Annotated in this window: 55 protein-coding genes (1 of these 55 only partly in view); 15 read left to right on the forward strand and 40 right to left on the reverse strand. The window is 57.2% G+C overall.

The features are described 5' to 3' along the window. Positions 1–354, reverse strand: the start of a protein-coding gene (copD, locus tag IM291_RS15865) for a copper homeostasis membrane protein CopD (RefSeq protein WP_192971759.1). The gene continues 516 nt to the left of window position 1, outside the view; 354 of the gene's 870 nt are visible here — the first part of the coding sequence; its start codon is at positions 352–354; its stop codon lies off the left edge, out of view. A gap of 1 nt (position 355) precedes the next feature. After that, positions 356–727 (reverse strand): CopC domain-containing protein YobA, encoded by a 372-nt coding sequence (gene yobA / locus IM291_RS15870; protein WP_192987334.1) that lies wholly within the window; start codon positions 725–727, stop codon positions 356–358. A 136-nt stretch (positions 728–863) separates the two neighbouring features. Here yobA and IM291_RS15875 point away from each other — a divergent pair, with 136 nt between their 5' ends. The 3 genes from IM291_RS15875 (at position 864) to exoX (ending at position 2542) form a co-directional block, all read left to right on the forward strand. Then, the gene (locus tag IM291_RS15875) at positions 864–1094 is read left to right on the forward strand and encodes a DNA polymerase III subunit theta (RefSeq protein WP_008500465.1); all 231 of its coding nucleotides are present in this window, start codon (positions 864–866) and stop codon (positions 1092–1094) included. 110 nt (positions 1095–1204) lie between these two features. Then, positions 1205–1855: a nitrilase-related carbon-nitrogen hydrolase gene (locus IM291_RS15880; protein ID WP_049138839.1), complete on the forward strand. Its 651-nt coding sequence runs from the start codon at positions 1205–1207 to the stop codon at positions 1853–1855. A 24-nt stretch (positions 1856–1879) separates the two neighbouring features. Continuing rightward, positions 1880–2542, forward strand: a complete 663-nt coding sequence (gene exoX, locus IM291_RS15885; RefSeq protein ID WP_192987280.1) for an exodeoxyribonuclease X — start codon at positions 1880–1882, stop codon at positions 2540–2542. Here exoX and ptrB read toward each other — a convergent pair. Beyond that, complete coding sequence (ptrB, locus tag IM291_RS15890) at positions 2539–4599, reverse strand: oligopeptidase B (protein WP_041909462.1); 2061 nt, start codon at positions 4597–4599, stop codon at positions 2539–2541. The two genes, exoX and ptrB, sit on opposite strands and share 4 nt — an antisense overlap. Before the next feature lie 85 nt (positions 4600–4684). Further along, entirely contained in the window at positions 4685–5335 is a 651-nt protein-coding gene (locus IM291_RS15895; RefSeq protein WP_045260314.1) for a tellurite resistance TerB family protein, read from the reverse strand. A gap of 170 nt (positions 5336–5505) precedes the next feature. On the opposite strand from IM291_RS15895, the gene purT reads away from it, so the two are divergent. Next, complete coding sequence (gene purT / locus IM291_RS15900; protein WP_192987282.1) at positions 5506–6684, forward strand: formate-dependent phosphoribosylglycinamide formyltransferase; 1179 nt, start codon at positions 5506–5508, stop codon at positions 6682–6684. 42 nt (positions 6685–6726) lie between these two features. Here purT and kdgA read toward each other — a convergent pair whose 3' ends face one another. From kdgA to zwf, 3 genes are all read right to left on the reverse strand, one after another. Then, a complete protein-coding gene (gene kdgA / locus IM291_RS15905; RefSeq protein ID WP_014884307.1) occupies positions 6727–7368 on the reverse strand; it encodes a bifunctional 4-hydroxy-2-oxoglutarate aldolase/2-dehydro-3-deoxy-phosphogluconate aldolase in 642 nt (213 codons plus the stop codon). A gap of 39 nt (positions 7369–7407) precedes the next feature. Further along, positions 7408–9219 carry a phosphogluconate dehydratase gene (gene edd / locus IM291_RS15910; protein WP_041909456.1) on the reverse strand — a complete coding sequence of 604 codons (1812 nt, stop codon included), beginning with the start codon at positions 9217–9219 and terminating at the stop codon, positions 7408–7410. A 234-nt stretch (positions 9220–9453) separates the two neighbouring features. Beyond that, entirely contained in the window at positions 9454–10929 is a 1476-nt protein-coding gene (gene zwf / locus IM291_RS15915; RefSeq protein ID WP_028013613.1) for a glucose-6-phosphate dehydrogenase, read from the reverse strand. 358 nt (positions 10930–11287) lie between these two features. Between zwf and IM291_RS15920 the strand changes: the two genes are divergently transcribed. Continuing rightward, on the forward strand, positions 11288–12157 hold the full coding sequence (locus tag IM291_RS15920) for a MurR/RpiR family transcriptional regulator (protein WP_028013615.1): 870 nt from the start codon (positions 11288–11290) through the stop codon (positions 12155–12157). A 139-nt stretch (positions 12158–12296) separates the two neighbouring features. Then, complete coding sequence (gene pyk, locus IM291_RS15925) at positions 12297–13739, forward strand: pyruvate kinase (protein WP_028013616.1); 1443 nt, start codon at positions 12297–12299, stop codon at positions 13737–13739. A gap of 48 nt (positions 13740–13787) precedes the next feature. On the opposite strand, the gene lpxM is transcribed toward pyk, so the two are convergent. The 3 genes from lpxM to znuA all read right to left on the reverse strand — a co-directional run bounded on the left by lpxM (position 13788) and on the right by znuA (position 17159). Then, entirely contained in the window at positions 13788–14759 is a 972-nt protein-coding gene (gene lpxM / locus IM291_RS15930) for a lauroyl-Kdo(2)-lipid IV(A) myristoyltransferase (protein WP_028013618.1), read from the reverse strand. Positions 14760–14879: 120 nt separating this feature from the next. Then, positions 14880–16199, reverse strand: a complete 1320-nt coding sequence (mepM, locus tag IM291_RS15935; RefSeq protein WP_028013619.1) for a murein DD-endopeptidase MepM — start codon at positions 16197–16199, stop codon at positions 14880–14882. 15 nt (positions 16200–16214) lie between these two features. Then, positions 16215–17159, reverse strand: a complete 945-nt coding sequence (gene znuA / locus IM291_RS15940) for a zinc ABC transporter substrate-binding protein ZnuA (RefSeq protein WP_028013620.1) — start codon at positions 17157–17159, stop codon at positions 16215–16217. A gap of 77 nt (positions 17160–17236) precedes the next feature. On the opposite strand from znuA, the gene znuC reads away from it, so the two are divergent. Both znuC and znuB read left to right on the forward strand, forming a co-directional pair. After that, complete coding sequence (znuC, locus tag IM291_RS15945) at positions 17237–17992, forward strand: zinc ABC transporter ATP-binding protein ZnuC (protein ID WP_028013621.1); 756 nt, start codon at positions 17237–17239, stop codon at positions 17990–17992. Then, the gene (gene znuB, locus IM291_RS15950; protein ID WP_041909449.1) at positions 17989–18774 is read left to right on the forward strand and encodes a zinc ABC transporter permease subunit ZnuB; all 786 of its coding nucleotides are present in this window, start codon (positions 17989–17991) and stop codon (positions 18772–18774) included. Before znuC ends, znuB begins: the two co-directional genes overlap by 4 nt. Before the next feature lie 52 nt (positions 18775–18826). Here znuB and ruvB read toward each other — a convergent pair whose 3' ends face one another. From ruvB to aspS, 6 genes are all read right to left on the reverse strand, one after another. Next, a complete protein-coding gene (gene ruvB, locus IM291_RS15955) occupies positions 18827–19837 on the reverse strand; it encodes a Holliday junction branch migration DNA helicase RuvB (RefSeq protein WP_028013623.1) in 1011 nt (336 codons plus the stop codon). 8 nt (positions 19838–19845) lie between these two features. Beyond that, positions 19846–20460, reverse strand: coding sequence for a Holliday junction branch migration protein RuvA (gene ruvA / locus IM291_RS15960; RefSeq protein WP_028013624.1), 615 nt, complete (start codon positions 20458–20460; stop codon positions 19846–19848). A gap of 80 nt (positions 20461–20540) precedes the next feature. Further along, positions 20541–21062, reverse strand: a complete 522-nt coding sequence (gene ruvC / locus IM291_RS15965) for a crossover junction endodeoxyribonuclease RuvC (protein WP_003859749.1) — start codon at positions 21060–21062, stop codon at positions 20541–20543. 34 nt (positions 21063–21096) lie between these two features. Further along, complete coding sequence (locus tag IM291_RS15970; protein ID WP_003859747.1) at positions 21097–21837, reverse strand: YebC/PmpR family DNA-binding transcriptional regulator; 741 nt, start codon at positions 21835–21837, stop codon at positions 21097–21099. A gap of 27 nt (positions 21838–21864) precedes the next feature. Continuing rightward, positions 21865–22308 (reverse strand): dihydroneopterin triphosphate diphosphatase, encoded by a 444-nt coding sequence (gene nudB, locus IM291_RS15975; protein WP_059353978.1) that lies wholly within the window; start codon positions 22306–22308, stop codon positions 21865–21867. Between the two features lies 1 nt (position 22309). Continuing rightward, a complete protein-coding gene (gene aspS, locus IM291_RS15980; RefSeq protein WP_192987284.1) occupies positions 22310–24082 on the reverse strand; it encodes an aspartate--tRNA ligase in 1773 nt (590 codons plus the stop codon). Positions 24083–24346: 264 nt separating this feature from the next. On the opposite strand from aspS, the gene IM291_RS15985 reads away from it, so the two are divergent. Genes IM291_RS15985 through cmoB form a run of 5 tightly spaced genes read left to right on the forward strand, consistent with a single transcriptional unit; the run spans position 24347 to position 27927 of the window. After that, a complete protein-coding gene (locus IM291_RS15985; RefSeq protein WP_048998641.1) occupies positions 24347–24913 on the forward strand; it encodes a hydrolase in 567 nt (188 codons plus the stop codon). Further along, positions 24910–25728 carry a DUF72 domain-containing protein gene (locus IM291_RS15990; protein ID WP_192987286.1) on the forward strand — a complete coding sequence of 273 codons (819 nt, stop codon included), beginning with the start codon at positions 24910–24912 and terminating at the stop codon, positions 25726–25728. Before IM291_RS15985 ends, IM291_RS15990 begins: the two co-directional genes overlap by 4 nt. A gap of 51 nt (positions 25729–25779) precedes the next feature. Then, positions 25780–26175: an MAPEG family protein gene (locus tag IM291_RS15995; protein WP_028013630.1), complete on the forward strand. Its 396-nt coding sequence runs from the start codon at positions 25780–25782 to the stop codon at positions 26173–26175. Positions 26176–26215: 40 nt separating this feature from the next. Next, positions 26216–26959, forward strand: a complete 744-nt coding sequence (cmoA, locus tag IM291_RS16000; protein WP_045260318.1) for a carboxy-S-adenosyl-L-methionine synthase CmoA — start codon at positions 26216–26218, stop codon at positions 26957–26959. Further along, positions 26956–27927 carry a tRNA 5-methoxyuridine(34)/uridine 5-oxyacetic acid(34) synthase CmoB gene (cmoB, locus tag IM291_RS16005; RefSeq protein WP_028013632.1) on the forward strand — a complete coding sequence of 324 codons (972 nt, stop codon included), beginning with the start codon at positions 26956–26958 and terminating at the stop codon, positions 27925–27927. The genes cmoA and cmoB overlap by 4 nt, the downstream gene beginning before the upstream one ends. A 120-nt stretch (positions 27928–28047) precedes the next feature. On the opposite strand, the gene cutC is transcribed toward cmoB, so the two are convergent. After that, positions 28048–28791: a copper homeostasis protein CutC gene (cutC, locus tag IM291_RS16010; protein ID WP_028013633.1), complete on the reverse strand. Its 744-nt coding sequence runs from the start codon at positions 28789–28791 to the stop codon at positions 28048–28050. A 78-nt stretch (positions 28792–28869) separates the two neighbouring features. After that, complete coding sequence (locus tag IM291_RS16015) at positions 28870–29430, reverse strand: VOC family protein (RefSeq protein ID WP_045260319.1); 561 nt, start codon at positions 29428–29430, stop codon at positions 28870–28872. 239 nt (positions 29431–29669) lie between these two features. Between IM291_RS16015 and argS the strand changes: the two genes are divergently transcribed. Then, positions 29670–31403 (forward strand): arginine--tRNA ligase, encoded by a 1734-nt coding sequence (gene argS / locus IM291_RS16020; RefSeq protein ID WP_028013635.1) that lies wholly within the window; start codon positions 29670–29672, stop codon positions 31401–31403. A gap of 45 nt (positions 31404–31448) precedes the next feature. Here the strand turns inward: argS and IM291_RS16025 are convergent, their stop codons facing one another. From IM291_RS16025 to IM291_RS16110, 18 genes are all read right to left on the reverse strand, one after another. Further along, on the reverse strand, positions 31449–31889 hold the full coding sequence (locus IM291_RS16025) for a DUF3421 domain-containing protein (RefSeq protein ID WP_028013636.1): 441 nt from the start codon (positions 31887–31889) through the stop codon (positions 31449–31451). 45 nt (positions 31890–31934) lie between these two features. Then, positions 31935–32225 carry a hypothetical protein gene (locus IM291_RS16030; RefSeq protein WP_192987288.1) on the reverse strand — a complete coding sequence of 97 codons (291 nt, stop codon included), beginning with the start codon at positions 32223–32225 and terminating at the stop codon, positions 31935–31937. A gap of 244 nt (positions 32226–32469) precedes the next feature. Then, a complete protein-coding gene (locus IM291_RS16035; protein WP_192971794.1) occupies positions 32470–33609 on the reverse strand; it encodes a glycoside hydrolase family 105 protein in 1140 nt (379 codons plus the stop codon). A gap of 4 nt (positions 33610–33613) precedes the next feature. Beyond that, a complete protein-coding gene (locus IM291_RS16040; RefSeq protein WP_045631221.1) occupies positions 33614–35197 on the reverse strand; it encodes an MFS transporter in 1584 nt (527 codons plus the stop codon). A 263-nt stretch (positions 35198–35460) separates the two neighbouring features. Continuing rightward, positions 35461–35853 (reverse strand): flagellar protein FlhE, encoded by a 393-nt coding sequence (locus IM291_RS16045; protein ID WP_059358204.1) that lies wholly within the window; start codon positions 35851–35853, stop codon positions 35461–35463. Continuing rightward, positions 35850–37928: a flagellar biosynthesis protein FlhA gene (gene flhA, locus IM291_RS16050; RefSeq protein ID WP_028013641.1), complete on the reverse strand. Its 2079-nt coding sequence runs from the start codon at positions 37926–37928 to the stop codon at positions 35850–35852. The genes IM291_RS16045 and flhA overlap by 4 nt, the downstream gene beginning before the upstream one ends. Beyond that, positions 37921–39069 carry a flagellar biosynthesis protein FlhB gene (flhB, locus tag IM291_RS16055; protein WP_028013642.1) on the reverse strand — a complete coding sequence of 383 codons (1149 nt, stop codon included), beginning with the start codon at positions 39067–39069 and terminating at the stop codon, positions 37921–37923. The genes flhA and flhB overlap by 8 nt, the downstream gene beginning before the upstream one ends. 147 nt (positions 39070–39216) lie before the next feature. Beyond that, positions 39217–39861 carry a protein phosphatase CheZ gene (cheZ, locus tag IM291_RS16060; protein ID WP_028013643.1) on the reverse strand — a complete coding sequence of 215 codons (645 nt, stop codon included), beginning with the start codon at positions 39859–39861 and terminating at the stop codon, positions 39217–39219. Positions 39862–39871: 10 nt separating this feature from the next. After that, a complete protein-coding gene (gene cheY / locus IM291_RS16065; RefSeq protein WP_008500431.1) occupies positions 39872–40261 on the reverse strand; it encodes a chemotaxis response regulator CheY in 390 nt (129 codons plus the stop codon). Positions 40262–40278: 17 nt separating this feature from the next. Next, the gene (locus IM291_RS16070) at positions 40279–41328 is read right to left on the reverse strand and encodes a chemotaxis response regulator protein-glutamate methylesterase (RefSeq protein ID WP_014884341.1); all 1050 of its coding nucleotides are present in this window, start codon (positions 41326–41328) and stop codon (positions 40279–40281) included. Beyond that, positions 41325–42191 carry a protein-glutamate O-methyltransferase CheR gene (gene cheR, locus IM291_RS16075; RefSeq protein ID WP_014884342.1) on the reverse strand — a complete coding sequence of 289 codons (867 nt, stop codon included), beginning with the start codon at positions 42189–42191 and terminating at the stop codon, positions 41325–41327. The genes IM291_RS16070 and cheR overlap by 4 nt, the downstream gene beginning before the upstream one ends. Positions 42192–42210: 19 nt before the next feature. After that, positions 42211–43812 (reverse strand): methyl-accepting chemotaxis protein IV, encoded by a 1602-nt coding sequence (gene tap / locus IM291_RS16080; protein ID WP_041909430.1) that lies wholly within the window; start codon positions 43810–43812, stop codon positions 42211–42213. Between the two features lie 44 nt (positions 43813–43856). After that, the gene (gene tar, locus IM291_RS16085; protein WP_047367823.1) at positions 43857–45524 is read right to left on the reverse strand and encodes a methyl-accepting chemotaxis protein II; all 1668 of its coding nucleotides are present in this window, start codon (positions 45522–45524) and stop codon (positions 43857–43859) included. 84 nt (positions 45525–45608) lie between these two features. After that, positions 45609–46571: a spore coat U domain-containing protein gene (locus tag IM291_RS16090; protein WP_045260325.1), complete on the reverse strand. Its 963-nt coding sequence runs from the start codon at positions 46569–46571 to the stop codon at positions 45609–45611. Continuing rightward, a complete protein-coding gene (locus tag IM291_RS16095) occupies positions 46568–48952 on the reverse strand; it encodes a fimbria/pilus outer membrane usher protein (protein WP_192987290.1) in 2385 nt (794 codons plus the stop codon). The genes IM291_RS16090 and IM291_RS16095 overlap by 4 nt, the downstream gene beginning before the upstream one ends. Further along, a complete protein-coding gene (locus IM291_RS16100) occupies positions 48928–49689 on the reverse strand; it encodes a molecular chaperone (RefSeq protein ID WP_192987292.1) in 762 nt (253 codons plus the stop codon). Before IM291_RS16100 ends, IM291_RS16095 begins: the two co-directional genes overlap by 25 nt. 17 nt (positions 49690–49706) lie before the next feature. Beyond that, entirely contained in the window at positions 49707–50255 is a 549-nt protein-coding gene (locus IM291_RS16105; protein ID WP_192987293.1) for a spore coat U domain-containing protein, read from the reverse strand. 8 nt (positions 50256–50263) lie between these two features. Then, positions 50264–50836, reverse strand: coding sequence for a spore coat protein U domain-containing protein (locus IM291_RS16110; RefSeq protein ID WP_028013650.1), 573 nt, complete (start codon positions 50834–50836; stop codon positions 50264–50266). Between the two features lie 431 nt (positions 50837–51267). On the opposite strand from IM291_RS16110, the gene IM291_RS16115 reads away from it, so the two are divergent. Next, positions 51268–52527: a dicarboxylate/amino acid:cation symporter gene (locus IM291_RS16115; RefSeq protein WP_028013651.1), complete on the forward strand. Its 1260-nt coding sequence runs from the start codon at positions 51268–51270 to the stop codon at positions 52525–52527. A gap of 105 nt (positions 52528–52632) precedes the next feature. Here the strand turns inward: IM291_RS16115 and cheW are convergent, their stop codons facing one another. Genes cheW through motA form a run of 4 tightly spaced genes read right to left on the reverse strand, consistent with a single transcriptional unit; the run spans position 52633 to position 57010 of the window. Beyond that, complete coding sequence (cheW, locus tag IM291_RS16120) at positions 52633–53136, reverse strand: chemotaxis protein CheW (protein WP_014884351.1); 504 nt, start codon at positions 53134–53136, stop codon at positions 52633–52635. 19 nt (positions 53137–53155) lie between these two features. Beyond that, positions 53156–55192 (reverse strand): chemotaxis protein CheA, encoded by a 2037-nt coding sequence (gene cheA / locus IM291_RS16125; RefSeq protein WP_192987295.1) that lies wholly within the window; start codon positions 55190–55192, stop codon positions 53156–53158. Between the two features lie 4 nt (positions 55193–55196). Next, a complete protein-coding gene (gene motB, locus IM291_RS16130; protein ID WP_028013653.1) occupies positions 55197–56126 on the reverse strand; it encodes a flagellar motor protein MotB in 930 nt (309 codons plus the stop codon). Continuing rightward, positions 56123–57010, reverse strand: coding sequence for a flagellar motor stator protein MotA (gene motA / locus IM291_RS16135; RefSeq protein ID WP_008500417.1), 888 nt, complete (start codon positions 57008–57010; stop codon positions 56123–56125). The genes motB and motA overlap by 4 nt, the downstream gene beginning before the upstream one ends. Between the last annotated feature and the right edge of the window lie 58 nt (positions 57011–57068).

Consider the following 57068-nt stretch of genomic DNA (forward strand, 5'->3'; position numbering starts at 1 on the left):
CAGGCGCGAGCCTTTCAGCGGCGCGAGCCACGCGACGACAACGGTGATGGCAGCGAGGATAATTTGCCACAACCAGACGCCACCAAACTGCGTTCCCAGCACGCTGTACCAGATTTGCGGGTTAAACACATCGCCCCAGCCGTTGCCCATTAAGCCGCCCTGAAGCATAAACATCAGGATCGCAGCGGCCAGGCTGACGATGGATGCCACTCTCTGCTGGAGCTGGAAACGCCGGGCCATCAGGCGGTGCAGCCCGGAAGGCGCAAACCAGACGCTGTAAAGCGCGTTGCCAAAAACGAGCATTAGCGCCGCAAAATGGATAAAGCGCAATCCTACGTATAACAGTCCCAGCATGCTATTTCACGCTGAAGCGATAGCTGCCTTTGGTTTTATGGCCGTCGACGGAAACCACGTGCCAGTCCACCCGGTAAGCCCCCGGCGCCAGCGTCTGTTCCAGCGGAACGGTCAGCTGTGCTTTGTTCTTTTCGTCTCGCGTGGCGGTACCGGTTTTGATCACCTGCTTTTGCGCATCCGTCACCACGACGCCGCTAAATCCGGGCTCGATACCTTCGGAGAAACTCAGCGTCAGCACCTGCGGTGACGCCACCTGGCTGTCCGCTGCCGGGCTCTGCTGCTCAAGATGCGCATGCGCCAGCACGGAGGGTGAGATTACCGTTGAGGCCAAAAAAACCAGTGCGCATACCGCGCGGGAAGCGGATAAACCCATCACAATCATTCCTTTTTGTTATGTCTGTATGCTAAAGAATAACGCTGTATAATAAACGAGTCGAGGATCATCCCGCTCTGCTTGTCATCGTCGCGCAATCGCGGTAACGTTGCCGCCGCAAAATAAGGAGAAGGTAATGAAGATCAATCTGGCCGCCCTTCCTCAGGACGAGATGGATAAAGTGAATGTCGATCTCGCTGCCGCTGGCGTCGCCTTTAAAGAGCGTTACAACATGCCCGTCGTGGCTGAAGTGGTGGAGCGAGAACAGCCTGCCCATCTGCGTGACTGGTTTCGCGAAAGGTTAATTGCCCACCGTCTCGCCTCGGTCAACCTCTCCCGCTTGCCGTACGAGCCGAAAGTTAAATAAGCTTAACGACTCGTTACACTTCCTTACGCGGAATCTGGCAGGATAAGAAAACCCTGATTAAATTAGGTGTACTCTTTAATCCCTGCGACTCTGTGTATAAGGAAGTCACGATGTCACATTGGAATATTGCGGCAGCCCAGTATGGCGGGCAGCATCACAGCGTAGATGACCATATTGCGCACCATCTCCACTTTATTGCCGAAGCAGCACATCATCAGTGCGATTTGCTGGTTTTCCCGGAACTCTCATTAACCGGCCCGGGCGCGACGGCATTACCGCTTCCGCCCGAAGACGATCGACTACAGCCATTGCTTGATGCCGCGCATTTTTACCGCATTACCCTCATTGCAGGGCTTCCCGTTGAACGAAACGGTCAGCGCCAGAAAGGCCTTGCGCTGTTTATCCCCTCCCGCGATCGTATTCTGCGTTACCCTCAGGGGAGCGGCGCCAGCCTTGTGCCGGGTGATAAACAACTCACGATTATAGATGGGCAAAGCGATTCACCGAATCTTGATCCGCAGGCAACACTCTTCACCAGTTGCCAGTCGGTGAGGGATTACCGCTGGCGACAGTCCATCAATACCCTGCAGCGCTTTGCGCACAGGTATGCCATCGCGGTGTTAATGGCAAATGCCGGCGCGGGCAGCGCGTTATGGGATGAAAAAGGCCAGCTGATTGTTCGGGCAGATAAGGGTGAGCTCCTGTTGACCGGCACGCGCAACGGACAGGGTTGGCAAGGCGATATCATTCCTTTAGGCTAAGCGTTTTTAGCTCAGGAGATTTTCATGCTGCGCGTCATTGATACCGAAACTTGCGATCTTCAGGGCGGAATTGTGGAAGTGGCCTCGGTCGACGTGGTTGATGGAAAAATCGTCAACCCGATGAGCCATCTGGTGCGCCCCGATCGTCCTATTAGCCCACAGGCCATGGCTATCCATCGCATTACAGAATCAATGGTGGCGGATAAACCCTGGATAGAAGACGTTATCCCGCACTACTACGGCAGCCCATGGTACGTTGCCCACAACGCCAGCTTTGACCGTAGGGTACTCCCCGAAATGCCCGGGGAGTGGATTTGTACCATGAAGCTGGCGCGTCGCCTCTGGCCAGGGATCAAATACAGCAATATGGCGCTGTATAAATCCCGCAAGCTCAGCGTCAGAACCCCTGAAGGGCTGCACCATCACCGCGCCCTGTATGACTGCTATATCACCGCTGCGCTACTCATAGATATTATGAACACATCGGGCTGGACGCCGGATGATATGGCAACGATCACCGGACGCCCTGCGCTGCTGACGACGTTCACCTTCGGCAAATACCGCGGGAGAGCGGTATCGGATATTGCAGATAAAGATCCGGGCTATCTACGCTGGCTGTATAACAACCTCGAAAAAATGAGCCCGGAGCTGCGCTTAACCCTGAAACACTATCTGGGCGAAGCTTAACGCTGCACACGGCCTGGCAACGTATCCTGCGCCAGGCCTATCAAAAAGGCATACTCCAGGGCCACCCCTTCGTAGGATTTGAATCGACCCGATTTCCCCCCGTGCCCGGAGTCCATATCGGTGCAGAGCAGCAGCAGGTTGTCATCGGTTTTCAGCTCCCGCAGCTTTGCTACCCATTTTGCCGGTTCCCAGTATTGCACCTGTGAATCGTGCAAACCGGTCGTCACCAGCATGTGCGGGTACGCTTTCGCTTCTACGTTGTCATACGGGCTGTACTCTTTCATATAGCGATAATAGGTTTCATCCTGCGGGTTGCCCCACTCCTCAAACTCCCCGGTCGTCAAAGGGATGGACTCATCGAGCATGGTGGTAACCACATCGACAAACGGGACCTGCGCAACAATGCCCTTAAAGCGTTCGGGCCGCTGATTGATGACCGCCCCCATCAGCATCCCCCCCGCGCTGCCGCCCATGCCGAAGCAAAGCTGAGGATCGCCATAGCCTTGCTCAATCAGCGCATCGCAGACGTCGAGATAGTCGTTGAAGGTGTTTTTCTTTTTCAGGAATTTCCCGTCTTCATACCAGTGCTGCCCCAGCTCGCCGCCGCCGCGAATATGGGCAATGGCGAAAACAAAGCCGCGGTCGAGCAGGCTTAATCTGCTGCTGCTGAAGTCGGCATCCATGCTGGAGCCATAAGAGCCGTAGCCGTAGACCAGGATCGGATTTTTACCCTTCTGGAAATGCGCCTTATGATAAACGAGCGAAACAGGCACTTCCACGCCATCGCGCGCGGTGACCCACAGGTGTTCGCTGCGGTAATTGTCGGAATCAAAGCCCTTCACTTCGGTTTGCTTAAGCACCTGGCGCTGTCCGGTATCCATATCCAGCTCGAAGAGCGTATCCGGCGTGGTCATGGACGAGTAGCCGTAGCGCAGCCGGGACGATTCAGGTTCCGGGTTAAAGCCGATCCACGTGACGTAGGCCGGATCGTCGAACGCAATCCCTATCACCTCACGCGTTTTACGGTTGATCTGCCGGATACTGGTCAGCCCACGCTGGCGCTCCTCCACCACCAGCCAGTCGGTAAACAGCGTGAACCCTTCCAGCATCACCTGATCCCGCGCGGGAATGAGCACCTCCCACTTGCGCTCGTCGCGCACCTTGGTTTTGTACAGACCAAAGTTCTTGCCTTCACGATTCGAACGCAGATAAAAGCTGTGCTGGAAGTGATCCAGGCTGTACTCGTGGTCCTTGCGGCGCGGCAGGAAACAGAGCGGCTGGGCGTCAGGCAGTTCGGCATCCAGGAGCAGCACTTCCGAGGTGGTGGCGCTGGCGAGGAAGATAATCACATAGTGGCGCGAGGAGGTTTTATGCAGGCTGACATAAAACGTTTCGTCTTTCTCTTCATAGACCAGCTCGTCATCGGCTGAGTCCGTGCCTACGGTATGGCGCCACACCTGATAAGGCAGCAGCGTGGAGGCGTGCTTTTTAACGTAGTAGACCGTCTCGGAATCGTTCGCCCAGACAAAATCCGGGGAGACGTTTTCCAGCATTTCCGGATACCAGTTGCCGGTTTCCAGATTGCGAAAACGCAGGCCGTACTGGCGCCGGGAGAGATAATCCTCCGCCAGCGCCATGATGGTGTTGTCCGGGGAGATGGACATACCGCCCAGGGTATAAAACTCGCTGTGGGCGGCACGCTGGTTCGCATCCAGCAGAATGTCCCATTCATCCCACTCGGCGCTTAATACCGACTGTCGTTGATAGATGGGATACTCGTTGCCCGGCTCATAGATATGGCGATAGCGATAGCCGTTTTTGGTCCAGGGCGCGGAGATGTCGCGCTGGGGAATACGCTGCACCATTTCGTTCAGCAGCTGGTCCTGCAGCGCCTGCTGGCTGGCCATGACCCTGCGGCCATAGTCGTTTTCCTCGTGCAGGTAGTCGAGCACCTCTGGCCGGGAACGCGAATCGTCCCGCAGCCAGTAGTAGTTGTCTATGCGCGTATCGCCATGCGTGACGATCGCATAAGGAGTACGTCGGGCTTTCGGTGGCATGTCATCATTCTTTTAAGTTTTACACCCTATAAGGTTGGCAAAACCCGCGCATGATGCAAGCGAAACATGACCCCGGGAGCGCGAGTTAGCCCTGTAGCGCCTGTTTTTGTTCCCCGATATCTTTTTCTATCCCCTCGCGCACGTCCTGAGGGATCTTCAGCGCGTCGCCGAGGGCGTTAAGGTAGCTACGCTCCATAAAGTGATCGATATCTATGGCGGCACAGCTGAGAAAATAGAGTTCCAGCGCCTCTTCCTCATTTTTCACGCTCAGTGCCAGACGCTGCGGATCGAGCGGCTGTTCAATGGCCTGCGCCACCAGCGTTCTGCCCTGTTCTTCAACACCCGCCTCGCGCAGCTGCTGTTCGATAGCCGCTCTTTCATTATCATCAATATGCCCGTCGCTTTTGGCGGCAAACACCAGCGCAAGGATGAGCCGCTCCGTGCGCAGATCCAGCGGAGAAGTATGCTCCCCATAGTGAGGTTCATCGCGGTGCGCCGCTCGCACCCTGTCCTTATATTTGTTCCACAGCACGGTGCCGGCGATAGCGCCGCCCCCGGCCAGCAGCGCGCCGGTACCGTACTTCGCCAGCAGCTTGCGTGAGGATTTATTGGCAACCAGCAGCCCTGCCAGCCCACCGAGCGCCCCCGGTACCAGCAGTTTGCTAAGCCCCTGTTCGCCGGAACCAGAGGTTTTCTGCCCTAACATGGATTGCAGTTGATTTAACCAGCCTGACATGGTTTCCCTCGCTTAACGGTTAACATGTTCTCCAGCGTAAGCGAGCAGGCGTCAGGAAATGTCCATCAAGCCTAAAGAAGCGCAAATTTCTGGTCTGCCCTTTTGCCGTGCGCAAGACAGACGCAAACGTTTTCGTTTATACTGCGCGCATCTTTTTCAGGGGGAATGTTATGACTTGTTTAGGAACCGCGCTGCGACCTGCGGCGACGCGCGTAATGCTGTTGGGATCGGGCGAACTGGGTAAAGAAGTCGCCATTGAGTGTCAGCGTTTAGGGGTGGAGGTGATTGCCGTAGACCGCTACGCCGACGCGCCCGCCATGCACGTCGCCCATCGTTCTTATGTGATCAACATGCTGGACGGTGATGCCCTGCGTACGCTCATTGCACGGGAGAAACCGGATTTTGTCGTGCCGGAAATTGAAGCTATCGCAACCGATACGCTGATCGCCCTTGAGCAGGAAGGCCAGCGCGTGGTGCCCTGCGCCAAAGCGGCAAAGCTGACCATGAACCGTGAAGGCATTCGCCGCCTGGCGGCGGAGGAGCTGGGGCTGCCTACCTCAAGCTACCGTTTTGCGGGTGACAAAGCCGCATTCCTGCAGGCCGTTGAAGAGATTGGCTACCCGTGCATCATTAAGCCGGTGATGAGCTCTTCCGGAAAAGGTCAGAGCTTTATTCGCGACAGCAGCGCGCTGGACAGCGCGTGGGATTATGCGCAACAGGGTGGCCGTGCCGGTGCCGGTCGCGCGATCGTCGAAGGCGTGGTGAAGTTTGATTTCGAAATCACTCTGCTCACCGTCAGTGCCGTGGACGGCGTCCATTTCTGCGACCCAATCGGTCACCGTCAGGAAGATGGTGATTATCGTGAATCCTGGCAGCCGCAGCAGATGAGCGACCTGGCGCTGGAGCGTGCCCGGGAGATTGCCCGTAAAACCGTTCTGGCCCTGGGCGGTTATGGCCTGTTCGGCGTGGAGCTGTTCGTCTGCGGTGACGAAGTGATCTTCAGCGAAGTCTCCCCTCGCCCGCACGACACCGGTATGGTCACGCTCATTTCGCAGGATCTCTCGGAGTTCGCCCTGCACGTGCGCGCCTTCCTCGGCCTGCCGGTTGGCGGCATCCGCCAGTACGGCCCGGCGGCGTCGGCGGTGATCCTTCCGCAGTTGACCAGCCAGAATGTGACGTTTGATAACGTCGAAGGCGCGGTGGGCGCAGGCCTGCAGGTCCGTCTGTTCGGCAAGCCGGAGATCGACGGTACGCGTCGTCTGGGCGTGGCGTTAGCCACCGGGGATAACGTTGACGAGGCCGTAGCAAGAGCAAAAGCGGCGGCTGCGAACGTTCAGGTAGCAGGATAAAAAAAACGGGCCGAAAGGCCCGTTTTTCATGCTGCATATGGCTTACTGCTTCGCGCCTTCAACCGCTTCACGAGCCAGTTTCGTGATGCGATCCCAGTCGCCCGCTTCCAGCGCATCCGCCGGAACCAGCCATGAGCCGCCGATGCACAGTACGCTTTTCAGCGCCAGGTAGTCGCGGTAGTTAGCCGGGGAGATACCGCCCGTCGGGCAGAAGCGTACCTGAGAGAAAGGACCGGCAATTGCCTGCAGCGCTTTGGTGCCGCCGTTCGCTTCTGCCGGGAAGAATTTGAACTCTTTCAGACCGTAGTCCATGCCCAGCATCAGTTCAGAAACGGTGCTGATGCCCGGGATCAAGGGAATAGTGCCTTCGGTCGCGGCCTTCAGCAGCGGCTCGGTCAGGCCCGGGCTGATGGCAAACTGTGCGCCGGCTTCGGTCACTTCCGCCAGCTGCTGCGCGTTGAGAACGGTACCCGCACCGATGATGGCGTCCGGCACTTCTTTAGCGATGGCGCGGATGGCATCCATCGCGCAGGCGGTACGCAGGGTCACTTCCAGAACGCGAACGCCGCCCGCAACCAGCGCTTTCGCCATTGGCACAGCGTGCTCCAGCTTGTTTACCACGATAACCGGCACGACAGGGCCAGTGGTCAGGATTGCTTCTGCACTTGTTTTCCAGTTTTTCATCAGAGTTCTCTCTCGCCAGATCGTTAAAATCAAGTCGTCTTAAAACGTAATACAGGTTGCGCCCTGCTCCGCACCGGAGAGCTTCTCACGCAGCGCGCTGAACATTTCGCGTCCGGTCCCCACGCGCGATGCGCTCAGGTCAGGAATATGAGGCTGACGTGCCGCCAGCTCCGCGTCATCCACCAGCAGGGTTAACTCGCCAGTCTGGCCGTTCACGCGGATCATGTCGCCGTCGCGCACTTTCGCCAGCAAGCCGCCGTCGTAGGCTTCAGGCGTGACGTGGATGGCGGAAGGCACTTTGCCGGATGCGCCTGACAGGCGGCCATCGGTCACTAACGCAATTTTGAAACGGCGGTCCAATAATACACCAAGTGGTGGCATAAGTTTATGTAATTCTGGCATGCCGTTCGCTTTTGGCCCCTGATGACGCACGACCACCACGCAGTCTTTATCCAGCAGACCGGCGTCGAAGGCAGGCAACACGTCGTGCTGGCTTTCAAACACTACCGCCGGGGCCTCGATAACCTGGTTCTCTTCCGGCACGGCAGAGGTTTTCATCACCGCGCGGCCAAGGTTGCCGCTCAGCACTTTGGTACCGCCGTGGTGGGAGAACGGTTTGTCGATAGTGGCAATCACCTGCGGATCAAGAGACGCGGTTGCCCCGTCGCGCCAGTCCAGCTCGCCGTTGTTCAGCCACGGCTCCTGGGTGTAGCGCTGCAGACCAAATCCGGCTACGGTGTTCACGTCTTCATGCAGCAGACCGCCTTTCAGCAACTCGCGCATCAGCAGCGGCACGCCGCCCGCAGCCTGGAAGTGGTTGATGTCCGCCGGCCCGTTCGGGTACAGACGCGCCATCAGCGGTACCACGGAGGAGATGTCGGAGAAGTCATCCCAGTTAATCAGGATACCCGCCGCGCGCGCCATGGCCACCAGGTGCATGGTGTGGTTAGTTGAACCGCCGGTTGCCAGCAGGGCGACGATACCGTTGACGATCACTTTTTCGTCGACCATTTTGCCCATCGGCATCCATTCATTGCCGTTTCCTGTCAGGCGCGTCACCTGACGGGCCGCGGCCTCGGTCAGCGCCTGGCGCAGCGGCGCGTCCGGCTGGATGAAGGACGAGCCCGGAAGCTGCATCCCCATAAACTCCACCACCATCTGGTTGGTGTTGGCCGTGCCGTAGAACGTACAGGTGCCCGGCGCATGGTAGGACGCGGCTTCGGCTTCCAGCAGCGCCTGACGATCGGCTTTGCCTTCCGCATACAGCTGGCGGATACGCACTTTTTCTTTATTCGGCAGACCGCTGGCCATCGGGCCGGACGGCACGAAAATCGCAGGCAGATGACCAAACGACAGCGCCGCCATCACCAGGCCCGGGACGATTTTGTCGCACACGCCGAGATACAGCGCGCCATCAAACATGTTGTGTGACAGGCCCACCGCCGCAGACATCGCAATCACTTCGCGGCTCAGCAGCGACAGCTCCATACCATCCTGCCCCTGCGTCACGCCGTCGCACATGGCCGGGACGCCCCCTGCCACCTGCCCGACCGCGTTCACGCTGTGCAGCGCTTTACGAATGATGTTGGGATAGACCTCATACGGCTGATGCGCGGAGAGCATATCGTTATAGGACGTGATAATAGCGATATTGTTACGCAACATGCTTTTCAGTGAGGCTTTGTCATCAGGCTGGCAGGCAGCGAAGCCGTGGGCCAGGTTACCGCAGGCCAGCTGGGAGCGGTGAACGGTGTTGCTTTTCGCCTGTTCAATGCGGGCGAGGTAGGCCGAACGGGTCTCTTTCGAGCGCTCGATAATGCGTTGTGTTACGCGTAACAATACAGGATTCATAAAAGCTCCTTTAATTTATCTGTCCGGGCTCGGGAGTTTACAAAGTCGCTGGCGGTTGTTAACAACGCTGAAACGCTTGCTGTCCGGAGCTCAGGGGCAAAATCACTTCCGGCAGTGTAATAAAAAAAGCCCCGCGGGTGAATCCACGCGGAGCTTAAAAGTATAAAAATTGTGCCACTAGCTGTGTTAGATCATGTTACCGGTAAAATAACACTTTCGGGCTAGCGGAATATCCTACTCAAACTCGTTCCAGGAGCGGCCATCGCGGGTGATCATCGCCACCGACGCCACAGGCCCCCAGGTACCCGCCTGATACGGTTTTGGCGCATCCTGATCGGCAGCCCAGGCTTCGGTGATGGAATCAACCCATTTCCACGCCTCTTCCACTTCGTCGCGACGCACGAACAGCGCCTGGATACCGCGCATGGTTTCCAGCAGCAGACGCTCGTAAGCATCCGCAAGGTGCGTCTGGTTGAAGGTTTCGGAGTAGCTCAGATCCAGCTTGGTGGTCTGCAGGTTGTGCTTATGATCCAGGCCCGGCACTTTGTTGAGGATCTGGATATCCACCCCTTCGTCCGGCTGCAGACGGATGGTCAGCTTGTTCTGCGGCAGCTCCTGCCAGGACTCTTTGAACAGGTTCAGTTCCGGGTTCTTAAAGTAGACGACTACTTCGGAGCACTTCGTCGGCAGACGCTTACCGGTACGCAGGTAGAACGGCACGCCCGCCCAGCGCCAGTCGTCGATATCCACGCGGATGGCCACAAACGTCTCGGTATTGCTGGACTTGTTCGCGCCCTCTTCTTCCAGGTAGCCTGGCACTTTTTTACCTTGCGCAAACCCGGCGGTGTACTGGCCGCGAACGGTTTTCTCGCGCACGTTGGAGCGGTCGATGCGGCGCAGCGACTTCAGCACTTTCACTTTGGCATCGCGGATGCTGTCAGCCGTCAGGTCAGACGGTGGAGACATGGCAATCATGCACAGAATTTGCAGCAGGTGGTTCTGGATCATGTCGCGCATCTGGCCGGCCTGGTCAAAGTAACCCCAGCGACCTTCAATCCCCACCTCTTCCGCCACGGTAATTTCCACGTGGTCAATGGTACGGTTGTCCCAGTTGTTCACAAACAGGGAGTTAGCGAAACGCAGCGCCAGCAGGTTCAGTACCGTCTCTTTACCGAGATAGTGGTCGATACGGTAGACCTGGCACTCTTCAAAGAACTCGCCCACCTGGTCGTTAATTTCACGGGAGGTAGCCAGCGACGTCCCCAGCGGCTTTTCCATCACCACGCGCGCCGGCTTGGCGTTCAGTTTGGCTTCGCCCAAACCTTTGCAGATGGCACCAAAGGTACTTGGCGGCATGGCGAAATAGTTAATGGTGACACGGTTTTTCTGATCCAGCATGGCACCCAGGCGGGAAAACGCGCTGACGTCATTAACGTCCAGGTTGCAGAAATCGAGACGACCGCTGAGGGTATCCCACAAACTTTCATCAATTTTTTCCTTCATGAAAGTTTCGAGCGCCTCGCGGACAACTTTGGTATAAGCGTCCTTGTCCCAGTCGGCGCGCCCAACACCCAGGATACGCGTATCCGGATGAATTTGGCCCGCTTTCTCCAGTTGATACAGGGAAGGCAGCAATTTCCGGCGTGCAAGATCGCCTTTCGCGCCGAAAATGACCAGGTCACATGCCTGGGCTGTTTGCGTTACCGCCATGTCATTCTCCTCAGTTGGATCACCTGGTGCTTCTGCCAGGTATCGTTGTAATTTTATTACAATGCACTGTACTGCTTTTACGTCATTCCCGAAACCATTAGCGCTTATCGTCTCGTGCGATACGGCGATTTTTCGCCATTCAGCCGATTATGGCGACGTAATGACGCAACAGCCGTCGATAATTTGCGCAACAGGGTCATAGCAAAACCCGACATCGATCAAGTAATGAAAAAAAACAACAACATTATCTCGTCGACTGTTACCCTTTAGGGAAGCCACAGGGGTAATATCGGCTAATCGAATCAAGATTTCATCAATGAGTGAAATCGTTTCCACCCCCATGAGCGCCTTGTTAACAATGAACATGCTTGAAAAAATCCAGTATCAACTGGAACACCTTAGCAAATCCGAGCGAAAAGTGGCTGAAGTCATTCTGGCCGCGCCCGCTCAGGCGATTCATTCAAGCATCGCCGCTCTGGCTCAGGAAGCGGGCGTCAGTGAACCGACGGTCAACCGCTTCTGCCGTAGCCTGGAAACGCGCGGCTTTCCTGATTTTAAACTGCATCTGGCACAAAGTCTGGCAAACGGCACCCCCTATGTTAATCGTAATGTGGATGAAGACGACAGCGTAGATGCCTATACGGCAAAAATATTTGAGTCGGCCATGGCCACGCTCGATCACGTTCGTCAAAGCCTGGATATGAGTTCAGTAAACCGCGCGGTGGATTTACTCACCCAGGCCAAACGCATTGCGTTCTTCGGTCTTGGCTCGTCAGCCGCCGTGGCGCACGACGCCATGAATAAATTCTTCCGCTTTAACGTGCCGGTTATTTATTCCGATGACATTGTGCTGCAACGCATGAGCTGTATGAATTGCAGTGAGGATGACGTCGTGGTACTGATTTCGCACACTGGCCGCACCAAAAGCCAGGTTGAGCTGGCGCAGCTGGCCCGTGAAAACGATGCCATGGTAATCGCCCTCACCACCGCCGGCACGCCGTTGGCGCGGGAGGCGACTCTCGCCATTACCCTGGACGTGCCTGAGGATACCGACATGTATATGCCAATGGTGTCCCGTCTGGCGCAACTCACGGTAATCGACGTGCTGGCGACCGGATTTACCTTACGCCGGGGCGCAAAATTCCGAGATAACTTGAAGCGAGTCAAGGAAGCGCTGAAGGAATCGCGTTTTGATAAAGAATTGCTTATAAAGAGCGATGTTCCCTGAAAGTAGATAACGAAGACGTAACCCATAATTAGATGTAACGATTTTCGGCATTCGGCCCCCTCTTTACTGCCTTGCGGTAGATGAAGGCCGATTCAATGTTCACGCAACACCAAAGTTGTTTCAGTCAACGGAGTATTACATGTCCAGAAGGCTTCGCAGAACCAAGATCGTCACCACCTTAGGCCCGGCCACCGATCGCGATAATAACCTCGAAAAGATTATCGCCGCTGGCGCCAACGTGGTGCGTATGAACTTCTCTCACGGTACGCCAGAAGACCATAAATTGCGTGCCGATAAAGTGCGTGAGATCGCCGCTAAGCTGGGCCGCCACGTCGCTATCCTCGGCGACCTGCAGGGTCCAAAAATTCGTGTATCAACCTTTAAAGAAGGTAAAGTTTTCCTCAATATCGGCGACAAATTCCTGCTGGATGCCAACCTCGGCAAAGGCGAAGGCGATAAAGAGAAAGTCGGGATCGACTATAAAGGCCTGCCGGCTGATGTGGTACCTGGCGATATCCTGCTGCTCGACGACGGTCGCGTCCAGCTGAAGGTGCTGGAAGTTCAGGGGATGAAGGTGTTCACTGAAGTCACCGTCGGCGGTCCGCTCTCCAACAATAAAGGCATCAACAAACTGGGCGGCGGCCTCTCTGCGGAAGCCCTGACCGACAAAGACAAAGCGGATATCGTAACGGCGGCCCAGATCGGTGTTGACTACCTGGCGGTCTCCTTCCCACGCTGTGGCGAAGATCTGAACTATGCGCGCCGTCTGGCCCGTGACGCAGGCTGTGATGCCAAAATCGTCGCTAAGGTTGAACGCGCGGAAGCCGTGTGCGATCAGGATGCGATGGACGATGTGATCCTCGCCTCTGACGTGGTGATGGTTGCCCGTGGCGATCTGGGCGTGGAAATCGGCGACCCTGAACTGGTCGGTATCCAGAAAGCGCTGATTCGTCGCGCACGTCAGCTGAACCGCGCGGTGATCACCGCCACCCAGATGATGGAATCCATGATCACCAACCCAATGCCAACCCGTGCGGAAGTCATGGACGTCGCTAACGCCGTGCTGGACGGTACCGATGCGGTGATGCTGTCAGCGGAAACCGCGGCAGGCCAGTATCCGGCAGAAACCGTGGCCGCAATGGCGCGCGTCTGCCTGGGCGCGGAGAAGATCCCAAGCATTAACGTCTCCAAGCACCGCCTGGATATCCAGTTCGACAATGTGGAAGAAGCGATTGCGATGTCCGCCATGTATGCGGCCAACCATCTGAAAGGCGTTACGGCGATCATCACCATGACCGAATCTGGCCGCACCGCGCTGATGACCTCTCGCATCAGCTCCGGCCTGCCGATTTTCGCTATGTCACGCCACGAGCGTACGCTGAACCTGACGGCGCTGTACCGCGGTGTTACCCCGGTACACTTCGACAGCACCAATGACGGCGTAGCCGCGGCGCACGATGCCGTAAACCTGCTGCGCGATAAAGGTTACCTGGTGTCTGGTGATATCGTCATCGTGACGCAGGGTGACGTGATGAGCACCATCGGCTCAACCAATACCACGCGCGTACTGACCGTAGAGTAAGATCCGATCCCCTCTCCCCTAAGGGGAGAGGGGCAAGGTGAAGGTTTTCTATTTCCTCGGGTAAAGCTCTTTACGCTTATAGGGCTCCGTCTCTCCCGGCTTCCGCGTTTTCAGCAGCTTCAGTATCCACGTGTACTGTTCGGTATGCGGCCCCACCAGCAGCTCCACCTCTTCGTTCATGCGGCGCGCGATGGTGCGATCGTCCGCGGTCAGCAGGTCGTCCATCGGCGGACGGACTTCAATGCTCAGACGATGCGTTTTACCGTCGTAAACCGGAAAGAGCGGGATCACGCGGGCGCGGCAAACCTTCATCAGGCGCCCAATGGCGGGGAGCGTGGCTTTGTAGGTTGCAAAGAAGTCGACAAACTCGCTGTGCTCAGGTCCGTGGTCCTGGTCCGGCAGATAGTAGCCCCAGTACCCCTGACGTACCGACTGAATAAACGGCTTGATGCCGTCGTTACGCGCATGCAAACGTCCGCCAAAACGACGACGTACCGTATTCCAGACAAAATCGTAGATTTTATTGCCCTGGTTATGGAACATCGCCGCCATTTTCTGCCCCTGGGAAGCCATCAGCATTGCCGGGATATCCACGCCCCAGCCGTGCGGCACGAGGAAAATGACCTTCTCATCATTGCGACGCATTTCGTCGATGATTTCCAGCCCTTTCCAGTCAACGCGGTCGATGATTTTTTCCGGTCCTTTCAGCGCCAGCTCCGCCATCATCGCCATGGCCTGCGGTGCGGTGGTATACATCGCGTCGATGATGGCCTCGCGCTCGGCATCGCTTTTTTCAGGAAAACAGTAATAGAGGTTGATCTGCGCACGACGACGCGCGCTTTTACCTAAGCGCCCGGCCAGACGGCCAATTTTTCCCAGTACGGGATCGCGCAGCGCGGCAGGCAGCATAGCGATGCCCGCAAAGGTGTAAACCCCCAGCCAGGCGCCCCAGTTGCGCGGGTGTCGAAAGGATTTTTCAAACTCAGGAATGTATTCAATATTATTTTTTTTTGTTTCCATGCTGGTTCCAGGGTCTGGTGACGCAAAAAATTATTCAGATAGTGTAGCGAGGCAGTCGCCCACGCACAAAAGAAAAAGCCGGCGCATGCTGACACCGGCTTTTTTCACAAAACAGAGAGCTTAGTTTAAGCTCAGCTGCGGTATCACCTCTCTCGCCTGCGCCAGGTAATCGGAACGATCTTTACCTGTCAGGCCTTCGGTGCGCGGCAGTTTGGCCGTCAGCGGGTTCACGGCCTGCTGGTTGATCCACACTTCATAGTGCAGATGCGGGCCCGTAGAGCGTCCGGTGTTGCCGGAGAGCGCGATACGGTCGCCGCGTTTCACTTTCTGCCCCGGTTTGACCAGCAGCTTGCGCAGGTGCATATAGCGGGTGGTATAGGTACGACCGTGACGGATAGCCACGTAATAGCCCGCAGCACCGCTGCGTTTTGCCATCACCACTTCGCCATCGCCAACGGACAGCACCGGCGTGCCCTGCGGCATCGCGAAGTCTACCCCGCGGTGAGGCGCAACGCGCCCGGTAACCGGGTTCAGACGACGCGGGTTAAAGTTAGAGGAGACGCGGAACTGTTTCGCCGTCGGGAAACGCAGGAAGCCTTTTGCAAGGCCCGTACCGCTACGGTCATAGAACTTGCCGTCTTCAGCGCGAATGGCGTAGTAATCTTTTCCCTCGGAGCGCAGACGCACCCCCAGCAGCTGGCTCTGCTCGCGCTTGCCGTCCAGCATTTCGCGGGACATCAGGACGGAAAACTCATCGCCTTTCTTCAGCTTACGGAAATCCATCTGCCACTGCATGGCTTTGATCACCGCGCTGATTTCACCGCTGGTCAGGCCCGCATCACGGGCGCTGGAAACAAAGCTTCCGCCCACGGTACCTTTCATCACGCTGTTAACCCAGTCGCCTTTCTGCATTTCACTGGTCATTTTGAAACCGTTTGCAGTGCGGTCATAGGTGCGGGTTTCGCGGCGGGACATTTCCCAGGTCAAACGCTGAAGATCGCCATCCGCCGTTAATGTCCAGGAGAGCTGTTGCCCGATTTTCAGGTTACGCAGGTCTTTATCCGCAGCGGCCAGCTGGCTGATATTGCCCATGTCGATACCGTACTGGTTGAGCACGCTGCTCAGCGTGTCACCGGTAGAGACAACGTATTCGTGGATCCCCGCTTCGTTCTCGGTTTTATCGTCCAGTTCATCCTGAGGGATAGCTTCATCTTCCTGAGCGGCCTGGTCGATAGGCTCGCTGGCTTCAGGCAGCAAAGAGCGGATCTCGCTCTTTTCAAGCTCGATGGTTTTAATGATAGGGGCAGAACTCGGGTGGTAAACATAGGGCCGCCAGACGGCGACCGCTAAGGTGAGAACTGTAAGCGACCCCAGCATAACGCGGTGGGGTCGAGGCAGATTGTTAAATGCCAGGGCGACAGAGCGGGCTATCTGTTGCACGTATTCACTTCCTCGTTAATCTCCTTTCAGGCAGCTCGCATACTGGTTCGCCAGTTGGCTGAGGAACTGCGAATAGCTCGCTTTGCTCAACTGGATATTCGTACCTAGCGGGTCAAGGGTTCCCATGCGCACGGATGTTCCCCTGGCCACGGCTTCTACGACCGCTGGCCTGAACTGTGGCTCAGCAAAAACGCATGTCGCTTTCTGCTCAACCAGCTGTGTTCTGATTTCATGTAAACGCTGCGCACCAGGTTGAATTTCAGGGTTGACGGTAAAGTGCCCAAGCGGGGTCAGGCCGTAGTGTTTTTCGTAGTAGCCGTAGGCGTCATGAAAAACGAAATACCCTTTTCCTTTCAACGGTGCGAGCTCATTACCTACCTGCTTATCGGTTGCGGCTAATTGTGCCTCAAAATCCTTCAGGTTGGCGTCTAGTTTGGCTCGACTTTGCGGCATAAGTTCCACTAATTTGTCATGGATTGCAACCGCTGAAAGCCGCGCTATCTCTGGGGATAGCCAGAGATGCATGTTGTACTCGCCGTGATGGTGATCTCCATCACCTTTTTCACCCTCTGCAGCGTGATGGTCATGTTCGTCACCGTCATCATCCGCCCCTTTCATGAGCAACGGTTTCACGCCGGAAAGCCCGGCAATCGCGACCTGTTTTTCATCAGCAATCTGTTTGGCGGATTTCTGCATGAATGCTTCCATCTCCGGACCAATCCAGACAACTAAGTCTGCGTTTTGTAAGCGTTTTACATCAGACGGACGCAGAGAATAGTCATGCTCTGAGGCCCCGTCAGGGAGCAGAACCTGGGTTTCCGTTACCCCATCGGCAATGGCCGACGCGATGAATCCAAGCGGTTTAAGCGAAGCAACAACGGCGGCGTTAACATCTTGTGCGGTTGTTCCCCAAAGGGCAGCGGATAATGCTGCGAAAAGAAGCGTATTTTTATGTAACATAATGCGACTAATCATCGTAGTGAATGCGTGGAATGTGATATTATAACATTCGTTGACTTCTTCAAGCTTAAATTGACATGACGACTCTGGTTTCTCTCGACAATATTTCGGTCTCCTTTGGCCAGCGCCGCGTCCTCTCTGACGTATCGCTGGATCTCAAGCCTGGAAAAATTCTGACGCTGCTCGGCCCCAATGGCGCAGGTAAATCCACTCTGGTGCGCGTGGTGCTGGGTCTGGTTACACCGGATGAAGGTGTAATCACGCGCGAGGAAAAATTGCGGATCGGCTATGTGCCGCAAAAATTACATCTGGACGCCACCCTGCCGCTGACGGTAAATCGTTTTCTGCGTCTGCGTCCGGGCACGCGAAAAGCCGATATTCTCCCGGCGCTGAAGCGCGTACAGGCGGGCCACCTTATCGACGCGCCGTTGCAGAAGCTGTCCGGCGGTGAGACGCAGCGCGTTTTGCTGGCCCGTGCGCTGCTGAGCAGCCCGCAGCTGCTGGTGCTGGATGAGCCAACCCAGGGCGTGGACGTCAATGGTCAGGTCGCGCTTTATGATTTGATCGACCAGCTGCGCCGCGAACTGAACTGCGCCGTGCTGATGGTCTCCCATGACCTGCATCTGGTGATGGCGAAAACCGACGAAGTGCTATGTCTCAACCATCACATTTGCTGTTCCGGCACGCCTGAAGTGGTCTCAATGCACCCGGAATTTATCTCCATGTTCGGCCCTCGCGGCGCTGAACAGCTTGGCATTTATCGCCATCATCATAATCACCGCCATGATTTGCAGGGACGAATCGTTCTGCGTCGGGGAAATGGACACTCATGATTGAACTGTTACTGCCCGGCTGGCTGGCCGGGGTTATGCTTGCCTGCGCCGCAGGCCCACTCGGCTCGTTTGTGGTGTGGCGCAGAATGTCTTACTTCGGTGATACCCTGGCGCATGCGTCGCTGCTGGGCGTTGCCTTTGGTTTGCTGCTGGATGTGAATCCCTTTTACGCGGTAATTGTGGTCACGCTGCTGTTGGCAGCCGGTCTGGTCTGGCTGGAGAAGCGCCCTCACCTCGCGATTGATACGCTGCTTGGCATCATGGCGCACAGCGCGCTGTCGCTGGGTCTGGTCGTTGTTAGCCTGATGTCAAATATCCGCGTTGACCTGATGGCCTACCTGTTCGGCGATCTGCTGGCCGTAACGCCTGACGATCTCATCGCGATCGCCATTGGCGTGGTGGTGGTACTGGGTATTCTGCTGTGGCAGTGGCGGAATTTACTGGCAATGACCGTCAGCCCGGATCTGGCGTTTGTCGACGGCGTGAAGCTGCAGCGCGTGAAGCTGCTGCTGATGCTGGTGACGGCGTTAACGATTGGTGTCGCAATGAAGTTTGTCGGCGCGCTGATTATAACATCGCTGCTGATCATCCCTGCCGCCACGGCGCGCCGTTTTGCACGTACGCCAGAGCAGATGGCCGGTATCGCGGTGGTTATCGGGATGATCGCCGTCACGGGCGGGTTAACCTTTTCGGCGTTTTATGACACGCCAGCAGGGCCGTCGGTGGTCTTGAGCGCGGCGGTGTTGTTTGTTTTCAGTATGATGAAAAAGACCGCGCAGTAGTGAGCATGTCCCCGGTGGCGCTTCGCTTACCGGGGCTACCATTTATCGCTACTTACGGCATCGCGGGCGGCGTAATACCGAAATGATTCCACGCCCGCACCGTCGCCATACGACCACGTGGGGTACGCTGTAAGAAGCCCTGCTGGATCAGATACGGCTCCAGCACATCTTCGATCGTCTCACGCTCTTCGCCAATTGCCGCCGCCAGGTTATCCAGCCCGACCGGGCCACCGAAGAACTTGTCCAGCACCGCCAGCAGCAGTTTGCGGTCCATATAGTCAAAGCCTTCAGCATCGACGTTCAGCATATCCAGTGCCTGGGCGGCGATCTCGGCGGAAATCGAACCATCGTGCTTCACTTCAGCAAAGTCACGCACGCGGCGCAGCAGGCGGTTGGCAATACGCGGCGTACCGCGGGAACGTTTCGCCACTTCATATGCCCCCTCTTCGCTCATATCCAGCCCCATGTAGCGCGCGCTGCGCCCCACGATATGCTGAAGATCGGGTACCTGATAAAACTCCAGACGCTGAACGATGCCAAAGCGGTCGCGCAGCGGAGAGGTCAACGACCCGGCGCGGGTCGTGGCGCCAATCAGGGTAAACGGCGGCAGATCGATTTTGATGGAGCGCGCGGCCGGGCCTTCGCCGATCATGATATCCAGCTGGTAATCTTCCATCGCCGGATAGAGCACTTCCTCCACCACCGGTGACAGGCGGTGGATCTCATCGATAAACAGCACATCATGCGGTTCAAGGTTGGTCAGCATCGCCGCCAGATCGCCCGCTTTCTCCAGCACCGGGCCGGAGGTGGTACGCAGGTTGACGCCCATTTCATTGGCGACGATATTCGCCAGGGTAGTTTTCCCTAATCCCGGCGGGCCAAAAATCAGCAGGTGATCGAGCGCATCGCCGCGCAGCTTTGCCGCCTGGATGAAAATCTCCATCTGGGAACGTACCTGCGGCTGGCCGATGTACTCATCAAGCAGCTTCGGGCGGATCGCACGATCCACCACGTCTTCTGCCTGAAGGGTGCCTGCCGATACCAGGCGGTCTGCTTCAATCATCCTTTACCTCACAATGCAGCGCGCAGCGCTTCACGAATCAGAGTTTCACTGCTGGCGTCCGGTTTGGCAATTTTGCTCACCATCCGGCTGGCCTCCTGAGGTTTATAGCCCAGCGCCACCAGCGCGGCAACCGCTTCCTGCTCGGCGTCATCATCAGAGGCAGGCGCACCCGGAGCAGTCAGAACCAAATCGGCAGCCGGAGTGAACAGATCGCCGTGCAGACCTTTAAAGCGGTCTTTCATCTCAACTATCAGACGCTCTGCGGTTTTCTTACCAATGCCCGGAAGCTTAACCAGCGCCGCGGGATCTTCGCGCTCAACGGCATTCACAAACTGCGGAGCGGACATGCCGGACAAAATCGCCAGCGCCAGCTTAGGCCCCACACCGTTGGTTTTAATCAGCTCGCGAAACAGGGTGCGTTCCTGCTTGTTGTTAAAGCCGTACAGCAGCTGAGCGTCTTCACGCACCACAAACTGGGTAAAGACAATCGCCTCTTTGCCCGCGTCCGGCAGCTCGTAGAAGCAGGTCATCGGCATATGGACTTCATAGCCCACGCCACCCACTTCCAGCAGCACTAACGGGGGTTGTTTTTCAATGATGATGCCTCTGAGTCTGCCTATCACGTGACGCTCCTGCGTTCTGGGAGAAATTAACTGCCGACATAATAAAAAAAGGCTGGATGTTTATCCAGCCTGATTTCTGATTATCGTAACCTGCCTCGCGCCAGATTGAGCCGCGACTCGCTCATTTGCATCGCGTTCTGGCTGACGTGGCAGTGGGTAATTGCAATCGCCAGCGCATCGGCGGCGTCGGCCTGCGGGTTCGCGGGAAGCTTCAGCAGGGTGCGCACCATGTGCTGCACCTGGCTCTTCTCCGCGCTACCGATGCCCACCACCGTCTGCTTAACCTGGCGCGCGGCGTATTCGAATACCGGCAAATCCTGGTTCACCGCAGCCACGATGGCCACCCCACGCGCCTGACCGAGCTTCAGCGCCGAATCCGCGTTCTTCGCCATAAAGACCTGCTCAATGGCGAAATAGTCTGGCTGAAACTGGGTGATGATCTCCGATACGCCCGCATAAATAAGCTTGAGGCGCGACGGCAGATCGTCCACTTTGGTGCGAATGCATCCACTGCCGAGGTAGGTTAGCTGGCGTCCCACCTGACGGATAACGCCATACCCGGTGACGCGCGAGCCGGGGTCAATCCCGAGGATAATCGACATCACGCGTCTCCCGTAAACGGTTTACAGGCTCTCATCAGAGAGTCGCTGCAACCTCATCAGAGATTTCACCGTTGTGGTACACTTCCTGCACGTCGTCGCAGTCTTCGAGCATGTCGATCAGACGCAGCAGTTTCGGTGCGGTTTCTGCATCCATATCCGCTTTGGTGGACGGGATCATGGAGACTTCAGCGTTGTCCGCTTTCAGGCCCGCCGCTTCCAGCGCATCGCGCACGGCACCCATCTCTTCCCACGCGGTGTAGACGTCAATGGCACCATCATCGTAGGTCACCACGTCTTCCGCACCCGCTTCTAACGCCGCTTCCATGATCGCATCTTCGTCGCCTTTCTCGAAAGAGATGACGCCTTTTTTGCTGAACAGGTAAGCTACGGAGCCGTCAGTGCCCAGGTTGCCACCGGTTTTGGTGAACGCGTGGCGCACTTCCGCAACGGTACGGTTACGGTTGTCAGACAGGCATTCAACCATCACCGCAGTACCGCCAGGGCCGTAACCTTCATAAATGATGGTTTCCATGTTCGCGTCTTCATCACCGCCCACGCCGCGTGCGATAGCACGGTTCAGGGTGTCACGCGTCATGTTGTTAGACAGCGCTTTATCTACCGCCGCGCGCAGGCGTGGGTTAGAAGCCGGGTCGCCGCCGCCCAGACGCGCTGCTGTCACCAGCTCGCGAATGATTTTGGTAAAGATCTTACCGCGCTTGGCATCCTGTGCCGCTTTACGGTGTTTGGTGTTGGCCCACTTACTATGACCTGCCATAAAAAGTTCTCCAAAAATCGCGCCTTCTCAGGCCGCGTTAATTACAAATTCTTCAATCGCCTGCCGGTTGCTCCACGACTTGGTCAGTGCGGCGGCATCCGCCGCGTTCACCCAGCGGTAGTTCAGGTGTTCGGTAAACACGATCTCCCGCTCATGGGGGAGCGCGAGACAGAACCACGACTCCGTGTTGCGCTCAATGCCCGGCGCATAGCGATGACGTAAATGGCTAAAAATTTCAAACTCCACCGTGCGCTGACAGTCCTTCAGGGTCAGTTGCTCATGAGCAACGTCAATGGTGACCTCTTCCTTTACTTCACGCGCGGCGGCCTGCGGCGCGGTCTCCCCCTCTTCCAGGCTGCCGGTAACCGACTGCCAGAAATCAGGATCGTCGCGCCGCTGCAACATCAGCACCCGCTTCGTGTCTTCTGCATAAATGACCACCAGGACAGAAACGGGAAGCTTATATGCCATATCAGTTTTTCTCTTCCTTCTTCACCACTTCAATGCCCAGTTCGGCCAGCGCTGCCGGGTTGGCAAAGCTTGGCGCTTCGGTCATCAGACACGCTGCGGCAGTGGTTTTCGGGAAGGCGATAACGTCACGAATGTTATCGGTGCCGGTCAGCAGCATGGTCAGACGGTCGAGACCGAAGGCCAGACCCGCGTGCGGAGGCGTGCCGTACTTCAGGGCGTCCAGCAGGAAGCCAAACTTCTCGCGCTGCTCCTGCTCGTTAATACCCAGAATGCCGAACACGGTCTGCTGCATTTCACCGCTGTGAATACGCACGGAACCGCCGCCCACTTCATAGCCGTTGATAACCATGTCATAAGCGTTTGCCACTGCCTCTTCCGGCGCCGCTTTCAGCTCTGCCGCCGTCATCTCTTTTGGCGAGGTGAACGGGTGGTGCATCGCGGTCAGGCCGCCTTCACCGTCGTCTTCAAACATCGGGAAGTCGATAACCCACAGCGGCGCCCATTTGCTTTCGTCGGTCAGGTTCAGGTCTTTGCCGAGCTTCAGACGCAGCGCGCCCATCGCATCCGCAACGACTTTCTTGTTGTCTGCGCCGAAGAAGATCATGTCGCCGTCCTGCGCACCGGTGCGCTCAAGGATCGCTTCCACGATGTCCGCGTTCAGGAATTTCGCCACCGGGCTGGTGACCCCTTCCAGACCTTTCGCACGCTCGGTCACTTTAATATAGGCCAGACCTTTCGCGCCGTAGATCTTAATAAAGTTGCCGTAGTCATCAATCTGCTTACGGCTCAGCGCCGCGCCGCCCGGTACGCGCAGGGCAGCCACGCGGCCTTTCGGATCGTTAGCCGGTCCCGCGAATACCGCGAACTCAACGGATTTCACCAGGTCAGCCACGTCCACCAGCTCCATCGGGTTACGCAGGTCTGGTTTGTCGGAGCCGTAGCGACGTTCCGCTTCGGCGAAGGTCATGATCGGGAAATCGCCCAGCTCAACGCCCTTCACGTCGTTCCACAGGCTACGCACCAGCGCTTCCATCACTTCACGCACCTGTTCGGCGGTCATGAAGGAAGTCTCAACATCGATCTGGGTAAATTCTGGCTGACGGTCAGCGCGCAGGTCTTCGTCGCGGAAGCACTTAACGATTTGATAATAGCGGTCGAAGCCGGACATCATCAGCAGCTGTTTGAACAGCTGCGGTGACTGCGGCAGCGCGTAGAATTTGCCTTTATGAACGCGGGATGGCACCAGGTAATCGCGCGCGCCTTCCGGCGTGGCTTTGGTCAGCATCGGGGTTTCAATATCGAGGAAACCGTGGTCATCCATAAAGCGACGCACCAGGCTGGTGATTTTCGCACGGGTTTTCAGGCGCTGAGCCATTTCCGGACGACGCAGATCCAGGTAGCGGTATTTCAGACGCGCTTCTTCAGTGTTGACGTGGTTGGAGTCCAGCGGCAGCGCTTCGGCACGGTTGATGATAACCAGATCGGACGCCAGCACTTCGATAGCGCCCGTCGCCATGTCTGCGTTAACGTTTTTCTCGTCACGCGCACGCACGGTGCCGGTGACCTGAATGCAGAACTCATTACGCAGCTCAGAGGCCAGCTTCAGCGCATCTGCGCGATCCGGGTCGAAGAACACCTGAACGATACCTTCACGGTCGCGCATATCGATGAAGATAAGGCTACCAAGATCACGACGACGGTTGACCCAACCACACAGGGTGACCTGCTGTCCGACGTGGGACTGACGCAGCTGCCCGCAATATTCTGTACGCATGAGATATCCCTTAATTAGCCGCAGGCTAAATGTCGCCTGGTATGCAGGCTACTATGTCGCAGCTTTCTGTATGTCACAACTGGATGAAAAAAGGCGGCTATTATACTGGAAATTCCGCCGGACGATAAGAGCGAACCACCGCCAGACGGTCGTTTGCTGCACTCTTATTGCGCATTCTCACAAAAATTAACAAAATTATCCGACCGATAACAGGTCATCACGTCGTAAGGTGTTACGGAAGTGATTAATTTACCTGGAGTGACGATGTTAACACTTGATGCCCGCAAAACCGCGCTTGTTGTGATTGATTTACAGGAAGGGATCCTGCCCTTCGCCGGTGGCCCACACGCAGCGGACGAAGTCGTCAGCCGCGCCGCTCGCCTGGCCGAGAAGTGCCGCGCCAGCGGTGCCACTGTGGTCATGGTGCGCGTCGGCTGGTCCGCTGATTTCGCCGAGGCGTTAAAACAGCCCGTTGATGCCCAGGCGCCCGCGCATGCCCTGCCGGAAAACTGGTGGACGTACCCGGTGTCGCTGGGCAAACGCGACAGCGATATCGAAGTAACTAAACGCCAGTGGGGCGCGTTCTACGGGACCGACCTTGAGCTGCAGCTTCGCCGCCGCGGTATCGACACCATTATTCTGTGCGGCATATCCACCAACATCGGCGTGGAATCGACAGCCCGTAACGCCTGGGAGCTGGGCTTTAATCTGGTGATTGCTGAAGATGCCTGCAGCGCGGCTTCCGCGGAGCAGCATCAGGGCAGCATGACCCATATCTTCCCGCGCATCGGACGCGTGCGCAGCACGGATGAGATTTTAAGCGCGCTATGATGTACGTGGGCCTGCCCCAGTGGTCGCACCCGAAATGGGTGCGCCTGGGCATTACCAGCCTTGAAGAGTATGCCCGACACTTTAACTGCGTCGAGGGTAACACCACGCTGTATGCACTGCCCAAAGCCGAGATAGTCGAACGCTGGCGGGAGCAAACAACGGACGATTTCCGTTTCTGCTTTAAGTTTCCGGCGACCATTTCCCACCAGGCCGCGCTGCGCAACTGCGGGGACTTAACGGAAGAATTTTTCGCGCGCATGTCGCCGCTGGCGAACCGAATTGGACAATACTGGCTCCAGCTTCCCGCCACGTTTGGCCCGCGCGATCTGCCCGCCCTGTGGCAGTTCCTGGACGCCCTGCCCCGCGAATTCACCTACGGCGTGGAAGTCCGACATCAGGACTTCTTTGCGAAAGGCGAAGCCGAAAAAGCGCTTAACCGCGGCCTGCTGGATCGTTCCGTTAACCGGGTGATCCTCGACAGTCGTCCGGTGCACAGCGCGGTACCGCATAACGAGGCCATCGTTGAAGCCCAGCGTAAAAAACCGAAAGTGCCGGTCCACGCCATCGTGACCGCACAGAACCCGATGGTCAGGTTCATCGGCAGCGACAATATGCAGCAAAATCAGGCGATGTTCGCCGTCTGGCTGCAAAAACTCGCGAGCTGGGAGCACACCACCACGCCGTACCTCTTTTTGCACACGCCGGATATTGCTCAGGCGCCCGAACTGGTCGATGCTCTGTGGCAGGCCTTGCAGGCCGCGGTGCCGTCCGTGGGCAGCGCCCCTTCCATCCCACAACAATCTTCTCTTTTCTGATATCACCCCCTATCATAGTGAAGTGCCATCTGCCAAAAACAGGGAGTTAGTATGGTCAGCGCGCTGTATGCGGTGTTAGGTGCATTACTGCTGATTAAATTTTCGTTTGATGTTGTGCGCCTCAGGATGCAGTACCGCGTCTCTTACGGCGACGGCGGTTTCTCCGAACTGCAAAGCGCTATTCGCATTCACGGTAATGCGGTGGAATACATCCCCGTTGCTCTCATCCTGCTGCTGTTTATGGAGATGAATGGCGCGGAAACCTGGATGGTGCATATTTGTGGTCTGATGCTTATTGCCGGCCGGTTAATGCATTATTACGGCTTTCACCACCGTTTATTCCGCTGGCGTCGTTCCGGCATGAGCGCGACCTGGTGTTCGCTTTTGCTGATGGTGCTGGCTAACCTGTGGTATATGCCGTGGGAGTTGGTTTTCTCCCTCCATTAGCGCACAATACGCCACTTTATTTTTCCCGGATTTTTACGTTATGTCAGATCGCGACACGCTTTTTTCCGCGCCTATCGCCAGCCTGGGCGACTGGACCTTCGATGAACGGGTAGCCGAAGTCTTCCCGGATATGATCCAGCGCTCTGTACCCGGTTATTCCAATATTATCTCTATGATCGGTATGCTGGCTGAGCGCTTCGTTCAACCCGGTACGCAGGTCTATGACCTGGGCTGCTCGCTCGGCGCGGCAACGCTGTCGGTACGTCGTAACATTCATCACGATGGCTGCCGAATCATTGCCGTCGATAACTCCCCGGCCATGGTGGAACGCTGCCGTCGCCATATTGACGCGTACAAAGCGCCCGTTCCGGTGGACGTGGTGGAAGGCGATATCCGCGAGATCGAGATTAACAACGCCTCGATGGTAGTGCTGAATTTTACCCTGCAGTTCCTGGTGCCTGAAGATCGCCAGCTGCTGCTGGACAAAATTTACCAGGGGCTGAATCCCGGCGGCGCGCTGGTGCTTTCTGAGAAATTCAGCTTTGAGGATGCCAAAGTAGGCGAGCTGCTGTTCAACATGCACCACGATTTCAAACGGGCGAACGGCTACAGCGAGCTGGAGATCAGCCAGAAGCGCAGCATGCTGGAAAACGTGATGCTGACGGACTCCGTGGAAACCCATAAAGCGCGCCTGCACAAAGCCGGTTTTGAGCACAGCGAACTGTGGTTCCAGTGCTTTAACTTTGGCTCTCTGGTGGCGCTAAAAGCCGGGGATGCCGCATGATTGAATTCAGCAACTTTTATCAGCTGATTGCTAAAAACCATCTTTCCCACTGGCTGGAGACCCTGCCGGCGCAGATTGCCGCCTGGCAGCGCGATCAGCAGCACGGCCTGTTAAAGCAGTGGTCAAATGCCGTGGAGTATCTGCCGGAGCTGACGCCGCATCGTCTGGATTTACTGCACAGCGTGACGGCGGAAAGCGCAGAGCCGCTCCCTGCCGGGCAGATCAACCGCATCGAAACGCTGATGCGTAATTTAATGCCGTGGCGCAAAGGGCCGTTCTCGCTGTACGGCGTGAACATCAATACCGAGTGGCGTTCAGACTGGAAGTGGGATCGCGTACTGCCGCACCTTTCCGACCTGACCGGGCGCACCATTCTGGACGTAGGCTGCGGCAGCGGTTACCACATGTGGCGCATGATTGGCGCGGGAGCCCATCTGGCGGTCGGCATCGACCCGATGCAGCTCTTCCTGTGCCAGTTTGAGGCGGTGCGAAAACTGCTCGGCAACGACCAGCGCGCGCACCTGCTGCCGCTGGGCATCGAGCAGCTCCCTGCCCTGAAAGCGTTCGATACAGTCTTCTCAATGGGCGTGCTGTATCATCGTCGTTCCCCACTTGAACACCTGTGGCAGCTCAAAGATCAGCTGGTCAGCGGCGGCGAGCTGGTGCTGGAAACGCTGGTGATTGAAGGCGATGAGCATGCGGTTCTGGTGCCGGGCGATCGCTACGCGCAGATGCGCAACGTTTACTTCATCCCGTCCGCGCTGGCGCTGAAAAACTGGCTGGAGAAATGCGGATTTGTGGATGTGCGCATTGCCGATGTTTGCGTAACGTCTATCGAAGAGCAGCGCCGCACCGACTGGATGATCACCGAATCGCTGGAGCAGTTCCTCGACCCGGCCGACCACAGCAAAACCGTTGAAGGCTATCCTGCACCGATGCGTGCGGTGTTGATTGCGACCAAGCCGTAGTTTTTCCCTCTCCCCTGTGGGGTGAGGGGATAAAAAAAGGCCCCTGTTGAAATTGCAGGGGCCTGGTACAAGCAAGCATCATATTGGGCGACATGATGCGCGGTAAAAATCGGTACGTTGCTACACGTGATGACGCTCAATCAGCGACTTCATTTCCGCAACCGACTCTCCCTCTACGCCGTAGCGAGAATATTCATCCGCTTCAGCATCCGTCGACATTGACAGCCCTGTATTGCGATAACGCATGGGTGAAGGTATCCATTTCCCCGCAGAGCTGTGAAGCTCTTCCACCCCGGCGTTTAAAAACCGTTCCAGATTGCTGGCACGGACTCCCGCACCCGCCATTATTATTGGAACACCGGAATGTGCTTTTAGTTCCGTAATTAATTGCAGACCTTTTTCCGCCGAAGACTGCTGTCCCGATGTCAGGACGCGCGCCACGCCAAGTTCGGCAAGCGTATCAAATGCTTGCAGGGGATCTTTGCACATATCAAACGCACGATGAAATGTGACGGCCATTCCTTTCGCGGCGTCCATTACCTTACGCATCCGCGGCAGGTCGACATGTCCGTCTTCATCAAGCAGGCCGGTCACCAGGCCTGGGAACCCCAGGTCGCGAACAAGGGCGATATCTTCAAGCATGGCACTGAACTCGCCCGCCGTGTAACAAAAATCGCCGCCGCGAGGGCGAATAATCGGGTGGACCGGGATGGTGACGGCCTGGCGGGCAGACTTCAACACGCCGTATGAAGGCGTTAACCCCCCTTCTTTCGGGGCGGCGCATAGCTCAATCCGGTCAGCTCCCATCTGTTGCGCCGTTACGGCACACGCCACGCTGTAACAACAAATCTCCAGCAGCGCCATCTGCTTCTCCTTAAAATCAGCTTAACGCGCCATCATGGCACGCCTCTCGTTTCGTGTCTCAGCGACGAATCACAACTCTCAGGCTTCGCTGGCAACGATCTGCTCAATGGTCCAGGGATGAAATTTCACGGTCACCTGCCCGTCCGTCACGGCCAGCGTCGGGTTAGGCAGACGCTCGCGCTCGCCTTTGGGTGAACTCGTCTTCACAAAAATCCCCGGCTTGCTTAACCCGTCGTCTGACAGCAGGGCCAGGGCGCGCGCGTTCAACGTTTCCGGCTCACCCGGCAGGACGATTTCGATATGCTCCCAGCCTTCGTGCGGATAGCGTTTCTCGCCCGGCCACGGCAGTTCAACCACGGTGAACTGCCAGTGCGCCACGTTCACCGGCTCATGCAGTTTGAACAGACAAATGGGGCGTCCATTGATGATGTTCTCAGAGAGCAACTCGCCGCACTGTTCAAACCCGCGACGCCAGCGCTCGGCGGTGGCATTCTGGTGGCAGCGTAAGGAAATGTGATCCGCCTCAAGCGGCACGATATCCAGACCAAGACGGGTGGCAAGTTCTGTGAACGCCTTTGTGAAGCGCGGTAAATCTGCGGAAATATCATGCAGTTCGTCAATGGATTGCCAGTTCGCCATAAGTCAGTCTCTTTTCGTGTCGCAAAGCCGCTAATTTACTCCGTTGCCCCGTTTTGACCAACCGCAGAATCCGGCTTTTTATGACTGCATGGTTATGCACGCTTTCTTAGCCTGGATTCTGAGCAATCTTCGGGCCCCGCAATGCTGACGCCAGAAGGCATTTGCAGTATACTCCCGCCCTAAATTCTTTAACTGGCGCGGGCGGTTGTAAGCCCGCATCAAAAACGTAAGGTATCCAGGTGAATATTCAGGCTCTTCTCTCCGAAAAAGTCAGTCAGGCACTGATTGCCGCAGGCGCACCTGCGGATTGCGAACCGCAGGTTCGTCAGTCAGCAAAAGTACAGTTTGGCGACTATCAGGCTAATGGCGTGATGGCAGTGGCTAAAAAACTGGGCATGCCGCCGCGACAGCTCGCTGAGCAGGTACTGACGCATCTGGATCTCTCCGGCATTGCCAGCAAAACCGAAATTGCTGGTCCGGGCTTTATCAATATTTTCCTTGAGCCTGCGTTCCTGGCGAGCCACGTTGACGCGGCGCTGAAATCTGACCGTCTGGGCGTTTCCCAGCCGGAAGCGCAGACCGTGGTGGTCGACTACTCTGCCCCGAACGTGGCGAAGGAGATGCACGTAGGCCACCTGCGCTCCACCATCATCGGTGACGCCGCGGTACGCACCCTTGAGTTCCTCGGTCACAAGGTGATCCGCGCGAACCACGTGGGCGACTGGGGCACCCAGTTCGGCATGCTGATTGCTTACCTGGAAAAACAGCAGCAGGAAAACGCGGGTGAAATGGCGCTGGCGGACCTGGAAGGGTTCTACCGCGAAGCCAAAAAGCACTATGACGAAGACGAAGCCTTTGCCGAGCGCGCGCGCAGCTACGTGGTGAAGCTGCAGGGCGGGGATCAATACTTCCTCGAGATGTGGCGCAAGCTGGTTGACATCACCATGTCCCAGAACCAGCTTACCTATAACCGTCTGAACGTGACCCTGACTCGCGACGACGTGATGGGTGAAAGCCTGTACAACCCGATGCTGCCAGGCATTGTGGCGGACCTGAAAGCCAAAAACCTGGCGGTGGAGAGCGAAGGCGCAACGGTAGTGTTCCTTGATGAGTACAAAAACAAGGAAGGCGAACCGATGGGCGTGATTATCCAGAAAAAGGATGGCGGCTATCTCTACACCACCACGGACATCGCGTGTGCGAAATACCGTTACGAAACCCTGCATGCGGACCGCGTGCTGTACTACATCGACTCCCGTCAGCACCAGCACCTGATGCAGGCGTGGACTATCGTGCGTAAAGCCGGTTACGTGCCGGACTGCGTGCCGCTGGAACACCACATGTTCGGCATGATGCTGGGTAAAGACGGCAAGCCGTTCAAAACCCGCGCGGGCGGTACCGTGAAGCTTTCCGATCTGCTGGACGAAGCGCTGGAGCGCGCCCGTCGCCTGGTGGCAGAGAAGAACCCGGACATGCCTGCTGACGAACTGGAAAAACTGGCCAACGCCGTCGGTATCGGCGCGGTGAAATACGCGGATCTTTCCAAGAACCGCACCACCGACTACATCTTCGACTGGGACAACATGCTGGCGTTTGAAGGCAACACGGCGCCGTACATGCAGTACGCCTATACCCGCGTGCTCTCCGTGTTCCGCAAGGCGAACATTGATGAAAGCGTGCTGGCGAATGCGACAGTGACCATCACGGAAGATCGTGAAGCACAGCTGGCGGCGCGTCTGCTGCAGTTCGAAGAGACGCTGACGGTTGTCGCGCGTGACGGCACGCCGCACGTGATGTGTGCTTACCTGTACGATCTGGCGGGTCTGTTCTCCGGCTTCTACGAGCACTGTCCTATTCTGTCTGCAGAAAATGAATCGGTGCGTAACAGCCGCCTGAAGCTGGCTCAGCTGACGGCGAAGACCCTGAAGCTGGGTCTGGATACCCTGGGTATCGAAACCGTAGAACGTATGTAAAAAAGAAACCCGGCGGTCGCCGGGTTTTTTTATGAATGATTGCGGTTAGTCGTGAACGAGCACCTGGAAGGTATCTAATTCATACTCTCTGCCGTTATAACCGATGCAGCATCCTCTGCTAAGGTGGCTTCCTGCTTTACCAACAAAGAGGCCATTATCGAATTTTGCACGTGCAACGTAGAGCTTAGCACCATTGGCTTCATGCCCCGCCTCAACCATATTCGGTGGGAAATTTTTCCCCTTAACGTCTACCCATTTTAACGCGCCCACGTAAATTTCAAATTCATTACACAGGTGCTCGCTCCCTCCCCACGGGACCCAAGCCGTATTGCCGAACACCCATTTACCCGGATGAATACCATTATTCAGTTTTGCGCGAATAACAAATAACGGTGAAGGTCCTTTAATACCTGGCACCCCAATTTCATAACCGGCCACAGGCGCGTCCAACGGAATAAATTCATCTCTTTTCGCTGATTTCCACATAATGATTTCCTTTTCAGTTTAAATAATTATCCGTAAATAAAATGATTAGAATTCTGAGATCGAATGAATAGCCAACTCATTGTTCAGGCTTTGAAAAATAATGACCTTAACCAGTGATTTTTCCTGCCCCTTTGCATGCATGAAACGGCGAAGCGCAATAAAGGTATGCAGTTGGCCAGCCACGAGCTGGCTACCGACAAACATTAGCGGGGTATAGCCCGCGCCGTCGATATCATTGAAAACCGATTCGAACATTTGAAGATGTTCATCCGACATTTTATCGGCATGCATATTTACAGAAGGATTAATAACAATACTGCCCATTGCATTTTCCATTGCGTCACTCCTTAAATGTGTATTGGAAGAGTCTTAATGCAATTAAAAAATAGGATAAATACGGAATGCATTTTGTGAAGAAAATCACATATTAATAACAGCCTAAATTTATTTTAATTGTATTATTCACGTCGTAAATATAAACGGAACATCATATTTATGGCGTATTATATTTACCCGCCGTTATTATAAAAAAAGCCCCTTTAAGGAGGGGCTTTGCAGTAATGAAATTATTAAGCAGCCGTCAGAAATATTTGCGTAAATACTCCGTCAGGCACAGAATCGCCATTGCCTGGCCATACGGCATCGACGTCAGCGGTATTTGACGATAAAAATCGAGATCGCTGCCCATTCCCGTCCCGAACGAGGTTTGCAGCAGCTCCCCTTCCGGCGAGATATTTTGCACAATACCGCGAATCGCTTTCTCCGCCACCTCAGCGTACTCTGCGCCGACATAACGCTTGCGCACGGCCTTCAGAATTCCGTAGGCAAACCCTGCCGTGGCCGACGCCTCCAGATAAGAATCAGGATCGTCCAGCAGCGTATGCCACAACCCGCTTTCGTCCTGACATTTTGCCAGCGCGGCGATCTGCGCATTCAGCACCTGCACCAGATAACGGCGCACGGCGTTGTTTTCAGGCAGATCAACCAGTTCGAGGAAGTCGGGGATCACGATGGTGAGCCAGCTGTTGCCGCGCGCCCAGCGGGCCCGGGCAAAGTTATGGTTGCCGTCGTAGCTCCAGCCGTGGAACCACAGCCCGGTCTCCCGGTCCATCAGGTTCTGCACGTGGAGCAGGAACTGATAAATCGCCTCCTCTACGTACTCCGGCTTATTCAGCAGCCTGCCGATTTTCGCCAGCGGCAGCACCGTCATCATCAGCGTGTCGTCCCACATCTGTTGATGATTCTCTTCCGCCAGCGTGATGTGCTGCATGCCGCCGTGTTCGGTGCGTGGCATTTCAGTCATCGCCCACTCCGCCCAGCTTTCCAGCCACGGCAGCCAGGCCGGGTTTTTGCTCTCTTCGTAGCGATAGGCCAGCGTCAGAAACGGCGACATCGTATTGACGTTTTTGGTGGTGGCGCCTTCCGCAAAGCGGTCGGCAAACCAGCTGTCGATAATGTTGCGCATCCCTTCGTCACCGGTCTGGCAGTAGTACTGCCAGATGCCATACAGGCCGACGCCGTGCGTCCACTCCCATCCGGCCCAGCCTTTGGTGTCGATCACGCGCCCGTCGTCCAGCCGCAGCAAAAATTCACCCGTTTTGTCGTGGATATTGACCAGGTTGTGCGTCACTTTTTGAATCAGTGATTTCAGCTCGTCCCGGGCGATAAAGCGCTCTGGCTGACGCAATAGCGGGCTATGTTTGACAGGCCAAACTTTCATCATCTTAACCTCTGTTGTATGTCGAATTGAGTACCGCGCGATCCTTCAGCGAAGATGCAGCTGGCTTATTGCGATTCAGATAACCGATGTTGTTATTGCCCCACAGTGACTCATAAGGCATACCGGCCAGCATCTCGACGGTGGCGCGGGCGTGTGGCGTCGCTGACTCCGGCATCGCATGACCACACTCACGCATTTTCGCGGTCTCCTCGCGCAGCGTGCTGTGGGTCTGCAAATTAAGCCTGAAGCGCAGGGAAACGAGGAAACCGCAGAACAGCACCAGGATGGTGCCCACGCTCAGGATCAGCAGAATGGTGTGGCTCACTTCCGCAGGCTGTACCTTCTGACCGCTGACAAAGCCGGACATTTGCATCACGATGCCTACCAGCATCACCGCACCGGCCTGTGACGCCTTACGGGTCAGGGTCATGATGCCAGCGAAAATCCCTTCCCGGCGCTGGCCGGTGATCGCTTCATCCACGTCAGCAATGTAGGTATAGGTATTCCATGGCACGTAGTTAATACCGCCGCGACCCAGCCCAGCCACCGCAGAGATCAGCAACAGCAGAGCGTAGACGTCGCTCAGACCGGCGTAATAGAGCATGGCGTAAGAGAGAGACGCCAGGCCAAACAGCACCACCACCATGCGGTAGGACGGCGCAGGTCCGAAGCGAATACACAGCGGGATCATCCCGATCACGGCGAGGAACTGGAAGATAGCCATCGTGCCCAGCAGGTTGGACGCCATTGACGCTTCCTGCATCAGCACAAACACCACGTAGTAGGTGAAGACTGCGTTAAATACGTCCTGTGCGATGTAGCCGCCGAGGTACATGCCAAGATGCTGGCGGAAAATCTTGATGCGCAGCGTAGAGCTTAATTCGACAAACAGACGATTGATGCTTTGCCCCAGCGTCAGTTTCTTCTTCTCTTCTTCGGCACGCAGCGCCGCTTCAGACCACTCCTCACGCGGGCGCTCCCAGGTAAAGAACCAGACAAAGGTCAGCATCAGGGCGCACAGCACGGAGAAAACCAGGCTTGCGTAAAAGAATGAGATGGCGTTGTCTTTACCGAAGTGGGTGAGCAGGATCCCCGGCAGGAAGGAGGCCAGAATCGCTGACATCTGCGCCATAGAAATACGCGCCCCGGAGAACTTGGTTTTCTGTTTGAAGTCGTCGGTCATTTCCGGCACCAGCGTCTCGTAAGGCACCAGAATCATGGTGTAGACAATATCAAACACCAGATAGGTCAGCAGGTAGTACCAGAAATTCATGTCCCCTACCCACATCAACGAGTAGCTGAACACGCACGGAATGCCTAGCAGGATAAAGAACTTACGGCGACCAAAGCGCTTTCCAGGCCAGGTCGTACCGAAGTTATCCGTCAAAAAGCCCATTAACGGGCTGACAACAGCATCCAGCACCCTCGCAGCGGCAAAGATGAAGGTTGCTTCAATCGGTGTGAGTCCACAGAAGGTGGTATAAAAATACAAAAGCCAGGCCGCCGTCAGAGCGGTCGTACCAGCCCCGAGAAAATCGCCTGCCCCGTAAGCAAGATAATTTGCGAGTCCAATTTTACGTGTTTTCATTGCCGTCAACCCTAAGCAAATTTGGGAGACTCCCTGCAAGTAAGGCTCATCGGGGAGTTTTTACACGGCTACAGTAAATGCAACGACGTCCTGATACCTTTCTGTTTCTGCCATCACGGGCAGGGTAAATGGCAAAAATGCAAAGAGTCGCGTCACGCGTGTCACTAATTTATAAAACAGCGTTTCTGTTGCATCAAAAGGTGAGGTCAATTTTGCGAGACAGCCATCAGAATTGACTGATGGCTGGTGACAAAGGCAGGCAGCTAGCGGTAGTTGACGATGACAGAATTGCTCTGCACCTTCAGCGCCGGGATCAAACGTCCTCCGCCCGGCACTTCCCAGATAAAACGTAAAGGTTCAATGGCCGGCACGCCGTTGAACGCCTGCGTTGTGCCATTTTCGCCGTCGATTTCCGTGCAGCGGGTCTGTGAGCAGAGGCGCACCCGCAGTCCGGCTGGCGTTGGGCCAATCAGCCTGTAGTTCCACACCACCATCCCCATCTGACCAGAAACCGTTTCAGAGGGCGACAGCGGATTAGAAGACATGGCGACACCCCGGTTGCTGAGGGTCACGCCCATGCTGCTTGCCTGCCAGGTCCCTTCCCCGGCAGCCTGAGCCACCAGCGGGAAGAGCAAAATCCATAGCCATTTCATTATTTTCCTCCAATCGTTGCCGTCATGCGGATATGGCGGTTATCCGACAGTTCCAGATTCGACAGCACAACAAGCTGATTCAGGCTGCGGCGCAGGAAGCGCGACAGCAGCGGACGCAGCGCGTGGTTGACCAGCAGCACCGGCGGCGCGCCCAGCATCTCCTGACGCGCCAGCGCCTCCTGAGTTTGCTCCAGCAGGCGATCCGCCAGGCCAGGCTCGAGGCCGCCGCCGCCCTGCAGGGCCTGCAGCAGCAGGCGTTCAAGCGGCGTATCGAGGCCAATCACCTGGACTTCGCCGGTTCCGGGGAACCACTGCTGGGTGATCGCACGCCCCAGCGCCACGCGCACCACCGCTGTCAGCTCGTGCGGATCGCTCTGCAGCGGCGCATGCTCGGCAAGGGTTTCCAGGATGGTACGCATATCGCGGATCGGCACTTTTTCCTCAAGCAGGTTTTGCAGCACCTTGTGCAGCGTAGTTAACGTCAGCACGCCCGGCACCAGGTCTTCCGTCAGCTTCGGCATCTCCTGCGTCACGCGATCGAGAAGCTGCTGCGCTTCCTGACGGCCAAACAGCTCGGCCGAGAATTGCCCAATCAGGTGATTAAGGTGGGTTGCCACCACGGTACTGGCTTCGACAACCGTATAACCCTGAATTTGCGCCTGCTCTTTCAGCGCGCTTTCAATCCAGATTGCCGCCAGGCCAAAGGCCGGATCGACGGTCTGCTCGCCCGGCAGCGTGCCAGCTGCAGTGCCAGGGTTAATCGCCAGCCAGCGTCCCGGGTAAGCATCGCCGCTGCCAATTTCAACACCCTTCATCAGAATACGATAGCGCGCAGGCGGCAGGTCCATATTGTCCTTGATATGCACCACCGGCGGCAGGAAGCCCATGTCCTGGGCGAATTTTTTACGGATGCTGCGGATGCGGCCGAGCAGCTCGCCATCCTGCTGGAAATCCACCATCGGGATCAGGCGATACCCCACTTCCATTCCCAGGGAATCTTCCAGCTGAACGTCGTTCCAGGTTGCTTCGACGGCCTGGGTGTTCTCCGGCATTTTCACCGGAACCGGATCCGCAGCCGGCCTGGTCTCACGGCCACGCATCCACCAGGCCAGCCCCAGCAGCCCCGCCGTAAACAGCAGGAACACGAGGTTTGGCATCCCCGGCACCAGGCCGAGCAGCCCGAGCACCGCAGCCGCCAGCAGCATAACGCGCGGGTTGCTGAAGAGCTGGCCCACCATCTGCTCGCCAACGTCCTGATCGGTACTGACGCGGGTCACGATAACGCCCGCCGCCGTGGAGATAACCAGCGCCGGGATCTGCGCGACCAGACCGTCACCGATGGTCAGCAGCGTATAGCTTTCCGCCGCGTGTCCCATGTCCATCCCGTGCTGCAATACCCCCACCAGCAGGCCGCCGACCACGTTAATCACCATGATCAGGATGCCCGCGATGGCATCCCCGCGCACAAACTTACTCGCACCGTCCATGGAGCCGTAGAAGTCCGCTTCCTGGGTCACTTCCGCACGGCGTTTTTTGGCTTCATCTTCAGCGATAAGCCCGGCGTTCAGGTCGGCGTCGATCGCCATCTGCTTGCCCGGCATCCCGTCGAGCACAAAGCGCGCGCCCACTTCCGCAATACGCCCCGCACCCTTGGTGATAACCATAAAGTTGATGATAACGAGGATGACGAACACCACGATCCCGATAGCGAAGTTCCCGCCCACCAGGAAGTGACCGAAGGCCTCGACCACCTTACCCGCCGCTGCCGCCCCGGTGTGGCCTTCCATCAGGATGATACGCGTGGAGGCCACGTTCAGCGCCAGTCGCAGCAGGGTGGTAAACAGCAGAATGGTCGGGAACGCGGCGAACTCCAGCGTGCGCTGGGTGAACATCGCCACAAGCAGCACCATAATGGACAGCGCAATATTGAAGGTGAAAAGCAGATCGAGGATGAACGCCGGGAGCGGCAGTACCATCATCGACAGAATTAACAGGATGAGGATCGGCCCGGCAAGGATCTGCCATTGAGTCGATTTCAGGTTGCCGGGCAGGCGCAACATTGCCACCAGATTAGCCATCAGTGTCCTTCTCGTTCATAAAATCCAGCGCGGCAGGCACCGGAAGGTTCTCAGGTTTGACAGGCCGTTGACCGCCGGCCAGACGCCAGCGCTTCAACTGCCATACCCAGGCCAGCACTTCCGCCACCGCGGCGTAGAGCTGTCCAGGGATCTGTTGTCCGATATCCGCGTGGCGGTAGAGGGCTCGCGCCAGCGGAGGCGCTTCCAGGATCGGCACGCGGTTTTCGGTACCAATTTCCCTGATGCGCAATGCAATCAGCCCCGCTCCTTTTGCCACCACTTTCGGCGCACTCATTTTGTTTTCGTCATAGCGCAGCGCCACGGAATAGTGCGTCGGGTTGGTAACGATGACGTCCGCTTTCGGCACGTCTTCCATCATGCGGCGACGGGCGGCGGCACGCTGCATCTGCCGGATACGCCCCTTCACGTGCGGGTCACCTTCCATCTGCTTATATTCGTCGCGGATGTCCTGACGTGACATTCGCAGCTTCTTGAAGTGGGAATAGAGCTGGAAGATAACGTCAAAACCCACCATCGGAATAATGCTGAGCACCACCAGCAGCGCGCAAAGCCCGACAAGGTTCAGCGCATTGCTCATCGCGGTAAGGGGCGACTCGCTGATAAGGCGCATCATTTCGGGCCAGTGGTACCAGAGGAAAAACCCTGCGGAACTGCCCATCAGCACCGATTTGAGAATAGCCTTGAGCAGCTCGGCCCCGGTCTGCGCCGAGAACATTTTCGCAATGCCCTGCAGCGGGTTCAGTTTTGAAAATTTAGGTTGCAGCGATTTTCCGCTAAAGACCAGCCCGCCCAGCATCACCGGGGAGACCAGCGCCACCAGCACCACCCCGGTAATGAGGGGCAGCAGCGCAACCATGGCCCCTTTAATCAGCTGGATAATCTGGCTGAGGATCAGATTCGGGTCGTTGACCATGCTGTGGTCAAAACGTAAGCCGGTGGAGAGCATCCCCGCCAGCTTGCGGGCGAGCGACTCCCCGCCCCACCAGATAATGCACACGCCTACGATAAGGATCAGCAGGGAGGTCAATTCTCGGGATCGGGGGATCTGCCCTTCCTCACGCGCCTTTTCTAGTCGGTGGGGTGTGGGGGCTTCCGTTTTGTCGTCGTTCTCTTCTGCCACAGTGCATGCTCAGCCCATTACGTCACGGGTATCATGCCAGCGCAGCGGAAATCCAATGGCGGGAAAAGCCCGTTTATTCGGGCTCTTTTCGGTGATTTTGTCGTAAACCGCCTCAGGCGGCGTAACCCCCTGAGGCGAAATGGACAATCAGAAGCCGAGGCTGTCCAGCAGGTCGTCCACCTGATCCTGGCTTGCCACGACGCCCGCCTTGCTGGCGTCGAGCTGCGGACCATTGAGCAGGCTTTCGTTCTCGCGTTTTGGACGGGCGGCCGGTTCCGGGATGTTCTCCAGCAGCACCATCAGCAGCTGGCGCTCAATCTCCTGAATCACATCCATCATGCGCTTGATCACCTGACCGGTCAGATCCTGGAAATCCTGCGCCATCATAATGTCCAGCAGCTGGGCGTTGGTGAAGCTGGTGTGGCCCGGCACATCCCCCAGGAACTGACGGGTGTCGGTAACCAGCTCTCGGGCATCCGCCAGCTCGATGGGGTTCTCAAACCACTCATCCCAGCGTTGGGTCAGGGCTTTCGCGCCCTTTTCCATCGCGTCCTGATGCGGCTGCGACGCTTCAACGCTGTTCAGCGCGCGTTCAGCCGCCTGGGCGGTCATCTGCACAACGTAGTCCAGACGGTCGCGGGCGTCCGGGATCGCTTCCGCCGCTTCGGCAATGGCCTGATCCAGCCCCAGTTCACGCAGGCTGTCACGCAGCATGCGCGTCAGGCTGCCGATGCGGACGATGATGTCGCTCGGCGAGTGTTCTTCAACGGGTTTCATTGCAGGTTGCATCATCACCAACACCTCACATGCCGAGTTTCTCGAAGATCTTACCGAGCTTCTCTTCCAGGGTCGCTGCGGTGAATGGCTTCACCACGTAGCCGCTTGCGCCCGCCTGTGCAGCGGCAATGATGTTCTCTTTTTTCGCTTCTGCAGTGACCATCAGCACCGGCATAGACGCCATGCCCGCGTCTGCACGAATGGTTTTCAGTAGCTCCAGACCGTCCATATTCGGCATGTTCCAGTCGGAGATGACAAAACCAAACCCGCCAGCCTGCAGTTTGTTCAGCGCATCCACGCCGTCTTCTGCTTCTTCAACGTTGTTGAAGCCCAACTCTTTCAGCAGGTTGCGCACAATGCGACGCATGGTGGAAAAGTCATCCACAACCAAAAACTTAAGCTCTTTATCCGCCATAAAATAATACTCCTGAGTCAAATACGTATTGCCTGTCCGGCACTGATTTTCGCCAGCATCTGCTGGCTTACCTGGCTAAGATCGACCACTTCGCTCACGCCACCCATATTGATGGCCTCGCGCGGCATGCCGAACACCACACAACTTGCTTCATTCTGCGCAATCGTCCAGGCGCCAGCCTGGTGCATTGCAAGCATTCCGGCGGCACCGTCGTTGCCCATCCCCGTCAGGATCACCCCAACGGCGTTGCGCCCCGCATGTTTCGCCACCGAATGAAACAGCACATCCACCGACGGACGGTGCCGGTTAACCGGCGGTCCGTCATGAATTTTGATTTGATAGTTAGCGCCGCTGCGCGCCAGCTCCATATGCTTGTCCCCCGGCGCGATATACGCATGTCCCGGCAGCACGCGCTCGCCGTCTTCCGCCTCTTTCACGCTGATCTGGCACAGCTTGTTCAGACGTTCGGCGAAGGAGCGGGTAAAGCCAGGCGGCATATGCTGCGTGATCAGAATACCCGGACTTGAAAGCGGCAATGGCTGGAGTACATGGCGAATTGCCTCTGTTCCTCCGGTTGACGCCCCAATAACCAGCAGTTTTTCCGAGCTGAGTAACGGTCCGGCCTTCAGGGTTGCCGGCGCGGCCATCGGCTTGTGGGCCGCGAGCTTCGCGCGCGAGGCGGTGCGAATTTTCTCGGCGATCATCTCGCTGTACGCCAGCATCCCCTCGCGAATGCCGAGCTGCGGTTTGGTGACAAAATCCACCGCCCCCAGCTCCAGCGCGCGCAGAGTGATTTCCGATCCTTTCCCGGTCAGGGAGGAGACCATCACCACCGGCATGGGACGCAGGCGCATCAATTTCTCAAGGAAATCTATGCCATCCATGCGCGGCATCTCGACATCCAGCGTTAGTACGTCGGGGTTATATTTTTTAATTAAATCCCTCGCTACCAGCGGATCGGGCGCAGTGGCCACCATCTCCATGTCGCTGTGGCTATTGATGATTTCAGTCATGATCTGACGCATCAGCGCTGAATCATCGACAGACAATACCCTGATTTTACTCATGCTTTTTCCTTACTCAGCGCATATACCGTTTGCCCACGCAGGCTAAACTCACGTGCGAGGTTGCTGAAGTTTTCCGAATGCCCGGCAAACAGTAAACCGTCAGGCTTGAGCAACGGAACAAACCGACGCAGAATGTCCTGTTGCGTCGTTTTATCAAAATAGATCATGACGTTACGGCAAAAAATGGCGTCGAAAGGCCCCGGCACGTTGTACTGCTTATCGAGCAGGTTAACGGGCGCGAATTCGACGCAGTTCGCCAGCTCCTGGCGTACGCGAACCAGGCCTTCATGCGGCCCCGTACCGCGCATGAAGTAACGCTGCAGCTGCTGCGGCGACAGCGTTTTCAGCTCGTCCTGGCGATACACGCCGTTGCGCGCTTTCTCCAGCACCTCGGTGTCGATATCGCTGGCGTAGACTTTCCAGCGTCCCGGCGCCATGCCCAGCGTGTCTGCAAGGGTGATCGCCAGCGAGTACGGCTCTTCGCCCGTTGAGGCGGCCGCACTCCATACGCGATACTCCCCGGTGCGACGGCGCGCGTGCTCGGCCAGAACCGGAAAGTGGTGGGCTTCACGGAAAAAGGCCGTCAGGTTGGTCGTGAGTGAGTTAATAAAAGCCTGCCACTCCGCGCTGTTCTGGTTCGCTTCGAGCATGCTCAGATAGCGGCCAAAATCATCCAGCCCCAGCGTACGCAAGCGCCGCACCAGTCGGTTGTAGACCATGTCCCGCTTATGATCCGCAAGCACGATCCCCGCACGCTGGTAGATTAACTGACATATCCGACGAAAATGCGCGTCGGACAGCGCGAGGCGCTGTGTCATCTGCAACAATAATGACGTTTGCCCAGGGGGCATTGGTGATGTCATAGCGCCTTCTTAATTACATTCAGGATACAACTGGCACGGCCTGCGACCGCCCGACTTCTGTTACTGCTTCAACGTGCTCTTTCACATTAAATACCGCGACCAGCCCGGTGAGACGATCCGCCTGGCTGGCCAGCTGATCGGTTGCCGCTGCCGCTTCCTCAACTAACGAGGCATTCTGTTGCGTCACCTGATCCATCTGGCTAACGGCCTGAGCCACCTGCTCTATCCCGCGACGCTGTTCGTCCGACGCCGAGGCAATTTCGCCCATGATGTCGTTAACCCGCGTCACCGAGGTGACGATCTCGTGCATGGTATGCGCCGCCGTATCCACCAGGGCAGACCCCTGCTGGACGCGAGAGACCGACTCTTCAATGAGGGACTTAATCTCTTTCGCCGCGTTGGCGCTGCGGCTCGCCAGGTTTCGCACTTCACCTGCCACCACCGCAAACCCACGTCCCTGCTCGCCGGCGCGCGCCGCTTCCACGGCGGCGTTCAGCGCCAGGATGTTGGTCTGAAACGCAATACCGTCAATCACGCTGATGATGTCGCCGATCTTCTGCGAGCTGGCGGCAATCTCCTGCATGGTGCTGGCCACGTGAGAGGCCTGATCGCCCCCTCTCTTCGCCGTCAGCGCCGCCTGTTTTGACAGGTCAGACGCCTGGCGCGCGTTATCGGCGTTCTGGCTTACCGTCGCGGTCAGTTGTTCCATACTGGCCGCCGTCTGCGCCAGCGACGCCGCCTGCTGCTCGGTGCGGGACGAGAGATCGTTATTCCCCGCCGCAATCTCTGAGATCCCCGTATGCATGGCGTAACTGCCCTGACGCACGTCGGATACCGTTTCCCGTAGCGACCCCTGCATGGCCTTCAGGCTGGCAAAGATCGCCGAAATTTCGTTTTTGCCAAACACCGCCACCGGACGCGCCAGATCCCCCTTCGCAATACTGTCGAAGTGGCTGCTGATAATCGCCAGCGGCTGCACAATCATCCTGCGCGCCCAGAGCAGCGCCCCGCCGGTCAGCAGCCCCGCCAGAATCACAACGACGGCAAAGATAACGCCGGACATGTGATAGCTGGTGCGGCTTGCTTCACCGGCGCGCAGAACAGACTGATTGATATCCTGCTGCCATGCGTCAAAGCTGCCGTCAAACGCCGCCTGAGACGCCTGGACCGGAGCGGTCATGAAGTCCGAAAGCTGGTTGTTCTCAAGCCAGGTCGCCTGGTGGTCCAGATCGCTGTACCACTGCTCAAAGTTCTTTTTCATGGCCGCCTTCAGCGCTTTCTCTTTCTCGCCGTCGGCCGCCTGCGCCGTGAAGGCCTTAAACTGTGCGTCTGCCTGCTTCAGGCTGTCGCGCGCCGTTGCCATCAGCGCCTTAATGTCATCCGGCGGATAGCTGAGCGCGGTTAAGGTTCCTGCCTTGTTCAGCGCAGTGCTTGCCTGCAACAGCACGGCACGCGTTTGTGCCAGTGCGGAGCGCTGCTGATTACTCGCCTCAACGTCCTGCAAATTCTGATAGCCATCGCGAAACGCCCAAAAAGACAACCCGTTACTGCCAACCTGCAACACACCGCAAAGGATCAGAATCAAAAACAGTGTGGTCGAGATACGAATACGATTTAACATCCACGCTCCCATCAAGCGGCAAGCAGCCGCGGTTTAATTATCAGTCAAAATGTTTCCCAGTTTTCATCTTGTCCGGTCGTTGCAGCACGCGTGCGGGTGACCGCCGTGTCGGCGGCTGGCGCGCGGTACGTAGCTTGCGCAGTGACCGTATTTCCAGCGAGTGAAGCGAGACGAAACGCCGAGACGGCCATCTTCAGACGGCTCGCCTGGTCTTCCAGCGCAGCGGCCGCCGCAGCGGACTCCTGCACCAGCGCGGCGTTTTGCTGTGTCACGCGGTCCATTTCCGATACCGCCAGGGCAACCTGGTCGATACCACGACTCTGCTCATCGGACGCAGAGGCGATTTCACCCATGATGTCCGTCACGCGGGTAACGGCATTCACGATGTCATTCATGGTCTCCCCGGCACTCTCCACCAGCACGGAGCCGGTATCAACGCGGGAGACGGAGTCTTCAATCAGGGATTTAATCTCTTTTGCCGCGTTGGCGCTGCGGCTGGCAAGGTTGCGCACTTCCCCGGCCACCACCGCAAACCCGCGCCCCTGCTCGCCCGCGCGCGCTGCTTCCACGGCGGCGTTGAGCGCGAGGATGTTGGTCTGGAAGGCAATGCCGTCGATGACGCTGATGATGTCGGCGATTTTCTTCGAGCTGTCGGCGATTTCGTGCATGGTTTTCACCACGCCATCCACCACGCGACCGCCGCGCTGCGCGGTTTCGGAGGCGCTTTCCGCCAGCTGAGACGCCTGGCGGGCGTTATCGGCGTTCTGCTTCACGGTTGCGGTGAGCTGCTCCATGCTGGCGGCCGTCTCTTCCAGCGCCGACGCCTGCTGCTCGGTACGGGATGAGAGATCGTTATTCCCCATCGCGATTTCGCTGGTGCCGGTATAGATCGCCTCGGATCCGTTACGCACGTTGGCGACGGTCTCGATCAATGAACGCTGCATGTGGTCGACGCTGTTGGCCAGCTCGGTGATCTCGTTACGTCCGGAAACGGTCAGCGTTTTGGTCAGATCGCCAGAGGCAATCTCGCGAATATGGGCAATCACGCGGCCGAGAGGGTTCAGCAGGATGTGGCGAATGCCGTACCACACAGCGAACAGCACAATGACCAGCGCCAGGGCCAATACCGCCATCTGCCATTTCGCAAAGCGGTAGTCATTCTGGCTTTCAGTAAAGGCCGAGTGATACAGATCGCCACTGGCCTTCGCGTATTCCCCCAGCGCCGCGCCGAGTGCGTTTTGCATCCCCTGCGTCGGCTGTGCGAAGTAGGCATCCATGTTGCCGCTCTCCAGGAACTGGATCAGCTCCGTCAGCCCGGCATAGTAGGCGCTGTATTTTTCATCAATGTTCTGGCTCACCTGCGCCATAGCAGGCTGCGGTGCGATTTGCCTGAAGGCGGCGTAGTGTTTAGCCGCGTCGGCCAGCGTGGCCCGGGCATTTTTTAGCAGATCGGTTTTCGCGCTGCTCTGCTGATTGTTCGGATCCATCATCATGCGCGCGGACGAGCGGCTCAGGTTGATGCGGGTTTGCAGCATCAGATCCCACGTTGAGGTGAGCTCACTCTGCTGCAGGCGGAGATCGTTCGAGGCGGCGAAGCTGTCCTGGTTCTGTTTTAACGACGAGAAAAAAAGCCCGCCGGAGATAAGCTGAAGTAGTGCGAAAATGACCAGCACCATCATTAACATTGTGACAACGCGGATACGGTTCAACATACAACACCTTCTCATAGATTTATTAACGGTGTTATCGGCACAGGCCACAGGAACTTTACATTTGCGAAAGGGAAAAGCGCGGGGTTAAAACGCGACGTCAACAATCAGCGTATCGGTGTAGGTACCGGCGGGTGGCGTGGCCTGATTCGTCAGGACTTTGGCGGTGTAGTTATAGGTACGCAGCAGGCCGTCGGCGCTGACCAGCGAGGAGGTCGCGCTGGTCCAGCGTTCGCTGCCGCTGCTGCCCCAGCGGTTAGTCGTGGCTTCTTTATAGATGTCATAACTCAGGTAGTTACTGCCGCTCACCATCCGGCGCACGTTATTCAGCGCGTTGGCACCATTGTTAATCCCGATGGTATAGGTACTGCCTTTGGTACAGGTGACGGCAATCGCCTGCGAGACCGTGGGGAAATTTTGCACCAGCGGCGCACTGCTAAAGTTGACGTCCGGCGTGGTCATGGCGCTGCAGTCGTTGGTGACGGTCAGGTTAAGCAGAATACTGGTCGTCGCGGTTCCCGTTTGATTGATGGTGCAAATACCGAGCGCCCCCACGGAACAGACGCTGTAGTTAACGCTGAAGGTTAACTGCACCTGATACGGCCCGGCAGAGACGTTTTGTCCGGCGACGGTGCGGAAATAGAGCGGAATGTTGTACTGCTTTGACCCGAGCAATCCCAGCAAGGTATTTCCGCTCCAGGTATACGATTTACTTATCTGTACCTCACTGCTGCTCGCGCAACCCGAAAGTCCACACAGCCGGGTGGGGATCACGTCCGTGATGGCGGCATTATCGGTGCGTTTCAGGGTCGCACGACTGTTGGCCGATATCGTTGCTGCGGTGTAGTTCAGCGTCACCGAGTCGTTCGTCAGCAGGTTGAGTATCGCATCACACGCCACCACCAGCGTGCCGGTGGTCTCCACCTCCCCGGAGCCGCTCAGCGCAAACGACGTGACGCTGCCGAACGACGCATTGACCGTGCTGACGGTACAGGCCGCCCAGCTGCCGCCGGAGAGCAGCAGCAGGAGCAACATCACCCAGCGCTTCATGGCCCCTCCCGGCAGACCAGCGGGCCGTAGGTTTGCAGCCTGTGGTCCGGGTTCGCGCCGATGGTCAGCGTTGCCCTGCAGCGTTTGCCTGTCGGCGTCGTGACGTCGAGCAGATTGACGTCGCTGAGGTTTTCCAGCCAGGCAATCCCGTCATATCCCACCACCGCATTGCTGCGCGAGGAGCGTCGAACCTGGCTTCCCACCGGAATGGCCTCCCCCTGCGCGTCGTGCAGGATGACGCTCGCTACCCGCTCCTGTTCCATCGGGAAATCCACCAGATAACCGCTGTGGCGGCGGATCGCCACCCGCCGCTCGGTCTCTTTCAGCCGGGTGTCGGCAGGCAGGTTCAGGGTATTAATACTGTAGCTTGCCGGGTAATAGGCCGAGACGCCGCTCACCAGCAGATACCCGTTGCGGTTGGTTTTACCAACCGGCTGGTTTTCATAGCTGACGGGGACATCCGGCTGGCCATCGGTGCTGATGACCACAAACGCATCGTTGATTTTGTTTGCCGCAAACAGTTCGCCGTCCATCAGCACCAGGGAGCCCATCGCTTCGCTCCACCAGGTCATCATGCCCTTCTCGCCGTACCCGCCCCCCTGCAGCTCGATATTGTTATTGCGCCAGCCCACCGTTCCCTGCTGGTAGTTATTCGATCGCGACTGGTTCGCCCACGCCATATTCCAGCTGAAGCCGCCGTCGGAGGGCATCGAGTGGTTGTAGTTGATGCGCTGCGTGCTGCCTGCATCCGGGGTATTTTCCACGGTGAGCGCCGCGCTGTCGCGTTCGCCCAGCGGCACCTGGAATGACATCGCGACCGTCCAGTCGCCCCGCTGCTGGTCCCGGCTGGCGGCGAGGTAAATGCTGCTGGAGCCCCAAAGATTTCGGCTCCAGGAGAGGTTAAGCAGCTCGGTTTTCTGGCTGTCAAAGCTCTCCACGCCGATCCAGGCCGCCCCGATGTTGCCGTATTCCCCCAGGTTGAAGGTCAGGGAATATTGATCGGTATTGCGGCTAAAGCTGGCGATGGGGCGGTCATTTTCGTCGTACACCGTCGGCTGGTCATACAGGGCCAGGTTACCAAAGCCGCGATCGCGGCGGGTATGCTGGGTGGCGAGGCTGAACTCGCTGGTGCTGTACTGGTAGCCCCAGTTGATTTGCCCGCCGTCATCTCCGCGCATCCGGCTCTGGCTGTACGAGGTATTCACCACGCCAAAACGCCCCAGCTTGACCACCGTCCCCGCACCGGCGAGCGCCAGTTCCTCCGCGCCTTCGGCGTGCCCCTCCAGCGTCAGCCAGTCCGTCAGGCCGTAGCGATACGATCCGCTCCCCGCCGCCGGGCCGTAGTCAAAATTCTTAATGCCGTAGTTGCGCCGCAGGCTCCCCAGGGTAACGGCCCCGTCGCTCAGCCCTTCTTTCAGCAGATCGCTGGTGACGTAAAACGGCAGCGTGGTACTCACCTGGCGCCCCAGCGCATCGGTGGTGACCAGCACCGCATCCCCGGCGCCGTTAATGTAGGGCAGGTTCGTCAGGGTGAACGGCCCGGGCTGCAGCTGCGTGGACCCGGAGCGGTAGCCGTTGATGAAGAGGTCGACCGAGGTCGGCACCGCCGCTTCACCTGAAAATTCCGGCAGCGGCCAGGTCACCAGGTCCGGACGCAGGGAGAAATCACGCCCATAGCTGATCCCGCCCATGCGGACGCTGCTGCTCCAGCTCAGGGCATCGCTGATGACATCCCCGGCGGTCCAGGTGGTGGCGTCCTCCTCGTTGGTCACCAGAAGGGTGGTGTCATAGCGGACATAGCCCTCCTGCTGACCGTCGTTGCCGGTGAAATTTTCGCGGGCGTAGCCGGTGGAGGAGAATGAACCGTTTTCATTGAAGTAGCGGAATTCATGCCAGAGCGAGGCCTGCCCGCCGACGTGCTCGGTATGGTTGGTATAAAAATCGTAATTGAGCAGCGCGCCTCTGCCATAGTGAGGCTTACTCTGCGTCGGCTGGCCGCCAAACGGGGTGACGCGGGAGGTTATCCACTCACGGGGCACGGTCAGCAGCAGACGCTGGGCGGGACTGTCGTACTCCACCCGCACCGCCGGAAGCGTGCTGAGATTGACGTCGCCGTTGGGCACATGTTCAGGCGGAAGCCCGGCGCGCAGCAAATCGGCGCTGGAGATATAGTAAGCGCCGTCGCGTTGCGTCACGGGAACCACCAGCCCGGTGTCGTAGTGGTTCAGTACCAGGGCGAGCTGGAAAACCGCCTCCCCGTTTATCGCCTGCGCTTGCGGCGGCGGCGGTAAGCTGTCATCACCCGGTTCGGCCCAGGTACTGGTACTCACGCAAAGCAGGATCATCATTGCGGGCTTCAGTTGACGGGCGTCGACTGCCATTGTGCATCCCTGGCATTAATCTGCGCGCTGATCTGGCTGGGCTGGCGGATCCCGGCCGGAATCGGCCAGCTGCGGGTGCTGCCCGGCAGCACATAGCCCAGCAGGCCATCCGCAATCATGCGCTTTTGTCCCCCCAGCTCCAGCGCAACCTGGCTGAGCCTGACGTGAACATCGCCCTGATTGCGCACTTCAATGGCAGGCTGGCCCGCCACCTGCGTGACGCGCCAGCTTAGGTTACGGGTATCCACGAGGGCATGATGCGCCCCCTCTTTTATTGTCGGGATCCCCTGTCCGTAAACGAACAGCGGTATGGAATAGCGCATCTGCAGTTTAAGGCCGATGGCGGGGTCGGCCTTCGCGTCCGGCTGGGGAATTTCATCCACGATAATGCGATAGGCTTGTTCAACGCCCATCGGAACGGTACCCTGTTTGATCAGGCGGATCAGCTGTTTACTGCCTTTGCCGATGGTGACGATGGGCGGGCTGGCGACCACGTCCTGCTGGGCGGTATAGCGCTCAAAGCCCCCCTCCTGCTTCCAGCGCACAATGCGCACCTGCATCGTTGTGGCACTGTTTCCCTGATTCTGGATCCACAATTCAGTCGCTTTGCTGTCGGCCGACAGCCACGGATCGATGGGCCATAACAGAATGGTCGCCGCCGCCTGCGCCTGTCCCGCCGCCATGGCGGTCACGCCCAACATACTCACCAGGTACCAATGCCTGAATAGTGGCTTCATCGAATGTTCTCCCTTTTTCACCATGAAAAGGTCACGGTGAGCTGATCGGAATAGGTGCCTGCCGGGCTAAATCCCGTCAGCAGCGCTACGCCAAAAAGTGGTAGTGCAATATTGTTGCTGTTGGTGTAGGTCACCGGGATGGCCTGGTTGACCCCAATCTCACTGTTCGCCGCCAGTGAACTGCTGCTGTAAAGCCGGTAGCCCACCACGTCGGTGCCGCCTGAACGCGTCATGCGGCGCACCGAGGCGTAGTTTTGCCCGCCGTTGATGCTCATGCTCAGCGCCACGCCCGGCGTGCAGGCGATGGACAGCGCCCCGTTGGGCACAAAGCTGGTGCTGACCGGGGCACTCTCCACGCCGGTATGGGTTCCAAAATCCAGCGTCCCGAAGATCCCGCCGGTCCCCGTCGTGACAGAACATCCCGGCACGACGGTCGCGCTCACCTTAAACGACTGCGACGTCACAGCGCCGGCCCCGGAAACCAGGGTCAGCCCCAGCGCCAGCGCAAAAAAAGGCTGCACGATCCCCTCTGCGCAAGCGCGCAGACTTAAAAAGGAGGCCTTCATGGCTGGAGCTAGTAGGTGACGCTGACGTTGATCGTGTCGGTATAAGTGCCCGGCACCACCGTGACGCTGTTACCGCCGCCGGTGATGCGCCCGTAAAGGGTGTAGCTGTTGACCCCGCCCGCCGTCGACGCGACCGGCAGCGCCGCGTTGTTGGCGATGACGTTGTTAAATCCGCTGTCGCTGTACAGACTGTAAGCCACGCCCTGCGCCGCATTGGCGGTATTGATCAGATAGCGCGCAGGCGTGCCCGGCGTGCCGACCACGGTACCGGGTGCGGTGGAGTTAGTGTTGCCGGTGATCGCCACCGTATAGCTGGCGGTGGTGCACTGAATGGTGAACGTATTCCCGCCGCTGGCGCCGGTGAGCTGGGTGGTCAGCGTGGAAAACGTGGCGGGATGGGTACCAAAATCGAGTGTCCCGAAGTTAATACCGTTTTGCGTGGGCGATCCGTTAATCAGACACCCGTTTGTGAGGGTCAGCGTCGCACCGATGGTGCCGCTGCTGGTCACGGCCAGCGCAGGATGTACCGTTGTCGCCGCCAGTAACGCGCCAGCGCAGATTAAAAGGCGTTTTCTTTTCATTTTCCACCCTCCGGAAGTCAAACGCGTTCCCTTGCCACATTTTATTTATGCTGTTCAAGATGTTAGCCCCGCTTAAGGTTCCTCTGAGAGGGGTTAATGAGAATTTAGTTTACGGATATCGCTTCCACCACCCGCCCCAAAACGCATAATCCTTGTGTCCTATTGACTTAATATTCTTATAAATAACAATGAATTAAAATTATTTTGGCCGCATTTTTATTTTTTCAGAAGAGAATATATCCCTTATAGTGTGATCACCATCACAATATATCGTTATGCCACCAACAACAAAATCAATAAAACTTAAAAACTTGTTGTAACCCCCTGCGCTTTGCGTCAATTTATGTGCCGAATATTTTCCCGTGCAGTAATTAAAAATTTATATGTATCGGCGCGGGCGACATCTGATAGCGCATAGAGGGTCTTTTTTCGTGGCAAGTGCAAACAAACTTACACTCTTCATCGTGATATTCATGCTGGCGGGTATTCTTTCAGGGGCGGCAATTCACGAGTACGCATCTGCGGATGCCATCAAAGCCTGGTCGGATAATATTACCCTTCTGACCGATATTTTCCTCCGTCTGATCAAAATGGTTATTGCGCCGCTGGTCTTCAGCACGCTGACCGTAGGCATTATGAAGCTGGGAGAAACCTCCACCATAGGCCGGGTGGGCGGCAAAGCGATGGTATGGTTCATCAGTTCATCCGTGCTTTCTATTCTGGTCGGACTGTTTATCGTTACGCTGGAGCGTCCGGGAAGCGGCCTGAACCTGACTATTCCAACCGAGGCGGTGGATACCGGTCTGGCCGTGGGCGGGATGACGCTGAAAGCGTTCCTGTCTCACACCATTCCCACCAGCATCGCGGGGGCGATGTCGAACAATGAGATCCTGCAGATTGTGGTGTTCTCGATGTTCTTCGGCATCGGCGGCGCGTCGCTGGGGCAGAAATTCAACGCGCCGCTGGTGGCCGCACTGGATGTGGTTTCCCATATCATGCTGAAGGTAACGGGTTATGTGATGTACGTTGCGCCACTGGCCATCTTCGCGGCGATCTCCTCCGTCATTGCCACACAGGGTCTGGGCATCCTGTTGAACTACGCCTCCTTTATTGGCGGCTACTACGTTGCCATTCTTCTCACCTGCATGGTGCTGCTGGCCGTGGGTTACATGGTGCTGAAAAAAGAGGTGTTTCGCCTGGTCAGCATGCTGAAAGATCCGGTGCTGGTCGCGTTCACCACCAGCAGTTCTGAAGCGGCCTACCCTAAAACGCTGGAGCAGCTGGAGCGCTTTGGCTGCTCGCGCAACATCGCCTCTTTCGTTCTGCCGATTGGCTACTCCTTCAACCTCGTGGGGTCGATGGTGTACTGCTCGTTTGCCTCGATGTTTATTGCGCAGGCGTACAACATTCACCTGAGCTTCTCTGAGGTGACGGTGCTGATGCTGACCCTGATGCTGGCGTCAAAAGGCATTGCGGGCGTACCGCGTTCTTCGCTGGTGGTGCTGGCCGCAACGATCCCGAGCTTTAACATTCCGGTGGCGGGGATCCTGCTGCTGATGGGGATCGACCACTTCCTGGATATGGGGCGTTCCGCGATTAACGTGCTGGGGAACGGGATTGCGACGGCGATGCTCTCGCAGAATGAAGGTGCGCGGGAAGCTGAAGCTGAACTGGTAAAGCAGGAAGCGTAATGGCATGAAAAAGGGTGAGGCCTGATGCCCTCACCCCAGCCCTCTCCCTGTGGGAGAGGGAGCAAACACTAAAAACGGCAACCTGGGTTGCCGTTTTGCATTTACCTACGCTACATGATTCGCCGCGATATCCAGCAGCGCCATCTCTTCACTGTTCAGCAGCTTCTCAATGTTCACCAGAATCAGCATACGCTCGCCGAGCGCCCCCAGGCCGGTCAGGTATTCGGTCGACAGCGTGACCGCAAACTCCGGCGCAGGACGAATCTGGTCAGAGGTCAGGGAAAGCACGTCAGAGACGCCATCCACCACGATACCCACGACGCGCTGCCCCAGGTTCAGGACGATCACCACGGTGTTGTCGTTGTAATCAACGTCGCCCTGGCTGAACTTCACGCGCAGATCCACGATTGGCACAATCACGCCGCGCAGGTTGGTGACGCCTTTAATAAACGCAGGCGTGTTAGCGATGCGGGTAACCTGGTCGTAACCACGAATTTCCTGCACTTTCAGGATATCGATGCCGTACTCCTCATCGCCCAAAGTGAATACCAGGAACTCCTGCCCTGATGGCTCGCCCGCCAGTTTCGTTACATTACTCATACCGGTCATGTTATTACCTTCTACTTAATCAGGCGGCTGTGTACGCCACACGTTGTTCACGATTTAATCCCTGAAGCGCCGACACGTCGACGATCAGCGCCACGCTACCATCCCCCAGAATGGTGGCAGCAGAAATACCCGGCACCTTGCGGTAGTTGCTTTCGAGGTTCTTCACCACCACCTGGTGCTGACCAATCAGCTGATCGACCAGCAGCGCGTAGCGACGGCCCGCGCTTTGCAGGATCACCACGATACCCTGCGTGGCCTCGGTCTTCGCCCCGTCCACTTCAAACACTTTCCACAGCTCGACCAGCGGCAGGTACTCACCGCGCACTTCGAGGACGCGCTCGCCGCCCGCCAGCGGATGCAGATCTTCTTCACGCGGCTGGAGGGATTCCATCACCGCGTTCAGCGGCAGAATGAAGACTTCGTCCGCGACTTTGACCGACATGCCGTCGAGGATCGCCAGCGTCAGCGGCAGCAGGATGCGGATGGTGGTGCCGGAGCCCTGTTTAGACTGGATCTCAACGTGGCCGCCCATCTCCTGAATGTTACGTTTCACCACGTCCATGCCGACGCCGCGTCCGGAAACGTCCGTCACCTGCTCGGCGGTCGAGAAGCCCGGCGCGAAGATCAGCATGCCCACTTCTTCGTCGGTCATGTTTTCATTCACCGCCATCCCCTGTGAAATGGCTTTCGCCAGGATGCGCTCGCGGTTAAGGCCCGCGCCGTCGTCGGTCACTTCGATGCAGATGTTCCCGCCCTGATGTTCCGCAGAGAGGATCAGATTCCCGACCGGCGATTTCCCGGCAGCAATGCGGTTTTCCGGCAGTTCAATACCGTGGTCGAGGCTGTTACGTACCAGGTGCGTTAACGGGTCGATGATGCGCTCGATCAGGCTCTTATCCAGCTCCGTAGAGCTGCCCATCAGGGTCAGTTCAATCTGCTTATTCAGCTTGCTGGCAAGGTCGCGCACCAGGCGCGGGAAGCGGCTGAAGACATATTCCATCGGCATCATGCGGATGGACATCACCGATTCCTGCAGGTCGCGGGCGTTACGCTGCAGCTGGCCCATGCTGGTGATCAGATCGCCGTGCGTGACCGGGTCCAGTTCGTTAGAACGCTGCGCCAGCATGGACTGGGTGATCACCAGTTCGCCAACCAGGTTAATCAGCTGGTCAACCTTCTCAACGGCAACGCGAATGCTGGTGGACTCACTGGAGCGCGCGGCCGGTTTTTCACCACGGCCAGGCGCTGCGGCCTCTTTTGTCACCGCCTTCAGCACCGGGGCCGCTGGGGCCACAGCCGGTGCGGCGGCCTGGGCAACGACGGCAACCTCTTCTTCTGCAGCCGGAGCTGCTACCGCGGCGGCTTCCGTTTCGAAGGCGATCTGGTCGGCTTCAATGACAAAGCACAGCACCGCCACGATATCGTCCTGACTGATACCGTCATCGAGGGTCGCCGCGAGGCTGTCTTTGCCTTTCACTACGTTACTTAATTTCGCCAGGTTACCCAGCTCTTCTTCCAGCAGGTTAACTTCGCTCTCTTTCAGGCGTGACAGCACAACGCGCAGCTTGCCCGCTTGCGCAGCGGCTGGCGCGGCCTCTTCAGCAGCCACCGCATCGACAACGCTCAGCTTTGTCGCAGGGACAACGGCTGCAGCGACCTCACCTTTTGCTTCCAGGGCGAGCTGGCGCAGCGCATTGCAGATGTATTCAAAGCTGGCGGCATCAGGCTCTGCCGAACTTTTATAGGCGTCGAGCTGTTCCTGCATAATATCTTTGGTTTCCAAAAACAGGTTGATAATGTCGGTATTGAGCTGCATCTCACCGCGTCGTGCTTCATCAAGCAGGTTTTCCATTAAATGGGTCGTTTCCTGCAGGATGGTAAATCCAAACGTTCCGGCTCCGCCTTTAATAGAATGCGCCGCGCGGAAGATGGCATTGAGCTGCTCGGAGTCCGGTGCTTCGGGCACCAGATCGAGCAAATGTTGCTCCATATCCGCCAACAGTTCGTCGGCTTCATCAAAGAATGTCTGGTAAAAATCGCTAATATCCATGCTCACGCTATCACCTCGGATTGGCTGGTGGCGATGTTGGAACGGCAGCCGCAGGGACGGCCCCAGGCTGTTTTAAATCGTCCAGTGACTCATTCTGACTTTCGGCGTTTTCGTGCAGGATGGCCTGCTCCGCCTGCTGGTTCAGCACTAAAAGACTGATACGACGGTTGATGGCGTCATCCGGCCCGCGGTCGGAGACCCGCATGGTTGCTGCCATGCCGACCACGCGCAGTACCTTGCCATCATCAAGCCCACCTGCCACCAGCTCGCGACGCGAGGCGTTGGCACGATCGGCAGAAAGCTCCCAGTTGCTGTATCCCTTCTCCCCACTGGCGTACGGGAAGTCATCCGTGTGGCCCGACAGGCTGATTCGGTTAGGAATGCCGTTCAGCACCGGCGCAATGGCGCGTAAAATATCGCGCATGTACGGCTCAACTTCCGCACTCCCGGTTTTAAACATCGGGCGGTTCTGGCTGTCGATAATCTGAATACGCAGCCCTTCCTGGACTAGATCGATTTTCAGGTGCGGCCGCAGCGCGCGCAGTTTAGGATCCGCTTCAATCAACTGGTCGAGATCGCCACGCAGTTTTTTCAGACGCGCCTGCTCCATCTTGCGTTTCAGCTCGTCGATGTTCGGCTCTTTTTTCACCTCACCCTTCTGCTGGGTGTAATCATCGCCGCCGCCAGGGATCGGGCTTTCGCTGTTAGAGATACGCGGCCCACCGGTCACCGCCGTCGCCAGCGGGGTACGGAAATATTCGGCAATCTGGATAAGCTCCTTCGGGCTGGAGATGGAGATCAGCCACATCACCAGAAAGAACGCCATCATTGCGGTCATAAAGTCGGCGTACGCGATTTTCCAGGAGCCGTGGGAACCGTGCCCACCGCCCTTGTGCTTGCGTTTTTTGACGATGACGATCGGATGGGACTGGTTTTTCATGCGTCCTCAGTTGTCGTCTGTTGGTTTGGGTTTTTCACCGCGCGCACGTGTTCTTCAAGCTCGATAAACGACGGACGCTCGCTGGAGTAAAGCGTTTTACGGCCAAATTCAACCGCGATCGGTGGCGCGTAACCGTTGAGGTTGGAGAGCAGCGTGATCTTTACGCACTGCATCATTTTGGTGGTTTCCGCGCTTTTCTGGCGCAGCACGCTTGCCAGCGGAGAGATAAAACCATAAGCCAGCAAAATACCGAGGAAGGTACCCACCATCGCATGGGCAATTAGCGCGCCCAGTTCAGCCGCCGGGCGGTCCGCCGAGGCCAGGGCGTGTACCACCCCCATGACCGCCGCCACGATACCAAACGCCGGAAGGGAGTCGCCCACCAGCGCCAGGCTGTTGGCCGGCACTTCAGATTCGCTTTCGTGGGTTTCGATCTCTTCGTCCATCAGCGCTTCAATTTCGAAGGTATTCATATTGCCGCTGATGATGAGACGCAGGTAATCGACGATGAAATCCAGCATCATGGCGTCCGCCAGAATGCGCGGATAGCTGGCAAAAATTTCGCTCTCTTTCGGGTTTTCGATATCCCGTTCAAGCGAGAACATCCCCTGCTGACGCGACTTCGCCATCAGGCGATAGAGCAGCGCCAGCAGATCCATATACATGCTTTTGGTGTATTTCGAGCGACGGAACAGCAATGGAATTGCTTTCAACGTGCCCTTGATCGATTTACCGTTGTTGCCAACGATAAAAGCCCCTACCCCTGCGCCGCCGATGATAATAAGTTCAGCCGGTTGATAGAGTGCTCCAAGGTGCCCGCCGGTCATCATGTAACCGCCGAAAACTGTACCGAGAACTACCAGGTAACCTAATAAGATAAGCACGACATCATCCTTCCGCTAGTGACTATGGCAAGGACGTCCAGCTCGCAGCGTTTACCGT

It is taken from the genome of Enterobacter cloacae complex sp. P27C (genome assembly GCF_014895705.1).
Taxonomy (GTDB): Bacteria; Pseudomonadota; Gammaproteobacteria; order Enterobacterales; family Enterobacteriaceae; genus Enterobacter; species Enterobacter bugandensis.

Bases quoted from the DNA above. Each gene is read 5' to 3' on its own strand.
- yobA (WP_192987334.1), bottom strand. From the start codon at position 727: ATGGGTTTATCCGCTTCCCGCGCGGTATGCGCACTGGTTTTTTTGGCC.
- IM291_RS15875 (WP_008500465.1), top strand. From the start codon at position 864: ATGAAGATCAATCTGGCCGCCCTTCCTCAGGACGAGATGGATAAAGTG.
- IM291_RS15880 (WP_049138839.1), top strand. From the start codon at position 1,205: ATGTCACATTGGAATATTGCGGCAGCCCAGTATGGCGGGCAGCATCAC.
- exoX (WP_192987280.1), top strand. From the start codon at position 1,880: ATGCTGCGCGTCATTGATACCGAAACTTGCGATCTTCAGGGCGGAATT.
- ptrB (WP_041909462.1), bottom strand. From the start codon at position 4,599: ATGCCACCGAAAGCCCGACGTACTCCTTATGCGATCGTCACGCATGGC.
- IM291_RS15895 (WP_045260314.1), bottom strand. From the start codon at position 5,335: ATGTCAGGCTGGTTAAATCAACTGCAATCCATGTTAGGGCAGAAAACC.
- purT (WP_192987282.1), top strand. From the start codon at position 5,506: ATGACTTGTTTAGGAACCGCGCTGCGACCTGCGGCGACGCGCGTAATG.
- kdgA (WP_014884307.1), bottom strand. From the start codon at position 7,368: ATGAAAAACTGGAAAACAAGTGCAGAAGCAATCCTGACCACTGGCCCT.
- edd (WP_041909456.1), bottom strand. From the start codon at position 9,219: ATGAATCCTGTATTGTTACGCGTAACACAACGCATTATCGAGCGCTCG.
- zwf (WP_028013613.1), bottom strand. From the start codon at position 10,929: ATGGCGGTAACGCAAACAGCCCAGGCATGTGACCTGGTCATTTTCGGC.
- IM291_RS15920 (WP_028013615.1), top strand. From the start codon at position 11,288: ATGAACATGCTTGAAAAAATCCAGTATCAACTGGAACACCTTAGCAAA.
- pyk (WP_028013616.1), top strand. From the start codon at position 12,297: ATGTCCAGAAGGCTTCGCAGAACCAAGATCGTCACCACCTTAGGCCCG.
- lpxM (WP_028013618.1), bottom strand. From the start codon at position 14,759: ATGGAAACAAAAAAAAATAATATTGAATACATTCCTGAGTTTGAAAAA.
- znuA (WP_028013620.1), bottom strand. From the start codon at position 17,159: ATGTTACATAAAAATACGCTTCTTTTCGCAGCATTATCCGCTGCCCTT.
- znuC (WP_028013621.1), top strand. From the start codon at position 17,237: ATGACGACTCTGGTTTCTCTCGACAATATTTCGGTCTCCTTTGGCCAG.
- znuB (WP_041909449.1), top strand. From the start codon at position 17,989: ATGATTGAACTGTTACTGCCCGGCTGGCTGGCCGGGGTTATGCTTGCC.
- ruvB (WP_028013623.1), bottom strand. From the start codon at position 19,837: ATGATTGAAGCAGACCGCCTGGTATCGGCAGGCACCCTTCAGGCAGAA.
- ruvC (WP_003859749.1), bottom strand. From the start codon at position 21,062: ATGTCGATTATCCTCGGGATTGACCCCGGCTCGCGCGTCACCGGGTAT.
- IM291_RS15970 (WP_003859747.1), bottom strand. From the start codon at position 21,837: ATGGCAGGTCATAGTAAGTGGGCCAACACCAAACACCGTAAAGCGGCA.
- nudB (WP_059353978.1), bottom strand. From the start codon at position 22,308: ATGGCATATAAGCTTCCCGTTTCTGTCCTGGTGGTCATTTATGCAGAA.
- aspS (WP_192987284.1), bottom strand. From the start codon at position 24,082: ATGCGTACAGAATATTGCGGGCAGCTGCGTCAGTCCCACGTCGGACAG.
- IM291_RS15985 (WP_048998641.1), top strand. From the start codon at position 24,347: ATGTTAACACTTGATGCCCGCAAAACCGCGCTTGTTGTGATTGATTTA.
- IM291_RS15990 (WP_192987286.1), top strand. From the start codon at position 24,910: ATGATGTACGTGGGCCTGCCCCAGTGGTCGCACCCGAAATGGGTGCGC.
- IM291_RS15995 (WP_028013630.1), top strand. From the start codon at position 25,780: ATGGTCAGCGCGCTGTATGCGGTGTTAGGTGCATTACTGCTGATTAAA.
- cmoA (WP_045260318.1), top strand. From the start codon at position 26,216: ATGTCAGATCGCGACACGCTTTTTTCCGCGCCTATCGCCAGCCTGGGC.
- cmoB (WP_028013632.1), top strand. From the start codon at position 26,956: ATGATTGAATTCAGCAACTTTTATCAGCTGATTGCTAAAAACCATCTT.
- cutC (WP_028013633.1), bottom strand. From the start codon at position 28,791: ATGGCGCTGCTGGAGATTTGTTGTTACAGCGTGGCGTGTGCCGTAACG.
- IM291_RS16015 (WP_045260319.1), bottom strand. From the start codon at position 29,430: ATGGCGAACTGGCAATCCATTGACGAACTGCATGATATTTCCGCAGAT.
- IM291_RS16025 (WP_028013636.1), bottom strand. From the start codon at position 31,889: ATGTGGAAATCAGCGAAAAGAGATGAATTTATTCCGTTGGACGCGCCT.
- IM291_RS16030 (WP_192987288.1), bottom strand. From the start codon at position 32,225: ATGGAAAATGCAATGGGCAGTATTGTTATTAATCCTTCTGTAAATATG.
- IM291_RS16035 (WP_192971794.1), bottom strand. From the start codon at position 33,609: ATGAAAGTTTGGCCTGTCAAACATAGCCCGCTATTGCGTCAGCCAGAG.
- IM291_RS16040 (WP_045631221.1), bottom strand. From the start codon at position 35,197: ATGAAAACACGTAAAATTGGACTCGCAAATTATCTTGCTTACGGGGCA.
- flhA (WP_028013641.1), bottom strand. From the start codon at position 37,928: ATGGCTAATCTGGTGGCAATGTTGCGCCTGCCCGGCAACCTGAAATCG.
- cheZ (WP_028013643.1), bottom strand. From the start codon at position 39,861: ATGATGCAACCTGCAATGAAACCCGTTGAAGAACACTCGCCGAGCGAC.
- cheY (WP_008500431.1), bottom strand. From the start codon at position 40,261: ATGGCGGATAAAGAGCTTAAGTTTTTGGTTGTGGATGACTTTTCCACC.
- IM291_RS16070 (WP_014884341.1), bottom strand. From the start codon at position 41,328: ATGAGTAAAATCAGGGTATTGTCTGTCGATGATTCAGCGCTGATGCGT.
- cheR (WP_014884342.1), bottom strand. From the start codon at position 42,191: ATGACATCACCAATGCCCCCTGGGCAAACGTCATTATTGTTGCAGATG.
- tap (WP_041909430.1), bottom strand. From the start codon at position 43,812: ATGTTAAATCGTATTCGTATCTCGACCACACTGTTTTTGATTCTGATC.
- tar (WP_047367823.1), bottom strand. From the start codon at position 45,524: ATGTTGAACCGTATCCGCGTTGTCACAATGTTAATGATGGTGCTGGTC.
- IM291_RS16090 (WP_045260325.1), bottom strand. From the start codon at position 46,571: ATGAAGCGCTGGGTGATGTTGCTCCTGCTGCTGCTCTCCGGCGGCAGC.
- IM291_RS16095 (WP_192987290.1), bottom strand. From the start codon at position 48,952: ATGGCAGTCGACGCCCGTCAACTGAAGCCCGCAATGATGATCCTGCTT.
- IM291_RS16100 (WP_192987292.1), bottom strand. From the start codon at position 49,689: ATGAAGCCACTATTCAGGCATTGGTACCTGGTGAGTATGTTGGGCGTG.
- IM291_RS16105 (WP_192987293.1), bottom strand. From the start codon at position 50,255: ATGAAGGCCTCCTTTTTAAGTCTGCGCGCTTGCGCAGAGGGGATCGTG.
- IM291_RS16110 (WP_028013650.1), bottom strand. From the start codon at position 50,836: ATGAAAAGAAAACGCCTTTTAATCTGCGCTGGCGCGTTACTGGCGGCG.
- cheW (WP_014884351.1), bottom strand. From the start codon at position 53,136: ATGACCGGTATGAGTAATGTAACGAAACTGGCGGGCGAGCCATCAGGG.
- motB (WP_028013653.1), bottom strand. From the start codon at position 56,126: ATGAAAAACCAGTCCCATCCGATCGTCATCGTCAAAAAACGCAAGCAC.